This window comes from Roseateles sp. P5_D6, from assembly GCF_054049415.1.
Genome location: NZ_JBFUMK010000031.1, coordinates 1 through 54530 on the forward strand (window position 1 = coordinate 1; position 54530 = coordinate 54530).

The 54530-nt window shown below is 67.5% G+C and carries 57 protein-coding genes (1 of these 57 running past the window's edge); 15 read left to right on the plus strand and 42 right to left on the minus strand.

Annotation, left to right across the window (positions count from 1 at the left end):
• Positions 1 to 273: 273 nt before the first annotated feature.
• Together ACXJKM_RS27720 and ACXJKM_RS27725 are read right to left on the minus strand one after the other, a co-directional pair.
• Positions 274 to 786: a hypothetical protein gene (locus tag ACXJKM_RS27720; protein ID WP_457356330.1), complete on the minus strand. Its 513-nt coding sequence runs from the start codon at positions 784 to 786 to the stop codon at positions 274 to 276.
• The gene (locus ACXJKM_RS27725) at positions 773 to 2041 is read right to left on the minus strand and encodes a THUMP domain-containing class I SAM-dependent RNA methyltransferase (RefSeq protein WP_235532031.1); all 1269 of its coding nucleotides are present in this window, start codon (positions 2039 to 2041) and stop codon (positions 773 to 775) included. Before ACXJKM_RS27725 ends, ACXJKM_RS27720 begins: the two co-directional genes overlap by 14 nt.
• Before the next feature lie 62 nt (positions 2042 to 2103).
• Between ACXJKM_RS27725 and ACXJKM_RS27730 the strand changes: the two genes are divergently transcribed.
• A complete protein-coding gene (locus tag ACXJKM_RS27730; RefSeq protein WP_457356331.1) occupies positions 2104 to 2967 on the plus strand; it encodes an alpha/beta hydrolase in 864 nt (287 codons plus the stop codon).
• A gap of 33 nt (positions 2968 to 3000) precedes the next feature.
• Here ACXJKM_RS27730 and ACXJKM_RS27735 read toward each other — a convergent pair whose 3' ends face one another.
• On the minus strand, positions 3001 to 3933 hold the full coding sequence (locus ACXJKM_RS27735) for an alpha/beta fold hydrolase (RefSeq protein WP_457356332.1): 933 nt from the start codon (positions 3931 to 3933) through the stop codon (positions 3001 to 3003).
• Between the two features lie 38 nt (positions 3934 to 3971).
• Positions 3972 to 4319, minus strand: coding sequence for a hypothetical protein (locus tag ACXJKM_RS27740; protein ID WP_457356333.1), 348 nt, complete (start codon positions 4317 to 4319; stop codon positions 3972 to 3974).
• 126 nt (positions 4320 to 4445) lie between these two features.
• On the opposite strand from ACXJKM_RS27740, the gene ACXJKM_RS27745 reads away from it, so the two are divergent.
• Positions 4446 to 5282, plus strand: coding sequence for a cupin domain-containing protein (locus ACXJKM_RS27745; protein ID WP_457356334.1), 837 nt, complete (start codon positions 4446 to 4448; stop codon positions 5280 to 5282).
• Positions 5283 to 5296: 14 nt separating this feature from the next.
• Here the strand turns inward: ACXJKM_RS27745 and ACXJKM_RS27750 are convergent, their stop codons facing one another.
• The 8 genes from ACXJKM_RS27750 to ACXJKM_RS27785 form a co-directional block, all read right to left on the minus strand.
• Positions 5297 to 6802, minus strand: coding sequence for an RNA polymerase factor sigma-54 (locus ACXJKM_RS27750; RefSeq protein WP_457356335.1), 1506 nt, complete (start codon positions 6800 to 6802; stop codon positions 5297 to 5299).
• A gap of 307 nt (positions 6803 to 7109) precedes the next feature.
• Positions 7110 to 7895 (minus strand): LPS export ABC transporter ATP-binding protein, encoded by a 786-nt coding sequence (gene lptB, locus ACXJKM_RS27755; RefSeq protein ID WP_457356336.1) that lies wholly within the window; start codon positions 7893 to 7895, stop codon positions 7110 to 7112.
• Positions 7892 to 8506, minus strand: a complete 615-nt coding sequence (lptA, locus tag ACXJKM_RS27760; RefSeq protein ID WP_457356337.1) for a lipopolysaccharide transport periplasmic protein LptA — start codon at positions 8504 to 8506, stop codon at positions 7892 to 7894. The genes lptB and lptA overlap by 4 nt, the downstream gene beginning before the upstream one ends.
• A gap of 71 nt (positions 8507 to 8577) precedes the next feature.
• On the minus strand, positions 8578 to 9237 hold the full coding sequence (locus ACXJKM_RS27765) for a thiol:disulfide interchange protein DsbA/DsbL (RefSeq protein WP_457356338.1): 660 nt from the start codon (positions 9235 to 9237) through the stop codon (positions 8578 to 8580).
• A gap of 73 nt (positions 9238 to 9310) precedes the next feature.
• Complete coding sequence (locus tag ACXJKM_RS27770; RefSeq protein WP_457356339.1) at positions 9311 to 9973, minus strand: thiol:disulfide interchange protein DsbA/DsbL; 663 nt, start codon at positions 9971 to 9973, stop codon at positions 9311 to 9313.
• A 31-nt stretch (positions 9974 to 10004) separates the two neighbouring features.
• Complete coding sequence (locus ACXJKM_RS27775) at positions 10005 to 10670, minus strand: SPOR domain-containing protein (RefSeq protein ID WP_457356340.1); 666 nt, start codon at positions 10668 to 10670, stop codon at positions 10005 to 10007.
• On the minus strand, positions 10667 to 12385 hold the full coding sequence (gene argS, locus ACXJKM_RS27780) for an arginine--tRNA ligase (protein ID WP_457356341.1): 1719 nt from the start codon (positions 12383 to 12385) through the stop codon (positions 10667 to 10669). The genes ACXJKM_RS27775 and argS overlap by 4 nt, the downstream gene beginning before the upstream one ends.
• Positions 12386 to 12439: 54 nt before the next feature.
• Positions 12440 to 12838 carry a VOC family protein gene (locus ACXJKM_RS27785; RefSeq protein WP_457356342.1) on the minus strand — a complete coding sequence of 133 codons (399 nt, stop codon included), beginning with the start codon at positions 12836 to 12838 and terminating at the stop codon, positions 12440 to 12442.
• 40 nt (positions 12839 to 12878) lie between these two features.
• On the opposite strand from ACXJKM_RS27785, the gene ACXJKM_RS27790 reads away from it, so the two are divergent.
• The 3 genes from ACXJKM_RS27790 (at position 12879) to ACXJKM_RS27800 (ending at position 15017) form a co-directional block, all read left to right on the plus strand.
• Complete coding sequence (locus tag ACXJKM_RS27790) at positions 12879 to 14216, plus strand: serine/threonine-protein kinase (RefSeq protein WP_457356343.1); 1338 nt, start codon at positions 12879 to 12881, stop codon at positions 14214 to 14216.
• Between the two features lie 83 nt (positions 14217 to 14299).
• Complete coding sequence (locus ACXJKM_RS27795; protein ID WP_056200449.1) at positions 14300 to 14602, plus strand: PsiF family protein; 303 nt, start codon at positions 14300 to 14302, stop codon at positions 14600 to 14602.
• Positions 14603 to 14762: 160 nt separating this feature from the next.
• On the plus strand, positions 14763 to 15017 hold the full coding sequence (locus tag ACXJKM_RS27800) for a YMGG-like glycine zipper-containing protein (protein ID WP_056201292.1): 255 nt from the start codon (positions 14763 to 14765) through the stop codon (positions 15015 to 15017).
• A gap of 66 nt (positions 15018 to 15083) precedes the next feature.
• Here the strand turns inward: ACXJKM_RS27800 and ACXJKM_RS27805 are convergent, their stop codons facing one another.
• The 6 genes from ACXJKM_RS27805 to ACXJKM_RS27830 form a co-directional block, all read right to left on the minus strand.
• A complete protein-coding gene (locus ACXJKM_RS27805) occupies positions 15084 to 18083 on the minus strand; it encodes a TonB-dependent receptor (protein ID WP_457356344.1) in 3000 nt (999 codons plus the stop codon).
• 166 nt (positions 18084 to 18249) lie between these two features.
• The gene (locus ACXJKM_RS27810) at positions 18250 to 19209 is read right to left on the minus strand and encodes a peptide ABC transporter ATP-binding protein (RefSeq protein ID WP_457356345.1); all 960 of its coding nucleotides are present in this window, start codon (positions 19207 to 19209) and stop codon (positions 18250 to 18252) included.
• Positions 19202 to 20152 carry an ABC transporter ATP-binding protein gene (locus ACXJKM_RS27815; RefSeq protein ID WP_457356346.1) on the minus strand — a complete coding sequence of 317 codons (951 nt, stop codon included), beginning with the start codon at positions 20150 to 20152 and terminating at the stop codon, positions 19202 to 19204. Before ACXJKM_RS27815 ends, ACXJKM_RS27810 begins: the two co-directional genes overlap by 8 nt.
• Before the next feature lie 616 nt (positions 20153 to 20768).
• A complete protein-coding gene (locus ACXJKM_RS27820) occupies positions 20769 to 21665 on the minus strand; it encodes an ABC transporter permease subunit (protein WP_457356347.1) in 897 nt (298 codons plus the stop codon).
• A complete protein-coding gene (locus ACXJKM_RS27825) occupies positions 21665 to 22678 on the minus strand; it encodes an ABC transporter permease (RefSeq protein WP_457356348.1) in 1014 nt (337 codons plus the stop codon). Before ACXJKM_RS27825 ends, ACXJKM_RS27820 begins: the two co-directional genes overlap by 1 nt.
• A 115-nt stretch (positions 22679 to 22793) precedes the next feature.
• Positions 22794 to 23699 carry an N-acetylmuramoyl-L-alanine amidase gene (locus ACXJKM_RS27830; RefSeq protein ID WP_457356349.1) on the minus strand — a complete coding sequence of 302 codons (906 nt, stop codon included), beginning with the start codon at positions 23697 to 23699 and terminating at the stop codon, positions 22794 to 22796.
• Positions 23700 to 23827: 128 nt separating this feature from the next.
• Here ACXJKM_RS27830 and ACXJKM_RS27835 point away from each other — a divergent pair, with 128 nt between their 5' ends.
• From ACXJKM_RS27835 to ACXJKM_RS27860, 6 genes are all read left to right on the plus strand, one after another.
• Positions 23828 to 24238 carry a GNAT family N-acetyltransferase gene (locus tag ACXJKM_RS27835; protein ID WP_056200436.1) on the plus strand — a complete coding sequence of 137 codons (411 nt, stop codon included), beginning with the start codon at positions 23828 to 23830 and terminating at the stop codon, positions 24236 to 24238.
• Complete coding sequence (locus ACXJKM_RS27840; protein ID WP_457356350.1) at positions 24171 to 24809, plus strand: creatininase family protein; 639 nt, start codon at positions 24171 to 24173, stop codon at positions 24807 to 24809. The genes ACXJKM_RS27835 and ACXJKM_RS27840 overlap by 68 nt, the downstream gene beginning before the upstream one ends.
• A 175-nt stretch (positions 24810 to 24984) precedes the next feature.
• Positions 24985 to 25350: a hypothetical protein gene (locus ACXJKM_RS27845; RefSeq protein WP_457356351.1), complete on the plus strand. Its 366-nt coding sequence runs from the start codon at positions 24985 to 24987 to the stop codon at positions 25348 to 25350.
• 337 nt (positions 25351 to 25687) lie between these two features.
• Positions 25688 to 26488, plus strand: a complete 801-nt coding sequence (locus tag ACXJKM_RS27850; protein ID WP_457356352.1) for a DUF6348 family protein — start codon at positions 25688 to 25690, stop codon at positions 26486 to 26488.
• 252 nt (positions 26489 to 26740) lie between these two features.
• Positions 26741 to 27016 carry a hypothetical protein gene (locus tag ACXJKM_RS27855; RefSeq protein ID WP_457356353.1) on the plus strand — a complete coding sequence of 92 codons (276 nt, stop codon included), beginning with the start codon at positions 26741 to 26743 and terminating at the stop codon, positions 27014 to 27016.
• Between the two features lie 273 nt (positions 27017 to 27289).
• On the plus strand, positions 27290 to 27799 hold the full coding sequence (locus ACXJKM_RS27860; protein ID WP_457356354.1) for a DUF1993 domain-containing protein: 510 nt from the start codon (positions 27290 to 27292) through the stop codon (positions 27797 to 27799).
• A 167-nt stretch (positions 27800 to 27966) separates the two neighbouring features.
• Here ACXJKM_RS27860 and ACXJKM_RS27865 read toward each other — a convergent pair whose 3' ends face one another.
• From ACXJKM_RS27865 to ACXJKM_RS27885, 5 genes are all read right to left on the minus strand, one after another.
• Entirely contained in the window at positions 27967 to 28611 is a 645-nt protein-coding gene (locus ACXJKM_RS27865; protein ID WP_457356355.1) for a glutathione S-transferase family protein, read from the minus strand.
• 83 nt (positions 28612 to 28694) lie between these two features.
• Positions 28695 to 29207, minus strand: coding sequence for a DUF2894 domain-containing protein (locus tag ACXJKM_RS27870; protein WP_457356356.1), 513 nt, complete (start codon positions 29205 to 29207; stop codon positions 28695 to 28697).
• Positions 29207 to 29860, minus strand: coding sequence for an OmpA family protein (locus tag ACXJKM_RS27875; protein ID WP_056200408.1), 654 nt, complete (start codon positions 29858 to 29860; stop codon positions 29207 to 29209). The genes ACXJKM_RS27870 and ACXJKM_RS27875 overlap by 1 nt, the downstream gene beginning before the upstream one ends.
• Positions 29853 to 32366, minus strand: coding sequence for a DUF802 domain-containing protein (locus tag ACXJKM_RS27880; protein ID WP_457356357.1), 2514 nt, complete (start codon positions 32364 to 32366; stop codon positions 29853 to 29855). The genes ACXJKM_RS27875 and ACXJKM_RS27880 overlap by 8 nt, the downstream gene beginning before the upstream one ends.
• Positions 32366 to 33040, minus strand: a complete 675-nt coding sequence (locus tag ACXJKM_RS27885; RefSeq protein ID WP_457356358.1) for a DUF3348 family protein — start codon at positions 33038 to 33040, stop codon at positions 32366 to 32368. The genes ACXJKM_RS27880 and ACXJKM_RS27885 overlap by 1 nt, the downstream gene beginning before the upstream one ends.
• Before the next feature lie 134 nt (positions 33041 to 33174).
• Here ACXJKM_RS27885 and ACXJKM_RS27890 point away from each other — a divergent pair, with 134 nt between their 5' ends.
• Positions 33175 to 34299: a threonine aldolase family protein gene (locus ACXJKM_RS27890; protein ID WP_457356359.1), complete on the plus strand. Its 1125-nt coding sequence runs from the start codon at positions 33175 to 33177 to the stop codon at positions 34297 to 34299.
• Here ACXJKM_RS27890 and ACXJKM_RS27895 read toward each other — a convergent pair.
• From ACXJKM_RS27895 to trhA, 7 genes are all read right to left on the minus strand, one after another.
• On the minus strand, positions 34277 to 35149 hold the full coding sequence (locus ACXJKM_RS27895) for an alpha/beta hydrolase (RefSeq protein ID WP_457356360.1): 873 nt from the start codon (positions 35147 to 35149) through the stop codon (positions 34277 to 34279). The two genes, ACXJKM_RS27890 and ACXJKM_RS27895, sit on opposite strands and share 23 nt — an antisense overlap.
• A gap of 122 nt (positions 35150 to 35271) precedes the next feature.
• Entirely contained in the window at positions 35272 to 35538 is a 267-nt protein-coding gene (gene infA / locus ACXJKM_RS27900; protein WP_457356361.1) for a translation initiation factor IF-1, read from the minus strand.
• An 88-nt stretch (positions 35539 to 35626) separates the two neighbouring features.
• Positions 35627 to 35842, minus strand: a complete 216-nt coding sequence (locus ACXJKM_RS27905; RefSeq protein WP_082532821.1) for a hypothetical protein — start codon at positions 35840 to 35842, stop codon at positions 35627 to 35629.
• Positions 35843 to 35919: 77 nt separating this feature from the next.
• Positions 35920 to 36132, minus strand: a complete 213-nt coding sequence (locus ACXJKM_RS27910) for a cold-shock protein (protein WP_056200393.1) — start codon at positions 36130 to 36132, stop codon at positions 35920 to 35922.
• Positions 36133 to 36405: 273 nt separating this feature from the next.
• A complete protein-coding gene (locus ACXJKM_RS27915) occupies positions 36406 to 36726 on the minus strand; it encodes a DUF1330 domain-containing protein (protein ID WP_457356362.1) in 321 nt (106 codons plus the stop codon).
• Between the two features lie 46 nt (positions 36727 to 36772).
• On the minus strand, positions 36773 to 38365 hold the full coding sequence (locus ACXJKM_RS27920; RefSeq protein ID WP_457356363.1) for a hypothetical protein: 1593 nt from the start codon (positions 38363 to 38365) through the stop codon (positions 36773 to 36775).
• A 395-nt stretch (positions 38366 to 38760) separates the two neighbouring features.
• Positions 38761 to 39432 (minus strand): PAQR family membrane homeostasis protein TrhA, encoded by a 672-nt coding sequence (trhA, locus tag ACXJKM_RS27925; protein WP_056201287.1) that lies wholly within the window; start codon positions 39430 to 39432, stop codon positions 38761 to 38763.
• A gap of 169 nt (positions 39433 to 39601) precedes the next feature.
• Between trhA and ACXJKM_RS27930 the strand changes: the two genes are divergently transcribed.
• Positions 39602 to 39877, plus strand: coding sequence for a hypothetical protein (locus ACXJKM_RS27930; RefSeq protein ID WP_057298733.1), 276 nt, complete (start codon positions 39602 to 39604; stop codon positions 39875 to 39877).
• Between the two features lie 170 nt (positions 39878 to 40047).
• On the opposite strand, the gene ACXJKM_RS27935 is transcribed toward ACXJKM_RS27930, so the two are convergent.
• From ACXJKM_RS27935 to ACXJKM_RS27970, 8 genes are all read right to left on the minus strand, one after another.
• A complete protein-coding gene (locus ACXJKM_RS27935; protein ID WP_457356364.1) occupies positions 40048 to 40446 on the minus strand; it encodes a hypothetical protein in 399 nt (132 codons plus the stop codon).
• Between the two features lie 12 nt (positions 40447 to 40458).
• Positions 40459 to 41193, minus strand: coding sequence for a hemerythrin domain-containing protein (locus tag ACXJKM_RS27940; protein ID WP_457356365.1), 735 nt, complete (start codon positions 41191 to 41193; stop codon positions 40459 to 40461).
• 205 nt (positions 41194 to 41398) lie between these two features.
• Complete coding sequence (locus ACXJKM_RS27945) at positions 41399 to 41845, minus strand: hypothetical protein (RefSeq protein WP_056200374.1); 447 nt, start codon at positions 41843 to 41845, stop codon at positions 41399 to 41401.
• 169 nt (positions 41846 to 42014) lie between these two features.
• Positions 42015 to 42668 carry a site-2 protease family protein gene (locus ACXJKM_RS27950; RefSeq protein WP_457320968.1) on the minus strand — a complete coding sequence of 218 codons (654 nt, stop codon included), beginning with the start codon at positions 42666 to 42668 and terminating at the stop codon, positions 42015 to 42017.
• A 5-nt stretch (positions 42669 to 42673) separates the two neighbouring features.
• Positions 42674 to 43498 carry a class I SAM-dependent methyltransferase gene (locus ACXJKM_RS27955; protein ID WP_457356366.1) on the minus strand — a complete coding sequence of 275 codons (825 nt, stop codon included), beginning with the start codon at positions 43496 to 43498 and terminating at the stop codon, positions 42674 to 42676.
• A gap of 201 nt (positions 43499 to 43699) precedes the next feature.
• The gene (locus ACXJKM_RS27960) at positions 43700 to 44635 is read right to left on the minus strand and encodes a hypothetical protein (protein ID WP_457356367.1); all 936 of its coding nucleotides are present in this window, start codon (positions 44633 to 44635) and stop codon (positions 43700 to 43702) included.
• Between the two features lie 110 nt (positions 44636 to 44745).
• Positions 44746 to 46170, minus strand: a complete 1425-nt coding sequence (locus tag ACXJKM_RS27965; RefSeq protein WP_457356368.1) for a hypothetical protein — start codon at positions 46168 to 46170, stop codon at positions 44746 to 44748.
• 286 nt (positions 46171 to 46456) lie between these two features.
• Positions 46457 to 46906, minus strand: a complete 450-nt coding sequence (locus ACXJKM_RS27970) for a hypothetical protein (RefSeq protein WP_457356369.1) — start codon at positions 46904 to 46906, stop codon at positions 46457 to 46459.
• 470 nt (positions 46907 to 47376) lie between these two features.
• Here ACXJKM_RS27970 and ACXJKM_RS27975 point away from each other — a divergent pair, with 470 nt between their 5' ends.
• Complete coding sequence (locus tag ACXJKM_RS27975) at positions 47377 to 47937, plus strand: cytochrome b/b6 domain-containing protein (protein WP_457356370.1); 561 nt, start codon at positions 47377 to 47379, stop codon at positions 47935 to 47937.
• Positions 47938 to 48014: 77 nt separating this feature from the next.
• On the opposite strand, the gene ACXJKM_RS27980 is transcribed toward ACXJKM_RS27975, so the two are convergent.
• Positions 48015 to 48680, minus strand: coding sequence for a type 1 glutamine amidotransferase domain-containing protein (locus ACXJKM_RS27980; RefSeq protein WP_457356371.1), 666 nt, complete (start codon positions 48678 to 48680; stop codon positions 48015 to 48017).
• Positions 48681 to 49041: 361 nt separating this feature from the next.
• On the opposite strand from ACXJKM_RS27980, the gene ACXJKM_RS27985 reads away from it, so the two are divergent.
• Positions 49042 to 49770 (plus strand): substrate-binding periplasmic protein, encoded by a 729-nt coding sequence (locus ACXJKM_RS27985; RefSeq protein ID WP_457356372.1) that lies wholly within the window; start codon positions 49042 to 49044, stop codon positions 49768 to 49770.
• 17 nt (positions 49771 to 49787) lie between these two features.
• On the opposite strand, the gene ACXJKM_RS27990 is transcribed toward ACXJKM_RS27985, so the two are convergent.
• From ACXJKM_RS27990 to ACXJKM_RS28000, 3 genes are all read right to left on the minus strand, one after another.
• On the minus strand, positions 49788 to 51839 hold the full coding sequence (locus ACXJKM_RS27990; RefSeq protein ID WP_457356373.1) for a TonB-dependent siderophore receptor: 2052 nt from the start codon (positions 51837 to 51839) through the stop codon (positions 49788 to 49790).
• A gap of 209 nt (positions 51840 to 52048) precedes the next feature.
• Positions 52049 to 53236 carry a porin gene (locus ACXJKM_RS27995; protein ID WP_457356374.1) on the minus strand — a complete coding sequence of 396 codons (1188 nt, stop codon included), beginning with the start codon at positions 53234 to 53236 and terminating at the stop codon, positions 52049 to 52051.
• A 238-nt stretch (positions 53237 to 53474) separates the two neighbouring features.
• Positions 53475 to 54530, minus strand: the 3' portion of a protein-coding gene (locus ACXJKM_RS28000) for a TonB-dependent receptor (protein ID WP_457356375.1). Its footprint extends 1431 nt past the window's final position; 1056 of the gene's 2487 nt are visible here — the last part of the coding sequence; its start codon lies beyond the right edge, outside the window; its stop codon occupies positions 53475 to 53477.

The following is a 54530-nucleotide window of genomic DNA, read 5'->3' on the forward strand; positions in this document are numbered from 1 at the left end:
GCGATGACTGGGTATTCCGGGCCGAGCGCTGGGCCTGCCATGGCGATGACTGGGTATTCCGGGCCGAGCGCTGGGCCTGCCATGGGCCAGAGGCCCATGGCCTTCCGTAGGCACAAGCAGTCCGCAGGGACTGCTTGTGTCCGACTCCAGTTCACCGAGCCGGCCCGACTGGCGATGTGCTTGCGGCTCAATGCCGCGAGCATCGCCGTCCCCTCGGGGGACCGACCAGGTTTGCGCGCGCTCAGCGCCGCAAGACTGGGCGAGGGGGCAATGTCAACGGCGGTCGTGCTGAAGGTATTCGGCCGCCATCTGCTGGCCGACGAGATCGGGCTTGAGGCGCACCAGCGCTGCCAAGGCGAGGTCGCGCTGGGTCACGAACAGCGGCGCGCCAATGCGCAGGCCGTTGATGACGCCGCCGTCGCCCAGCGTAGGCAGCAGCGGGTAGACGCGCAAGCGCAGCACCAGCGTGTCGTTCTGATCCACAAAGAGGGCGGTTTCGATCAGCGTGTTGCAGTGAAGGTTGTCGGCCTGTTCGAGCAGCGCGACACCGGCGGCCGCGGGATCGGCCTGCACGGCGGACGCCGTCATCGGGATGACGCGCCGGCCCTCGACGTCCAGGGTATTGGTGACGGCGGCGTTGAAGCGCTGGTTCAGATCATCCCAGTCCGGCCCGTCCTTCAACGGCGGGTTGCGCCCCTGGCCGAACACCAGGGTGCAGGGCTCGGCCTGGGCGGCGGCCGCAGCCAGCCCCAGCGCCACGGCAGCGATCAGCTCACGCGGGCGCATCGCCTTCGGTGACCTTGCGCGCCGAGCCCTTGACCAGGTCGAAGCGGAACAGCCGGCATTCGATGGGCCCGTTCCACATCGGCACGCGGCGTGACTCCTTGAGCCGCATCTTGCTCGGCAGCTTCATGTCGGGGCTGAGCATCCAGGCCGTCCAGCCGGCGGGGTTCTCGGTGTACTGGCGCTTCCAGTGCGCAGCCAGGCGCGGGAAGAAATCGTCGCCGGCATCGCGCTCCTCGCTGCCGCCGGCGTCACGCGTCATCGCCGCCTTGCCGCGCACCTCGATGCGCTCGCCGTAGGGCGGGTTCATCATGATGCTGCCGGCCATGCCTTCGGGCAGCTGGGGCGCGGGCCGCTCCAGCGCGTCGCCGCCATTGAACTGGATGTACTGGGCCACGCCGGCGCGCTCGGCATTGCGGCGCGCGAAGTCGACCATGCGGAAGGCCACGTCGCTGGCGTAGATGGGCACGGCGGGGGCATGGACACGGGCACGGGCGGCCTGGGCCATCTCGCCCCAGGCGGCCTTCAGCGCGGGCGTGGAGAACGGGATCTGGCGTTCGAAAGCAAAGCGGCGCAGCAGGCCGGGGGCTGAATCACAGGCGATCAGCGCGGCCTCGATGGGGATGGTGCCGGAGCCGCAGCAGGGGTCGTGCAGGGCGCTCTCACCGCGCCAGCCGGCAGCGGCCAGCATCGCGGCGGCGAGGGTCTCCTTCAGCGGTGCATCGCCCTTGTCGACACGCCAGCCGCGCTTGAACAGCGGCTCGCCCGAGGTGTCGACATAGATCGCCGCGCGTTCGGGGCCGACGTGCAGCAGCACCGGCAGGTCGGGCGAGTGCGTGTCCACGCTGGGTCGCTCGCCGGTGTGCTCGCGCAGCTGGTCGCAGATCGCGTCCTTGATGCGCAGCGTCGTGAAATTCAGGCTCTTCAGCGGCGAGCGCTGCGCGATGGTGTCGACGCGGATCGTTTCGCGCGGCGTGATCCAGTCGCGCCAGTCGACGCGGCGCGCCAGCGCATAGAGATCTTCCTCGTGGCGGTAGGGGCCCTCGATCAGCTCGATCAGCACGCGCTGGGCGAGCCGGCTCTCCAGGTTGATGCGCATCGCGTCTTCGAGGCTGCCGACCAGGCCGCAGCCGCCGCGCAGCGGCTCCACCTTGCTGCGCACGCCGGGTGGCAGGAAGCGTTTCAGCTCTTCTTCGAGCAAGGGTTCGACGCCGCCGGCGCAGGACACGAACAGGGAAAGTTTGTTGGGCAGGCTCACGGGCTGCATTGTCGCCGCCCTCTAAACTGACAACGTTGCCATCATCCGTGTGCACCCCTGCCATGAAGCGAATCGTCCTGCGCCTCGCCTTCCTGTTCACCGCGTTTCAGGCATGCGCCCAGGCGCCTGCCTATCCGCCGCACACCGTCGGCAACACGCAACTGCGCGCCCTGCCCAAGAACGCGGATGGCCGCACCTACCAGCTGCACATCCACCTGCCTGGGTCGTTTACGAAGGACCCGAAGCGCCGTTATCCGGTGCTCTACGTGACCGACGGCTACTGGGACTTCGCCACCGTCGTCGCCTCGTACAACAACCTGAACTACGACAAGGTCGTGCCGGAGTTCATCACGGTGGGCCTGGGCTATGCCGGCGACAACCTCGACTACGGCGAGCTGCGCGGCTGGGAGCTGTCGCCCGTGCGCATGAACCCGCTGTCTTCCAGCACCGGCAATGCCGACAAGTTCATCGCGGCACTGGAAAAGGACATCTTCCCGCTGATGGAGCGCGACTACCGCGCCGACCCGGCCCAGCGCTACCTGGCGGGCAGCTCGCTCGGCGGCCTGTTCACGCTGCACGCGATGTATGCCAAGCCCGATCTCTTCAAGGGCTATATCGCCGCCAGCCCGGCCGTCGTCATGGGCAACGACTGGATCATCGGCCAGGCCAAGGCCTATGCCGCGACGGGCAAGGCCATCAAGGCGCGGCTCTACGTGACCGGTGCAGAGTACGAGTGGCCCGGCTTCCTGGCCGGCATCAAGCGCTACCAGGCGCTGCTGCCGGAGCTGAAGCACCCGGGCCTGGTGTTCCAGAACCGCACCATCGACGGCGAGCGTCATGCCGGCACCAAGGCCGAGAGCTACACGCGCGGCATGCGCTTTGTGTTCGAGCCGCTGGCGCCGGAGACCGGGCCGTCCAAAGACTAGGACGAGCCGGGCACTGCCCGGCTCCCCTGAGGCTTACTGGCGCACGAAGTCCAGCAGGTCCTGGTTGAGGCGGTCCTTGTGCGTGTCGGTGATGCCGTGCGGGCCGTCGGCGTACTCGATGAGGCGGGCGCCCTTGACCAGCTTGGCCGTGGCGCGGCCGGTGGTCTCGATGGGCACGATCTGGTCGTCGGCACCGTGGATGACAAGCGTCGGGATGTCGAACTTCTTCAGGTCGGCGCGGAAGTCGGAATGGAAGAAGGCCTCGATGCTGTCGTAGGTGGCCTTGGCTCCGGCCTGCATGCCCTGCACGTAGAAGCTGTCGACCAGGCCGGCCGAAGGCTTGGCACCGGGGCGGTTGAAGCCGAAGAAGGGGCCGCCGGCGATGTCCTTGTAGAGCTGGGCGCGGTTGTCGAGCGAGGCCTTGCGCAGGCTGTCGAACACAGCGGTGGGCACGCCTTCGGGGTGGCTGGGCGACTGGCCCATGATGGGCGTGACGGCGCTCACCAGCACGGCCTTGGCGACGCGTGCAGTGCCATGGCGGCCGATGTAGCGGGCCACTTCGCCGCCGCCGGTGGAGAAGCCCACCAGCGTGGCGCGCTTGACGTCCAGCGCGCGCAGCACGGCGTCGAGGTCGTCGGCGTACTGGTCCATGTTGTTGCCCGCCCAGGGCTGGCCCGAGCGACCGTGGCCGCGCCGGTCATGGGCGATGACGCGGTAGCCCTTCTCGGCCAGGAACTGCATCTGCGACTCCCAGCTGTCCGCGTTCAGCGGCCAGCCATGGCTGAAGACGACGACCGGGCCGGTCTTCGGGCCCCAGTCCTTGACGTAGAGGGGCGTGCCGTCGTTGGCGGCCACGTAGGGGCTGGCGATGGCCGCCTTGGTCGGGGCGGCCAGGGCCTGGGTCTGGACGGCGAATCCACCGATGGCGATGGTGGCGGCGAGAGCGAGGCGGGTGAAGGCGTTCATGGGGGGCTTTCGAAAGTGATGGGGTTGGGGCGTGGCGATCAGGCGGGGCGGTGGGCTTCGCCGCGGCGCGCGGCGTACTCGGCCACCAGGGCGGCATAGCGGTCGCTCTGGCGCAGGGCGGCGTAGCGTTGGCGTGCGGCCAGCAGGGCGGGCGTGTCCTGGCCGGTCTCAGCCGCGGCGCGCTCGGCAGCGGCGAGGCCCGACTCCTGGTAGACCTTCAGGTCGGCCAGCACCTCGGCCCGCGAGACGGTGGACGCCACGCTGACGCTGGTGCCCGACTCGGGGTCCGTCACATGGGACTGGGCGTTGGCCGAAGCGCCGACGAGGGCGACGCTGGCGAACAGCAGCTGGAAAACGGCGCGGTTGAAGCTGGGTTGGCGGGTCATGGCGGGCTCCTGGAAGTCGGTGTCTTGGGGTGGGGTTTGTTTGTCTTGCGACAGAACGAACTTTGCCGATGAAGTTCGTACTTGAAATACCATTTGGTACGTCTTAGTTTGCAATTCGTACTGACCATGGCCGATCGACTTGCCGCCCTCTTCACGCACTTCGCCGTGCGGGCCGAGACCTTCCAGACCGGCCCGCTGTGCGGCGTCAACAGCCTGGAGCCCCAGGCCGGGCGCGGCCAGCTGCACCTGATCCGCGAAGGCGGCGTGGAGGTGCACAACGACGGCACGCCCGAGCCGCTGCGTATCGGCGAGCCCAGCCTGCTGCTCTACCCGCGCCCGCTGGCGCATCGCTTCGTGACGGACCCGAGTTGCGGCGCCCAGTTCGTCTGTGCCCACATGGCCTTCGAAGGCGGCGCCAGCCACCCCATCGCCGCGGCGCTGCCGCCCTGGGTCTGCCTGCCGCTGGCGGCGGTGCCGAGCTGCGCGCCGGTGCTGGGCCAGCTGTTCGCCGAGGCCGAAGCCACTCACTGCGGCCGCCAGCTGATGCTGAACCGGCTGTTCGAGGTGCTGATGATCTGGGTGCTGCGCGAGCTGATGTCGCAGGGCCAGGTGGAGTCAGGCATGCTGGCCGGCCTGTCACACCCACGGCTGCGCGGGGCGCTGGTGGCCCTGCATGACTCACCCCAGCTTGAGTGGTCGCTGGAAGAGCTGGCCACGCGGGCCGGCATGTCGCGAACGGTATTCGCCAACACCTTCCGCGACGTCGTCGGCTGCACGCCGGGCGTCTACCTGCAGCGCTGGCGCATCGGCCTGGCGCAGAAGGGGCTGCGCGAAGGGCGGGCTCTCAAGCACATCGCGGCGGACGTGGGCTACGGCGGCGAGGCGGCGCTGTCACGCGCCTTCCGCGCGCACACGGGGCAGTCGCCGAGGGAGTGGCGAAAGGGGGCGTTGCCGCAGGGCTGAAGGCGAAGCGGCGCCTAAAGCGCCTTGCGCAAATTCGCCGGCGCGATCTTCATCGCTTCGCGGTACTTGGCCACCGTGCGCCGCGCGCACTGGATGCCCTGCTCTTCCAGCATCGCTGCCAGCGCGCTGTCGGACAGCGGCTTCTTGATGTCCTCGGCCGCGACGAACTGCTTGATCAGCGCGCGCACCGCGGTGCTGGACGCCTCGCCGCCAGCCTCGGTGCTGAGCCCTGAGCCGAAGAAATACTTCAGCTCGAAAGTGCCCCAGCTGGTGGCCATGTACTTGGCCGTCGTCACGCGCGAGATGGTGGACTCGTGCAGGCCGAGCTCGTCGGCAATCTCGCGCAGCACCAGCGGCTTCATGGCCAGCGCACCATGCGTGAAGAAGCCGCGCTGGCGCTCGACGATGGCCTGGCTGACGCGCAGGATGGTGTCGAAGCGCTGCTGGATGTTCTTGATGAACCAGCGCGCCTCCTGCAATTGGCCGCCGAGCGGCGAGTTGCTGATGCCGCCGCGCGTGGCGCGCAATGCGTTGGCATAGAGGTCGTTGATGCGCAGCTTGGGCGCGACCTCGGGGTTGAGCATGACGCGGAATTCGCGGCCGCTCTTGCGCACGATGACGTCCGGCACGATGGCCGCCGCGGCGCCCTGGGTGAAGCGACGGCCGGGCTTGGGCTCGAGCTGGGTGATCAGCCCCTGGGCTTCGCGCAGCATGGTTTCGTCGGCACCAGTCTCGGCCATCAGGCGGCGCATGTCGCGCCGGGCCAGCAATTCCAGATGACCCTTGCAGATCAGGATGGCGATGACCTGGGCAGGGCACTTCGGGCAGGCGCGCAGCTGCAGCACCAGGCATTCGGACAGGTCGCGCGCGGCAATGCCCGCGGGCTCCAGGCTCTGCAGCAGGCGCAGCGCGATGCGCAGGCGGTCCAGCAGGTCCTCGCGGGCCTCTTCGTCTTCGATGAGGGCCGCGGCGATCTCCTCGAGCGGGTCTTCGAGGTAGCCGTCCTCGTTCAGCGATTCGATCAGCACCTGCAGGGCAGCGCGGTCTTCCGGCGACAGGTGGTGGCCGGCGAGCTGCTCGGCCAGGTGCTCGGCCAGCGTCAGTTCGGCGTACTCCTGGCTCTCGCGTTCGCCGTCGTCGTCGCCGCTGCCACTGCCACTGCTGGAGGGCAGCTCGCGGATGCCGTCGAAGTCGTCCTTCTCGGTGCCGTTCTCCCAGTCCTCGCGCTCGGTGCCGCCGAAGTCCTCGCCGCTCAGCTCGGGCGCCTCGGCGGTCTCTGCTTCGGCGCCGGTGTCACTGCTGGTTTCCGCAGCCGACGTTTCGGCCGGCGCATTGCTGGCCAGCTCGGGCGTGCTGACGGTGAATTCCTCTTCGGTCTCCAGCAGCGGGTTGCTGGCCAGCATCTGCTCGACTTCCTGGTGCAGCTCCAGCGTGGACAGTTGCAGCAGCCGGATGGATTGCTGCAGCTGGGGCGTCAGCGCGAGATGCTGACTGAGCCTGACCTGGAGCGTCTGCTTCATGGCGCGACGTCTTTCGGGCCGAGCGCTGGGCTGCCATGGGCCAGAGGCCCATGGCCTGTCGTAGGCACAAGCAGTCCGCAGGGACTGCTTGTGTCCGACTCCAGTTCACCAAGCCGGCCCGCCATGGCGATGTGCTTGCGGCTCGATGCCGCAAGCATCGCCGCCCCCTCGGGGGCTGAGGCCGGACACATTGCGCCCAGTGGGCGCGATGTGCCTGCCGAAGGGATGCGGCGCAAGCCGCAGCGCGGTCTGCAAGACCGGCTAGGCTGGCCCGCGTTCAGCGCGGCAAGACTGGACGAGGGGCTCATCACATCCTGAAGTTTTCGCCGAGATAGACCTTGCGCACGTCGGCGTTGGCCACGATCTCGTCGGGCGTGCCTTCGGCGAGCACGGCGCCCTCGCTGATGATGTAGGCGCGGTCGCAGATGCCCAGCGTCTCGCGGACGTTGTGGTCCGTGATCAGCACGCCGATTCCGCGCGCCTTCAGGAAGCCGATGATGCGCTGGATCTCCAGCACCGCGATGGGGTCGACGCCGGCGAAGGGCTCGTCCAGCAGGATGAAGCGCGGCTGCGTCGCCAGCGCCCGGGCGATCTCGACGCGACGGCGCTCACCGCCCGACAGCGCCGGCGCCGGGCTGTCGCGCAGGCCTTCGATGGAGAGGTCGTGCAGCAGGCTGTTCAGCAGCTCGTCGATGCGTGCCTTGGACAGGGCCTTGCCGCGTTCGTCCTGCTGCAGCTCCAGCACCGCACGGATGTTCTGCTCGACGGTCAGCTTGCGGAAGATCGACGCTTCCTGCGGCAAGTAGCTCAGGCCCAGACGGGCGCGGGCATGGATGGGCAGGCGCTGCACCTCGGCGCCGTCGATGCGGATGACGCCGGCGTCCGAACGCACCAGCCCGACGATCATGTAGAAGCTGGTCGTCTTGCCGGCGCCATTGGGGCCGAGCAGGCCGACGACCTCGCCGCAGTCCACGCGCACATGGACATTCTTGACGACCTTGCGCACGCCATAGGTCTTGGCCAGCGCCTCGGCCTCAAGGCGGCTTCCGCATGCCGCCGCGGGGCGGCTGGTGACGGGCTCGGCCGTGGTCATGGAGATTTCGGCGGTGTGATCGTCGTGGATGGCTGCAGCGGCAGCCCTGCCGGGGGCGCCGAGGCCGGGGTGTCGGGCTGGGCGCGCGGCATCAGCACCATGCGCACGCGGCCATTCGGGTTGGGCGAGGCGCTGCCGCCTTCCAGCGCGAAGACCTCGGTGCGGCTGTCGTAGATGATGACGGCGCCCGTGACCTCCTGGGCCACCGTCGCACCGTTCATGCGGCGCACATTGGCATTGCCGATGAAGCGCACGGTCTCGGACTTGGTGTCGTATTCGAGCTGATCGGCATGGCCTTCGATGGCTTCGCCGGGCGTGTCGCGCGCCTGGCGGAAGCTGACCGGCTGGCCGGTTGCACCGTTGGCATAGGCCTGGTGGTAGCCATCCCGGGTCTCGCGCACGTCCACCTTCTCGGCGCGCAGCATCAGCGTGCCTTTGGTGATGATGACGTTGCCGAACAGCTCGGTGCGCTGGTTGACGCTGTCGATCCGGCCTTCCTTGTCGGCCGTGAAAACCATGGGCTTGAGCCGATCGGCTTTCTCCGCCTGGGCGGCGGAGAAGGCGAGCGCCAGAGTGAGCGCAGAGGCGAGCGGGATCAGTTGGCGGGGCATGGCGGCACGGAAGTTGCAGGCCATTCTAGGGGCCGGTTGCCGTCCCCAGCCTTTCCCAGGCGGCAAGTCCGTCAGGAAACCTTGCCAGCGCGTGCCATCTTGACGAGGAAGTCCGCCACGGCCAGCGCCTGTTGGCCCTGGGCCACCTCGCTCTGGCCGGGCGTACCCGCCATGCCAGGGTCGGTGCGCCAGCGTCCGCCGATGACGAGCGTCGGCGTGCTGTCGGCGCCGCTCAGTTCGGCCAGCTTCATGCCTTGCTGCACCTTGGCCTGTACGCCGAAGGAGCCGAAGGCCTGCTTGAACTTGGCCGTGTCCACGCCCAACCGGCCGACCAGGGCGACGACGGCAGCCTCGTCATTGGCTTCGACGCCGCCACGGTGGAAGGCGCTGAAGATGCCGCCGTGCACTGCCGGCGTCAGCGCGCCCATCGCCTCGAGGGCGTAGTACATGCGCTGGTGCAGCTTGAGCACGAGCTGCGCGCCCACCGGCACGCGGCGAAAGCTCACGTCGGCCGGCAGCTGGTGCACCCAGGCCTCCAGCAGCGGGTCAAAGGTATTGCAGTGCGGGCACTTGTAGAAGAAGAACTCGATGACGTCGATCTTGCCGGGCGTGCCCGGCAGGGTCTGGCCCAGGCGTGCGTAGTGCTTGCCCTCGACCGGGCCACCCTGGGCGAACACGGCTGGCGCGAAGCCGCCTGCGATCAGGATCGCGGTGGCTTCCCGGCGCTTCATGTGGACACCCTTCGGCCTGTGGCCTGTCCGCCTGAGCGGGAGCGAGCTTGCTTGGGGCGGCCCGGCGCGGCGCTCATGCCTTGTTCCTCACGCGCTGGATCAGAAATTCGGTGATCTGCAGCGCTTTCTGGCCGAGCTCCTCCTCGGGCAGGCGCTGGCCGGCGGCGGCCTGGCTGGGCGACGTCAGGAAGCGGCCACCGACACCGATGCTGGGCACGCCGTCGATGTGATAGGCCTCGGACAGCTTCTCCGCCTGGGCGCACTTGGTGACGACGCCGAAGGAGTTGTAGGCGTCCTGGTACTTGGTCGGGTCGATGCCCAGGGGGGCCAGGAACTTGGCCTGGCTCTTGGCGTCGTCCAGGGCCAGGCCCTGCTGGTGAATGGCATTGAAGATGGCCGGGCGCGCGGCGGCTTCCTTGCCCATGGACTCCAGCGCAAAGAACATGCGCTGGTGGATCTTGACGTTGGCGCGGAAGGCCACGTGCACCTTGCGGAAGGCCACGTCGGCCGGCAACTGCTTGGCCCAGGCCTCGATGGCCGGCTCGAACACTTTGCAGTGCGGGCAGCCATACCAGAAGAACTCGATCACCTCGATCTTGCCCGGCGTCGTGGGCAGTGGCGGGTTCAGCACCAGGTACTGGCGGCCTTCAATGGGGCCGCCCTGGGCGAGGGCGTTGCCGGCAGCACCAGCGAGGGGCGCGGAGGCGAGCAGGGCGGAGAAATCGCGGCGCTTCATGGCGGCAGTCATCCTTCAGGCTGTGGTTGGGTCAGCGTTGTACACGAACGAGATTGGCCTCGAAGCCAGCCCCTTCAATCTTGCGCTGCAAGTCTTCGGCGGCCTCGCGCGTGTCCGAGGGGCCTAGGCGCACGCGGAAGACGGTGCGGCCGTTCTGCTCGCGCTCCATGACCTTGGCGGTGAAGCCCTGGATGGCCAGCTTGGCCTTCTGGGACTCGGCTTCTTCGGGGCGGGTGAAAGCGCCGGCCTGCACGAAGTAGACATAGGCGTCGGCTCCGGCGGCAGCTGTCGCGGGGGGCGCGGAGGCGGGTGCTTCGGCCTTGGCGGCTGGCTTGGCAGGCGGGGGCAGGGCTGCCGTGGCGGCGGCGCTGGCCGTCGCGGCGGCCGCACTGGCGTTCGTGCTGGGCGGCGGCGGCGGCGCAGTCGCCACCGGCGCGTTGACGACACCGCTGGCGCTGCGGGCGGCCTTGCCGGCCAGCGGCGCGTTCGGATCCCAGTTGCGGTTGCGCTCGGTTTCGGCGGCGTCCTGCTCGGCCGTGCGCTGGGGCACCTTGTTCACGAAGGGGATGGGCACCTTGGTGATGTACAGGGCCACGCCCAGCGCAACGGCCAGGCCCACCAGCAGGCCGACGATCAGCCCGAGGACGAAGCCGCCTTTCTGGTTCTTTTGGCCGGCGGGTTTCGAGACAGCAGTCATTCGTTCTCCGTGAGGGATTCGGCAGATTCAGGAATATCGCGGTTCATCTGCTCGGGCGCGCTGACGCCCAGCATGCCCAGTGCATTGGCCAGCACCTGGCGCGTCGCGGCCAGCAGCGCGACGCGGGCGCGGCTCAGCTCGGGTGCCTGGTTCAGCACCCGTTCGGCGCCGTAATAGGAGTGGTACGCACCCGCCAGATCGCGGGCATAGAAGGCTACGTCATGCGGCGCGATGCCGGCGGCGGCACCCGCGAGCATGTCGGGATAGGCGGCGAGCTTGAGCATCAGCGCCTCCTCGGTCGGCGCGGTCAGCAGGCTCATGTCGGCGACGGCGATGGTGGACACGTCGCCACCCCATTTGCGGATGACAGAGCAGATGCGCGCATGCGCGTACTGCACGTAGAACACCGGGTTCTCGTCGTTGGCCTTCAGTGCCAGGTCGATGTCGAAGACGAACTCGGTGTCGGCCTTGCGGCTGATCAGGAAAAAGCGCACCGCGTCGCGGCTGGTCCAGTCGATCAGGTCGCGCAGCGTCACATAGCTGCCGGCGCGYTTGGAGATCTTGACCTCCTCGCCGCCCTTCATCACCGTRACCATCTTGTGCAGCACGTAGTCGGGGAAGCCCTGGGGGATGCCCATGTCGACCGCCTGCAGGCCGCCGCGCACGCGGGCGATGGTGCCGTGGTGGTCGGTGCCCTGGATGTTGATGCACTGCGTGTAGCCGCGCTCGAACTTGTTGATGTGGTACGCGATGTCCGGCACGAAATAGGTGAATCCACCCTCGGACTTGCGCATCACGCGGTCCTTGTCGTCACCGTAGTCGGTCGAGCGGAACCACAGCGCGCCGCCTTCTTCATACGTCTTGCCATTGGCGACGATGCGCTCGACCGTCTTCTCCAGCTGGCCGCCGGCGTAGACGCTGGTCTCCAGGAAATAGCTGTCGAACTTCAGGCCGAAAGCCTGCAGGTCCAGGTCCTGCTCGTGGCGCAGATAGGCGACGGCGAACTGGCGGATGCTGTCCAGGTCGTTCACGTCGCCCGAGGCGGTGAACTCGCGGTCGTCGGCCTTGACCGTTTCCTTGGCGAGGAAGGCGTCGGCGATGTCCTGGATGTAGTCGCCGTTGTAGGCCGCCTCGGGCCATTCGGCGTCACCGGGCTTGAAGCCCTTCAGGCGCATCTGCGTGGAGTTGGCCAGCGTGGCGATCTGCACGCCGGCGTCGTTGTAATAGAACTCGCGGGTCACGTCGTGGCCCTGGCTCTGGAACACCGAGCACAGCGAATCACCCAGCGCCGCCTGGCGGGCATGGCCCACGTGCAGCGGGCCGGTCGGGTTGGCCGACACGAACTCGATCATGACGTGCTTGCCCGTGGGCGCGCGGTGGCCGAACTTCGCTCCGGCGGCCAGCACCTCACCGACGACAGCCTGCTTGGCTTCGGGCTTGAGGCGGATGTTGATGAAGCCCGGGCCGGCAATCTCCAGCGCCTGCACCCAGGTCTGGAAGGCGGGCTTGGCTTCGAGGGCGGCGATCAGTCGGGTGGCCAGTTCGCGCGGGTTGRSCTTGAGCGGCTTGGCCAGCTGCATGGCGGCCGTGCAGGCGAAGTCGCCATGGGCSGCCWSCTTGGGGGATTCRAAGGCCACGGCGGCGTTCGATCCGGGGGCAATTTCCTGGAGGGAGTCGGCGAGTGCGGCGAGCAGCGCCTGCTTGGCTTGGATCATGGGCGGGATTCTAGGAGGCAGCCCCTGAACGCATGAGCCGCCGGCGGCGCCGACTCAGCCGGCCGTCGACTCGTGACAGGCGACGCAGAGTTTGTTGCCGTCCGGGTCGCGGAAATAGGCGCCGTAGTAGTTCGCGTGGTACTGGGGCCTCAGCCCCGGGGCGCCCTCGCAGCGGCCGCCGTGGGCCAGGGCCAGCGCATGGGCCTGGTCCACCTGCGCGCGATCGGCAGCCAGCAGCGCCACCATCTGGCCATTGCCGGGCACGTGCTCCTCGCCGTCGGAAGGTTTGCCGAGCAGAAACAATGGCCGTGGCCCGGGGCTGCTTTGCCATCCGGCCCAAGGTTTTTCGGGTTCGCAGAAGCGCTCGGCCACGCCCAGCAGTGCCATCAACGGACGGTAGAACGCCAAGGCGCGCTCGAAGTCACGAGTACCGAGAAATACGTGGGAGAACAAGGGCCGGCACCTCCAGGAGCGGCCCGTATCATGCCTCGCGATGAGCGCCTCTGCCGACGATCTGCCCGCCCATATCGGCCGCTACCAGGTGCTCAAGCGCCTGGGCGAGGGGGCGACCAGTGATGTCTTCCTGGCCCGCGATCCCTTCCAGGACAAGGAGGTGGCCATCAAGCGCATGCGCGCCTGGGCGCCGCCGCCCAATGCACCGGCCAGCGATTTCAGCAACCGCTTCTTCAGCGCCGAGGCGGCCCTGGCCGGGCGGCTTCACCACCCCAATGTCGTCGCCATCGTCGATGCCGTGTCCGAGGAGGCCGCGCCTTATCTCGTCATGGAGTACGTGCCCGGCGTCACGCTGAAGCACTTCTGCCGCAGCGACCGCCTGCTGCCGCTGGACCAGATCGTCGAGCTGGGTTTCAAGTGCGCGATGGCCCTGAGCTATGTCTACCGCCAGGGCGTCATCCACCGCGACGTGAAGCCGGCCAATCTGCTGGCCGTGCTGGACCAAGGCGGCCAGGTCGTCGACGTCAAGGTCAGCGACTTCGGCTCGGCTCTCAACCTGCTGGCCGATTCGACGCAGATCCACCGCGTCGGCTCGCTGGCCTATATGCCGCCCGAGCAGATCGAGGGCGGCGATGTCGACTGCCGTGCCGACATCTACGCCCTGGGCGCCGTGCTCTACCACCTGATCAGCGGCCGCCCGCCCTTCGATGCGCCGCACCAGATGGCGCTGATGCACCAGATCTACCACCAGCCGCCGCTGCCGCTGATGGGCCAGCGCCAGGGCGTCACCGAGGGGCTGGATGCCGTCGTGCTGCGCGCGCTGGCCAAGAACCCGCATGAGCGCTTCGCCGACTGGGAGAGCTTTGCGCAGGCCTTGTCGGCGCTGGTGGCCAGCCAGCAGGTGCCGCTGAACCGCCTCGGCGAGGTGCGTGACTCCGAACGTTTCAACCTGTTGCGCTCGCTGGAGTTCTTTGCCGACTTTGGCGACGTGCAGCTGTGGGAGGTGGTGAGGCGCGCGCGCTGGAAGCGCTACCCCGTTGGCCATGCCCTATTCAGGCGCGGCCAGGAGGGCAACAGCTTTCACATCATTGCCCAGGGCGAGGTCCAGGTCTTCCGCGACGGCCGGCTGGTGGCCTCGCTGGGCCAGGGCACCTCGGTGGGCGAGATGGCCTATCTGGCGCCCAACCCCGACCTGCGCCGGCACAGCGCCGACATCCGTGTCAGCCAGGAGTGCACGACGATCTGCTTCACGCCCGAGTCCGTCGGCCAGCTGAGCCCCGAATGCCAGCACCGCTTCGACCGCGGTTTCATCCGCGTGCTGGTGCGCCGCCTTCACGCGGCCCACGAGGCTCTGCACCATCCGCGAAGAATTCTGTGACGCCGATGAAACACGGCTTGGCAGTGTCATGGGCGCATGCTTGAATTGACTCGCCTATCCACCTCCCGAAGAAGGAGTTCCCGATGAAACGAATTGCCATCCTGCTCGCCTGTGCCGCCGTTGCCTTTGGGGCCCAGGCCACGCCGCAGCAGGACAAGATGAAGGCCTGCAATGCCGAGGCCAAGACCGGCGGCAAGAAGGGTGACGAGCGCAAGGCCTTCATGAAGGAATGCCTGTCCGGTGGCGCCGCTGCAGCATCTGCGCCCGCAGCTGCTCCTTCCAGCGCCGCCTGCGACAAGTCTGCCGCCGACAAGAAGCTGCATGGCGCCGCAGCCAAGAGCCACATCAAGAAGTGCATGGCCGACGCCGCCTCGGCGCCCAAGTGACTGGCTGACAAGCCCTGTAGGACGAGAGCCACCTTCGGGTGGCTCTTTGCTTTGTACGCTAGGACAAGTCCCACGCCTCATCGGCCCCTGGGCTGGTTCCGGCGCCGGCGGCTGGCGACGAAAGTTGACTCACCTGATCACCTCCCTCAAGGAGCAGACCATGAACAGCTTTGCAACGTTTTCCAGCCCGAATGGCGCCTATTGGCGCGTGACGGTCCTGTCCCTCGCCGCAGCCGCGACGCTGGCCCTGACGGCCTGTGCGGGCATGTCGTCCCGTGAGACCAGCACCATCGTCGGCGCCACGGCTGGCGCTGTCGTCGGCGGCGCGGTGACCGGCACAACCACCGGTGCCGCCATCGGCGCTGCGGCCGGCGGCGTCGTCGGCAATGAAGTGTCGAAGAAGAGAAACCGCTGAGGAATGAAGAAGGCCGGCGCAAGGCCGGCCTTTCCTGGATGCGCCGAGGATGCGCCAAGGCAAGTCTCAGAACTTGTAGCGCGCCTCCAGGTAGTACTGGCGGCCTGACGCGTCGACCTTCTGCTGCTCCGCCTCGCTATAGCGATAGGTGGCGCGGACCGGGTTGGTCAGGTTGGTGGCGCTGAACGAGATCTGCAATTCCGGTGTGACGTTGTAGTTGGCCGAGAAGGCCACGTTGGACACCGGTGCCGCGATCGTCGGCGCGGAAGGCATCAGCACACCACCGATGGTCGAATTGCCCTGGCTGTTGGCCGTCGGGGACGGTGCCGTGGTGCTCGACACGTACTTGCCGCGGTAGTTGTAGACCAGGCGAGCGCTGAACACGTCGTTTTCCCAGTACCCGCCCACATTGCCGGCAATCTTGGAAGCGCCGGTCATCGGGCGGCCGTCTTCGACGCGCGTCTCGGTGTAGCTGGCGTTGGACTGAAAGCCGAAGCCCCAGGCGATCGGCTGTTCCCATGACAGCTCGAGGCCGCGGATGCGGGCCTTCTGCTGCGTTGAGCTGTTGATCAGGTAGGTGCGGTACTGGTTGGTCGTGCCGTCGTACAGCTCGACGGTCTGGCCCGACGACGTGCCTCCGGTCTTGGCGTAGCCGTCGATCAGCGAACTGAAGCCGGAGAGCGCCAGCATGGCGCGCTTGTCGTAATACCAGGCCACCGAGATGTCCAGGTTGCGTGAGCTCATCGGCGTCAGGTTCGGGTTCGGGCCGGTCACCGTGCAGCCCTGCGAGTTGCAGGCTTGGGCTGAATAGGTAGCGCCGTAGAGGTTGTAGTTCTGGCGGCCGATGGTCTTGGACAGGCCCAGGCGGCCGACCAGGCCCGTGGCGAACTCATAGCGCAGGTTCAGGCTCGGCAGGATGTCGTCGAATGTGCGCCGGGTGCTCTCCTTTCGGTAGATCACGCCCGTGGCACCGTTGAAGGGCACGTTGTCGTAGTAGGGCTGGCCTTCGCTGACGTCGAGGATGGCGTCCGGGTAGGCGGCGCAGGGCACATAGGGCTTGCCCGGCTCGATGCGCAGGCAGGCGCCTGCCGGAATCGGCACGGGGGTGCGGGAGGTGACGGTCGTGCGCACCAGGCGCAGGCCGACATTGCCGGACCACTTCTCGCCTTCCAAGTTCTGCATCAGGTAGGCCGCGCTCTGCACTTCGCGCAGGTCGATGGAGCCGGAGATGCGGCGCTCCCATTGAGAGTTGGTTTGCTTGGCCAGGTCGCCGAAGAGGCTGGTCAGCGTGTCCCGCGAGAAATAGAAGCCGGAGTTGTCGAAGTTGCCGCCGAGGTACTGGCCGAAGTCGCCGGGGTAGGGCACGGCCAGGGCCGGGTCAGGCGCGTTGGCTGCCACGAAAGCGGACTTCAAGGCCACGGTCGACAGGCCGTATTGGCGGCGGTGATCGGCGTTGCGAAAGCCGAAGTTCATCGAGCTGAAGATGCCGCTGTCCTGCGTGTACTCGCCGTCGATGGCGAAGCTCTTCTCGCTGTCGATGGTGTGGTAGCGGTTCAGGCCGCTGCGGCCGGTCAGGCGGTAGCCGGGCGTGCCGGCGGCCGCGCTGCTGGCCAGGGGCGTGGTGCCGCTGCCGGCGTTGATCCAGCTGAAGTCCGGCGCCTTCTCCAGGTCGGTGATGTCGTACTTGATGCCCTGGCCGTAGCGCGAGTAGGTCAGGCCGCGGTCCATGTCGGTGTGGCCGACGCCCTTGGTTGTGCTCAGCAGGCCCTTGAGGGTCAGCTTGTCATTGACGACCCACTTGCCATCCAGGTCCAGGAAGCCGGAGCTGGCGTACGCGCCGCTGCGGTAGAAGCCTTCGGAGTCGCCGGCGTACTGGGCCGGCAGGCCGTTCGCGTAAGAGATTTCCGCGGACTTCAGCACGCGCAGCTTGTGGCCGTAGATGGTCTCCTCCTCGACGATCACCGGGTTTTTTATGGAGGCATAGACACGCTGGCCGTTGACGTTGGTGGCCGTGGTGCCGCCCAGCGGGCCGGACTGGCCGGCCAGCATCTGGTAAATGGCGCCCATGGTCGCGCGGCCGAAGTTGGCCGCGTTCATCTTGGAGTAGAAGCCGGTCAGGCCGACTTCGGTATTGCTGGTGGGCTTGAGTTGGCCGGAGAACATGCCGCCCTTGCGGTCGCGCACACCTTCCACGAATTCGGTGGACATCGAGCCGGGCAGGCGCACGCCATTCAAGTCCGCTGCCTTGTAGGGTGTGCCTGCCAGCGAGGCGTCGGTGATGCCCAGCATGGTGGCCGTGTTGATCTGGTCCCAGCCGGAGTTGGCGCCGTAGGCGAAGCGCGAGGCGGTGTCGCGGCGGATGTAGCGCTTCTCGGCGAAGACCTGGCCGATGAAGCCCAGCGTGCTGTCTTCGTTCTTCCAGTTCAGGCTGGCGTTGAGCTGCGGGCTGGTCTTGCCGGGCAGGTCGGCGTACACGGCGCCGGCGCTGACCACGCCGCTGAAGCCCTTCGGATTGTCCAGGGGTTTGCGGGTCGTCACATTGATGGTGCCGGCCAAGCCGCCGTCCAGGATATTGGCCTGCGAGGTCTTGTAGACGGTGGCCGAGTTCAGCACCGACGAGGGCATCAGCGACAGGCTGGTGGAGCGGCTGCTGGAGGCCTGGTCGGACAGGTACCAGTCACCGCCAGAGACGGTGTGGCCGTTGAACAGGATCAGCGACATGTCGGGGTTGGTGCCGCGCATGGCGACCTTCTCGGCCTCGTCGTAGTCCGTGCGCACCGCCACGCCGACGACGCGCTGCAGGGAGTCGGCCAGGTTCTTGTCGGGCATCTTGCCCACGTCCACGGCCGTGATGACGTCCACGTTGGCCGAGGCGTTGCGCTTGGCGTCCAGCGAGCTTTCCAGCGAGGCGCGGATGCCCGTGATGACGACCTTCTCCAGCGCCTGCGCGTCGGCCTTGGCCTTGGCGCTGTCCGGGGCGTTGGCCTGCTGGGCCAGGGCTGCGCCCTGCAGGCTCATCAGCAGGGCGGCGAAGCCACAGGTGATGGGAGTGGGCTGGAATCTCATGGTGTTGTCCTTGCGTTGCCGAATGCAAAGATTCTTGCGACGCAAGTCACACCCCATCAGGGGCCAAGCCCGCGAAGTCGGCACCGGAGCAACACTCCGCGCATCACGGAATGACGGCGGGGCATGTACGGCGGTTATGCCCGCCGCGCCTCACCTGCGAGTCACGTCAAACGACGTGGCAGGCGACGCGCCGCCCGTCCACCTCGCGCAGCAGCGGCACCTCTTCGGAGCAGCGCGGCACGGCCAGCGGGCAGCGCTTGTGGAAGCTGCAGCCCGTGGGCGGATTCAACGGGCTGGGCAGCTCGCCATGGATGACGATGCGCTCGCGCCGGTCGGCCTTGCGCAGCGCCGGTGTCGCGCTCATCAGCGCCCGCGTGTAGGGGTGCAGTGGCGCGGCGAACAGCCGTTTCTTCTCGCCGATCTCCACGGCCGTGCCGAGGTACATCACCATGACTTCGTCGGCCACATGCTCGACGACGCTGAGGTTGTGCGAGATGAACACATAGCCCGTGCCGAACTCGTCCTGCAGGTCCATGAAGAGGTTCAGGATCTGGGCCTGGATGGACACGTCCAGCGCGCTGACCGGCTCGTCGGCGACGACGATGCCGGGATTCAGGATCATGGCCCGGGCGATGGCGATGCGCTGGCGCTGGCCGCCCGAGAACATGTGCGGGTAGCGGCGCAGGTGCTCGGGCCGCAGGCCCACCTTGGCCGCCAGCGCCGCGACGCGTTCGCGCCGCTCCAGCGCCGTCATCGGCGTGTTGATCAGCAGCGGCTCGGCCAGCGTGGTCTCGACGGTCTTGCGCGGGTTCAGCGACGCGAACGGGTTCTGGAAGACCATCTGCACCTGGCGGCGCAACGACTTCAGCGTGGCCTTGTCGGCCGTCGCGGCATCGGTGCCGCTGATCTTCAAGGCGCCGCGCGTCGGGTGCTCGATCAACGTCAGCTGGCGCGCCAGCGTGCTCTTGCCGCAGCCCGATTCGCCGACGACGGCCAGCGTCTTCTTCGGCGCGAGGGTGAAGCTGACGCCGTTGAGCGCCTTCACCGTGGCCTTGGGGCTAAAGAGGCCGCGGCTGACGGTGTAGTGCTTGGCCAGGTCGTTGGCTTCGAGAAGGAGCTCAGACATGGGCGTGCTCCTCGACGGGGAAGAAGCAGCGCACACCGTTCTCCAGCGCCGGCCGCTCGGCCACGCAGCGCGGCTGCACGCGCGGGCAGCGCGGCGACAGCAGGCAGCCCTTGGGCCGGTCCAGCGCGCCGGGCACGATGCCGGGCAGGGCTGACAGGCGCGTGGCACCCTTGTTGTGCTCGGGAATGGCGGCGAGCAGCGCATTCGTGTACGGGTGGCGTGGCGCGTCGAAGAGCGCGGGCACGGGGCCGGTCTCGACGATCTGGCCGGCATACATGACGGCAATCCGCTGGGCCATCTCGGCCACGATGGCGAGGTCGTGCGTGATCATGATCAGGCCCATGCCCTGCTCGCGCTGCAGCTTCAACAGCAGGGCCATGATCTGGGCCTGGATGGTCACGTCCAGCGCGGTGGTCGGCTCGTCGGCGATCAGCAGCTTGGGGCCGCAGGCGATCGCCATTGCAATCATCACACGCTGGTTCATGCCGCCGGAGAGCTGGTGCGGGTAGGCGCTGGCGCGGCTGGCCGCGTCGGGGATCTCGACCAGCTCCAGCAGCTCAACGACGCGCTGCTTCGCGGCCGCGCCGCGCAGGCCCAGATGCGCCTTCAGCACCTCGGCGATCTGCGCGCCGACCGTGTAGCTCGGGTTGAGGCTGCTCAGCGCGTCCTGGAACACCATGGCCACGTCTCGGCCGATCAGCGCGCGGCGCTCCGAGGCGTTGAGCTTCAGCAGGTCGCGACCCTGGAACTCCAGCGCGTCCGCAGTGACCTTGCCGGGCACGTCGATGAGGCCCATCAGCGCCAGCATGGTGACGGACTTGCCCGAGCCGGATTCGCCGACGATGCCCAGCAGTTCGCCTTTGTCCAGCGTCAGGTCCACGCCATCGACGGCGGGGAAGTTGCCGAACTGGACGCGGAGGTTCTTGATTTGGAGGAGGCTCATCGGTGGTTTGGGTTGATGGCCAGGCCCAGCGGGGATTTCGCCCCCGCGGGCGAGTCACTTTCTTGGGCGCCCAAGAAAGTAACCAAAGAAACCGCCCCCGATCCGCCCGCCCTGCACTGCGCTTCGGGTTCCCTGCGGTACTCAGGCCTTGAGGCCCCGCGCAAAACTCCCTTCGCTACGCTACGGTCAAACAGTTGCGCGGAGTCAGTCCACGAAGTGCGCTGCGCGCACGGCCTCAAGGCCTTCCGTTCCTCGGCAGGCTCAGAGGGGGGAAGAGGAATACCTCGTTGCGAACGGCTTTGGGGCTTGGCTGTTGGCTGTCCGGCTGTTCCTGGAGCCTCCCCTTCTAAACCGCCGAGAAGCGCAGAAGCCTGGGGCGCGAGCGCAGCGAGCCTCAAGCTCTGACTTCGCGCCCCTTTGTCTGAACGGAGCGTAGCGAAGTGAGTTGGGCGCGGCCCCGGGCTTCGAGCATCGCAGGGCACCCCGACAGGGGCGGTTTTGCAGGGGAGAGCTTTTTGCCTACTTTTTGGCGGCGCAAAAAGTAGGTCGCCCGCCGGGGCGAACTCCCGGCTGGGCCTGGCCACAAACCCGCAGCAACGAGAAAGCACCCAAGCCATCAAGCCACCTTCTTCAACTTCGGGTCCAGCGCATCGCGCAGCCCGTCGCCCATCAGGTTGATGGCCAGCACCGTCACCAAGATCGTCAGCCCTGGCAGCGTCACAACCCACGGCGCCCGTGTGATGTAGTCCCGTGCCGACGACAGCATCGTGCCCCACTCCGGCGTTGGCGCCTGCACGCCCAGCCCCAAGAAGCCCAGGCCCGCTGTCTCCAGGATGGCCGAAGAGAACGACAGCGTCGCGTTGACGATCAGCGGCGCCATGCAGTTGGGCAGCACGGTGATGAACATCAGCCGCCACACATGGGCGCCGGCCACGCGGCTGGCGGTCACATAGTCACGCCCGATCTCGCCCAGGGCCGCAGCGCGCGTCAGCCGCACATAGCCCGGCAGCGCACCGATGGCGATGGCGATGACGGTGTTGACCAGGCCGGGCCCGAGGATGGTGATGACGCAGATGGCCAGCAGCAGCGCCGGCAGGGCCAGCACGATGTCCATCACGCGCATGATGGCGGGAGACAGCCAGCGCTGGAAGAAGGCCGCCAGCAACCCCAGCAGCACGCCGGGCATGAGGGACATGAGGACGGCCGCCAGGCCGATGCCCAGCGACACGCGGCCGCCATGCAGCAGCCGGCTCAGCATGTCGCGGCCCAGCTCGTCGGTGCCGAGCAGGAAGCGTGTGTTGCCGCCCACGGCCCAGATCGGCGGCGTCAGCATGAAGTCGCGGTACTGCTCGATGGGGTCGTGGGGCGCGATCAGCGGGGCGAGCAGGGAGGCAACGGCGATCAGCGCGAAGACGATCAGCGCGACCAGGGCACCGCGGTTGGCGGCAAAGCCAAGCCAGAACTCGCGTAGCGGGCCGGGCGGCTCGATGGGTTTGTCGAGGACAGCGCTCATCAGTGACCGCCTCCCCGAATCCGCGGATTCACCACCCCATACAACACATCCACGATGAGGTTCACGCCGATGAAGGTCAGCGCCGAGATCAGGATGCCGGCCTGCACGACCGGGTAGTCACGCCGCCCGATGGAGTCGATCAGCCATTTGCCGATGCCGGGCCACGAGAAGATGGTCTCGGTCAGCACGGCGCCGGCGAGCAGGCTGCCGGTCTGCAGGCCGACGACCGTCAGCACCGGGATCAGCGCATTGCGCAGCGCATGCACGACGACCACGCGCGTGGGTGACAAGCCCTTGGCGCGCGCCGTGCGCACATAGTCCTCGCGCAGCACCTCGAGCATGGACGAGCGCGTCATGCGCGCCACCACCGCCAGCGTGCTGGTGCCCAGCACCAGGGCCGGCAGGATCAGGTGCATCAGCGCCGACTTGAAGGCACCCTCTTCGCTGCTCAGCCACGAATCGATCAGCATGAAGCCGGTCACACGCTCCGGGTCGAACTCGATGCCGATGCGGCCCGACACCGGCGTCCAGCCGAGGTTGACCGAGAAGAACATGATGAGGATCAGCCCCCACCAGAACACTGGCATCGAATAGCCGATGGTGGCCGTGCCCATGACGCCCTGGTCCAGCAGCGAGCCCCGCTTGAGCCCCGCGCTGACGCCCAGCAGCAGCCCGAAGCCCACGGCAAAGATCAGCGCTGCCGTGGCCAGCTCGACGGTGGCCGGGAACAGCGCTGCGAACTCCTTGCTGACCGGCTCGCGGCTGACCAGGCTCTGGCCCAGGTCGCCTCTCATGAGCTTGCCCACGTAGTCCAGATACTGCACCGGCAGCGGCTGGTCCAGCCCCATGCGCTTGACCAGAGCTGCATGCGTCTCGGGGTCCAGGCGGCGCTCGCCCATCATGACCTCGATGGGGTCACCGGGCACGAGGCGGATCAGGCCGAAGGCGACGATCGTGATGCCGATCAGCGTCGGCACCAGCGTGGCCAGGCGTTTGAGCAGGAAGCTCAGCACGGATAGATCCTCGCGCACAAACACAGCCACAGAGGCACAGAGGCACAGAGGATTTCCAAGTGGCTGTTCTCCGTGTCTCTGTGTCTCTGTGGCTGTATTGAGTTGGTCATCGAGATCACCAACGCGACGTGTACGGCCGCGTCTCAGTGTCGGTCGCGCCGGCCACGCGCATCGCGCTGGGCGTGGACGCCACCTCGATCAGCGCGGCCGTCTCGGCGTCGGGCGTGCCGGAAATGTCGCGCTGCCGGTATTTCATCTGGAAGGTGGCGACGACCTCCTTGGTCATCGCGTCCAGCTGGCCCGAGCGCGACACGTTGTAGCCGATGCGCGCCAGCCGCTCCTGCAGCCAGGCCACGTCGCGCGGCGCAACCTCATGCTCCAGCGTCTTCACCATCACCAGCGGGCCATCGGGCCAAGGGATCAGCCCGGCGTCGGCCAGCTGCTTCCAGGGGAACTGCGGGCCGGGGTCCTGCTTGCGGCCGGGCGCGATGTCGGCATGGCCGATGATGCGCTCGGGCTTGACGTTATGGCGCTTCTGGATGTCGCGCACCAGGGCGATGACTTCGTCCACCTGGGCCTGCGGGAAGGGCGCGTAGACGCGGCCGCCGGGGCCGTCCACATAGCCGGCATTGACGATCTCGATGCCGATGGAGGCCGAGTTCAGGTTGGTGTTGCCCGCCCAGTAGCTGGCGCCCGCATGCCAGGAGCGGCGGTTCTCGTCGACCAGGGCGTAGCTGGCCACCGGGTTGTCGCGCACCAGGTAGTGGGCCGACACCTGGCCGCCGGTCGTCAGCACCTTCAGCGATTTCTCCCAGTCCAGCACGGTGTAGTGCAGCACGATGTAGAGAGCGCGGCTGTCCTGGTTCTGCGAGGTGTAGCTGCGGTCGATGTTGGGCGCGCGCACTGCGGCGGCAGGGCCTGCGGCCATGACGGGGGCGGGCGTGGGGACCGGCGAGGGCGCGCTGGCGCAGGCGCTGAGCAGCAGGGCCAGGACGGCGGCAACAAGGGAGGTGGACTTCATGCGTGAGAGGGCGTGGCCAGACCCGGATTGTTGCAGCGCACCCGACCCGGCGGCCCCGGGGCCAGCCCGCAGGGGCCATGTCGGAGGGCGCTGCAGGTATGAGTGCAGGTGATGGTTGAATGCTTGCCATGAGCTACACGACGCTGCATGCCACGCCCTCGGCCGACACCTACCGCCATCTGCGCGTCGCCTGCGGCCTCAGCCCCAAGTCGGCCGAGGCGGCCGCGCGTGGCCTGCCCGGCACCTTGTTCGGCGTGCAGATCCTGCACGATGGCGAGCCCGTCGGCATGGGCCGCGTCATTGGCGACGGCGGCACGGCCTTCCAGGTCGTCGACATCGCCGTGCTGCCCGAGCACCAGGGCAAGGGCCTGGGCAAGCTCATCATGGCCGAGATCGCCGCCTGGCTGCGCGAGCACGTGCCCGAGACCGGCTATGTCAGCCTCTTGGCCGACGTGCCGGCCGACGCCCTTTATGCCCAGTTCGGCTTTGTGCACACGGCGCCGCGCACGCTGGGCATGGCCTGGAGGCGCCCCGCATGAGGCTGTTGCTCGCGGCACTCGCACTGGTGGCCGCTTCGGCCTCTGCCAGGACCCTCACCGTCTGCACCGAAGCCAGCCCCGATGGCTTCGACTACTCACTGTTCCACGCCAACTCCACGGCCGATGCGTCGTCCATGACCTGCTCGACAGCCTGGACCACCAAGGCTTTCGCCGCATCCTCATCGTCAACGGCCATGGCGGCAACCAGCCGGTCGCGGCGGCGATGGCCGAATGGATGGCCGCCCATCCGCGCACCCGGGTGCGCTTCCACAATTGGTGGAATTCACCCAAGACGCTGGCCCATGTGAAGGCCATCGACCCGCACTCGGCCCACGCCTCGTGGATGGAGAACCTGCCCTGGACACGCCTGGCCGGCGTGACCCAGCCGGAAGGCCGCAAGCCGCCGGTGGACTATCAGCGCTATGCGGTGCTGGCGCCCGATGCGGCGCGCGAGCTGGCGGGCGACGGCAACTTCGGCGGCGCTTACGAGCGACCTGACGCCGAGGTGCTGGAGATGTGGCGCATCGCTGTCGAGGAGACGCGAGCGCTGATCAACGGCCCTTGGGCTTAGCGCACTACGGTTCAGTCAGAGCAGCTGTCGGCCAGAAGCGGCCTGTCGCAAGAGGCAGCTTTGCGAAATCGCGACAAGCCATGACACCATATTCGAAGTCGCGAAGATGCCTGTCTTTGCTGTTCGTGAGGTGGGCAGAATGCCGGGCGTCCGTCGAAACTGTCTTGAAAGTTCCATGACCGAGCCGCTGCAATCACCTAACCTCCCCTACCGGATGGGAGCGGCAGCCGTTGGCATGTTCGCGGGAGTGGCATTCGGGGCGTTGCTCGGAGTGATCACCATTCATATCGCGCCCTTCGTGTTCGGGGGCGCATTTGCCGGCATCGTCACCGGACTGGCGTTTCCCGAATTGGCCATCCGGGGCGCAGAAGCCACGTTTCATTTCTTCGCCGGGCTGCTTGGAGGTGTCCGCGGGTTAGCCCACGATGACCTGGATGAGATCTCCGCTCCGGACGAATCGTCCAGGGATCCCTGGTTGAAGGCTGCCTTCACGTTCGGTGTGGTGTTTTCGCTGGTGATCGCGTTGCTGCTACGCTTCTGACCTTCAAGCTGTACTTGCATGGTCCGTGCCGTCCAAGCCTTCAAGATAGGTGCGACATGGCCAGTGCAGTCCGCCGCGAACGGCGGTTTTCAGGCTGGGTTGCTCTAAAGGCGCTGCATCGACTACGGTATGCCGTCGACTGAAAGCAGGGATCGAGCTCGCGGCTGGACCCGGCCATTTGCTGCCGGTCGCCAGCGACGGCTTTCCGGTACACGACTGGATCAAAGGCGACGCCCTCAGCGCATAAGACGAGCCCGTCGACGGCTTACAAGGCCAGTTTCGATCGCCGGACTACCGATACCCGAATGAACTTCGGCGCCGCCATCACGACAACGACATGCGATTCATCAGGAGTCTCTTCGGCAAGCGAAGTACGCCCACGCCAAAGCCGTCTGAATTGGTACAGACTGTTGGGCCCGAGTTGACCCCCGAGACTTGGCTGACCGAGCTATTCAAGCGCCACGGGTTAGAGCAGTCGCTCCATGACGGCTGGGTACTACCCAACGCCGAACTGCCGGCCATCCGTGGCACTTGGCACCCTGGCGAGACACACGGTCGACTCGACATGCAGGTCCTGGTGCGCGACGGCGTGGTCATCGAGGAGTGCTTCGGCGGCATCGGTGCCGGTGAGGTCGGGTTGTCGGATGGCCTCCAGAGCTTCACGATCAACTCATTCCACGTACTGCTGTCCTCACTCTGGTCTTGCCATGACCCAGAGCAGGTTGAGATCGAGGAGTGGACCATCGCTGGCCAACGGTTCAGCGCGTTCATCGGCAATGTCGGCACGCGAAGCTCTACTTGCGCTCCGCCGTCAATTCCGGTTGACTTGATGCCGCTCCTCGAAACGGCGATCCGGAGCGAGCGGCTCGAGCATGACCTGCACTGGTTCCGCGTTTACGTGGGGCACGTGAATGGCGAATTCACGTTCGAGGCCCTGAAGGACAACGAGCCGTGGTTGGAGGGCGCGAGCATGTTGGCGTCATGCGGATGGGTGGCCCGCGAGGCGTTCTACAGCGCACGACTGTTCATGGTTCTGCGCGCATCTGGCGACGAGACCGTTGGCCTAGCCTGTAAAGGGCAGGCAGCAGCACTACGAGCGCCGTGCGCGTCCTGCTCCACCTCGAACAGACCCAGTTGAGGCGCATGTCGCAGTTCGGTCACAAGCCGTCTTCGGCTAAGGTGCACCTTGGAAGACTAGCCCGCGCGATCTCTGAACTGACAGCGAATGCACCACGTAAAGGTTGACAAGGAGCGACCCGACTTCAGAGTCTTCATTGACCTGCTGTTCGGCCCGGGATGGAACGTTGATACGGAAGGAAATTCGCATCCGGTCCACAGCCGCGCTTGGACTTCGCTTTACATCGCAGATCGAACGCGAGGAGAGCCTCCGGTGACGATCGAGGCGAGCGAAAGCGAGTCAGGAATCTTCCAGGTTGAGTCGGCATCGACACGACTTGAAGAACTGGCGGCGCTCTATCTCTTCTTGTGCAGCGGCTCCGCCATCGCATCATCCCAGGGTCCGCTTGGCGATGCTCAACGAGCGGAATTGCAGGCTGGTTACGGGACGGAACTTCAACGAGCGGCCAAGGCTGTGTGGCATCAGTCGTCCGATAGCAACCCCTATCCAAACTTGCCCGCTCTGCAGCGTCCGAACGGTGCGGTCTGATGTCAGCAACGGGTCGCCGGCGGGTTCACGCGAACCCAATCTCGATCCCGTAGATTTGCCGGACGAGACGGACTGCCAGAAGTCCGACGTCCGCGGTGGATCTCGGTCAGCCACCGCCTACCGCGCGTTCGCACTGACGAGCCCCTTAGCGCGTCCTTACACTGAATTGCGTCGTCCGGCCTTTGCCGTTGGCGCAGCAACTGGGCTTCCAACCCGGTGGGGCGCCCCTCGAATGCCGCCGCCGTCTAGCTTCACTTCTACCAAGGAACGACCATGACCAGTCCGATGTATACCTTCGCCGTTCCCGTCTTCAAGCAAATGCTGGTGGCGCTGAAAGCCGTACTGGCGCAGGCGAGTACGCACGCCTCGGCCCACTCGATTGAGTCCGACGCCTTGCTGCAGGCGCGCCTGTATCCGGACATGTTTGCGTTGGCCAAGCAGGTGCAGATCGCAGCCGACTTTGCGCGTGGCGTATCGGCACGCCTGGCGGGTGTCGAGGCCCCCACCCAGGAGGGACAAGAGAAGAGCTTTGCTGATCTTGACGTCCTATTAGCCCAGACGGTGAGTTTTCTGGAAGGCCTGAGCGCAGTGCAGTTCGAAGGCAGCGAAAGCAGAGAGATCATCTTGCGTCCCGGTACACCAAAGGAGAAGCGGCTGATCGGTCAAACCTATCTGGCCAACTACGGCCTGCCGCAGTTCTTCTTTCATGTCACCACTGCTTATGCCATCCTGCGCCACAACGGGATCGCCATCGGCAAGCGTGACTACATGGGCGTGTATTGACTGGCGTTCGATGCTGCGAGCGCCGAGTGAGCTCGCGGTCCTTCGACCATGCAGTTGCCGTAGCTGATTGACAAGCAGGGGCGCGAGCGACTGCTTTGGAGCGATCAATTCAGAGCTGCGAATGTCGCCTCAGGGTCGGCAACTGCCTTAGCTGAACCGCATCGAGCCTAAGCCACGGGTGGCAACTCGGGCGCGCTCAAGCCCTCAAACGGATCGGCCCAGGCCGGCAGCGCCATCAGTCTTGCATGCCAGGCCGCCACCGCCGGGTAGTCGCTCAGCGGCAGCCGAGCTACGTCGTTGTAGGGCAGGAAGACGCCCATGCGGAAGTCGGCGTAGGACAGGCCGCTGGCCAGCAGCCAGTCCTGCTTGCTCAGGTGAGCGTTGAGGATGGATGCGGTCGCGTGGAAGCGCTCAGTGCCGCGCGCCACCAGGTCTTCGTCCAGCGCGCCCAGCTTGTAGCGCTGCTTGGTGCCGCGCTCGAAGTGCACCATGTCGCAGGCATGCATGAAGTTATCGCGGCTCCAGCTGACCCAGCGGATCATGTCCGGCAGCTCCGCGCCGGTGCGCCAGAACTCCGAGCTCACCATCTGCGACAGCCGGCAGGCGATCGCATCCGCCTCGAACAGTGAGCTGCCGTCCGCCTCGGCCAGGATGGGCAGGCGCAGCGAGGGGTTGAAATGGCGGTAGTTGTCTGCCTGGCCGGGGGCCAACGGCGCGGCGAACTCGTAGGTGACCGGCGCGGCCAAATACTTCGCCGCCGCGACGGCCAGGCGTGGGTTGGGGTTGCGGGAGAAGTAGAGGATGGGCGTCATGCGGCAGGCTGGAGGGTTGGCAGCGTTGTCATCTTCGCGCCCGAGCCCTGTCAGATCCTGTCAGCAGCGAACTGCTGTGCGCGTCAACGCCGCCGAGCGGCGGGCTTGCGGGCCGGCCTGGCATCGCTTTCGGCGGCAACCTGCAGCGGCGCGAGTGCGACCAGTGCATCGATCTGGGTCAGCAGGCGCTGCAGGTAGTCGGGCGACAGGGCCTGCAACTGCTGCAGTGCACGGGAGACCAGCACCTGACTGTTCAGCGGCCCCAGGTGTTCGGGCACCGGTGCGCTGACCTCGGCCATGCGGCGCGTCAGGCGCAGCGCGCTCCAGGTGCGGCGGTGGGCCTGCACATTGCGCAGCTCGGGGCCGGCCTGCAACTGGGCGACAAGCTCGGTCAGTGGGCTTGTGGCATTCGCAGTCCGGCGCACCGGCAGCGCGACCGGCTCAGCCTCGGCGCGCTGCACCAGCCGCGCAACCAGCCGTTCGCGCAGCGCGCCTGGCGCCAGCGCAGAGGCTCGCCGCGCCAGCGCTTCCAGCACGCGCCGGCGCACGGGATCGGCTTCGGCCCGGGCTTGCACCCAGGCGACGGGGTCGTCCATCACGGGGCCGATGCCGCCGCGCGCTTGGGCCGCGGCGTGGGTGCGATCTCGACGCGGCGGTTCAGCGCGCGTCCCGACGCGTCGTCGTTGGACGCCACCGGCTGCTGCGGCCCGAAGGCGGCGGCAAACACCGCGTCCGGCGGCAGCCCCTCGGCCATCAGCGTGCGCGTCACCGTCAATGCGCGCTGGGCCGACAGCTCCCAGTTGTCACTGAACTTCGGCGCGCCCTTGCCGGTGAGCATGCCGCGGTCATCGGTGAAGCCGCTGACCATCAGGATCTCGTCGCGCTGGGCAAGATAGGTGCGCAGCGGCACGGCCAGGCTCTTGATCAGCGCGCGGCCGTCGGCGTGCAACTGGTCCGAGCCGATGGCGAACAGCACCGCGCCGCTGATGCCGATGCGGCCCTCGACCAGGGTGATGCGGCCGTCGGCCAGCGGGCCGGCCAGCGCACGCTCGAGCGCTTCGCGGCGCGCCTGCTCGGCCTGGCGCTGCTCCACCTCGGCCTTGAGCTGGTTGGCGAGATCCAACTGGCCCACCAGCGCCGCCGCCAGCACCAGCACGAAGGCACCCAGCACGCCGGCCATCAGGTCGCCGAACGCCGCCCAGGCGGGCGTGCCGACACCTTCCTGCTCGATCTCCAGCGGCTCATCCATTCGCGGCGGCTCCCTGCAGCGCGTCCAGCACCTGCTTCTGTGAGCCGAGGCAAAGGTCGATGACCTCGCGCGCCTGGGCCACGTAATAGCTCAGCTGCTCGTCGCTGCGCGTCATCGCGCCGGCCAGGCGCTCTTCCAGCGCGGCCAGGTGCTGCACCAACTGGGCATTGGCGCCCTGGAACTGCTCCACCGCCGCGCCAAAGCCTTCGCCCAGGCTGCCCATTTCGGCGGCGCTGGCGGCCAAGGTCGTCGCGGCTTCGGCCAGCTTTTCGCCGGTGGCGTCGGCCTGCGCGGTGAAGCGCTGGCCCAGGGCTTCGAGCTGGGTGGCGGAGCTGCCCACCAAGGCATCGATGGCAGCGCGCTGTTCACCAGCGGCCTGCTGCAGCGAGGCCAGCAGCGTCGAGACCGTCTGCATCAGTTCGGCGCGTTCGGCCAGGGCCGCGCGGTCCTGGGCCTGGCTCTGTGCCAATTGCTCGCGCAGCGCGGCAACCACTTCGACGGCTGCGCGTGGGGCTTCGCCGGCGGCCTGCAGCAACGCGCCGGCTTCGCTCAGCGTGGTCTTGGCCTGGGCCTCGGTCTGCGCGACCAGTTCGCGGGTGTGCCGCAGCAGGCCATCGGCGAGTTGCTGCTGCTGGGCCAACTGCGTGGCGCCGGCCGACTGCAGTTCGGTGCGCCATGCGGCCAGGCGCTCGGCATCGTGCGCGGCATGGGCCGATTGCAGCTGCGTGTGTGCCTCGGCCAGCGTGGTGACAGCGGCCTGTGTCTGCGCAGCAAAGCCGGCGGTCAGCTCGGTCAAGGCGCTCTGGGCACGTTCGCCGCTGGCGGCCAGCAGTTGCTGCGCGGCTTCGCGCTGGGCGACCAGCAGCTGTTCGTTGGCAGTGCGTTGCCGGGCCAGGGCCTCGGCGTCGGCGCGGGCCTCGGCGCGGCGTTGGCTGTCCAGTTCGGCCTGCAGCGCCGCGTGGCGGGTCTGCGTGTCGGCGATGCGGTCCAGCAGGTCCCTGGTCTGCGCGGCGAAGCCGGTGGTCAGCGCGGTCAGCGCGTTCTGGGCGCGCTCGCCGCTGTCGGCCAGCAGCTGTTGCGCGGCCTCGCGCTGGGCGGCCAGCAACTGCTCGTTGGCGGCGCGCTGCTGTGCGAGCGCCTCGGCGTCGGCCTGGGACTCGGCGCGGCGCTGCGTGTCCAGCTCGGCTTGCAGGGCCTGCTGCCGGGCTTGCGCCTCGGCCACGCGGTCCAGCAGCGTCTGTGTCTGTGCGGCAAAGCGCTCGGCGGTGTCGGCGATGGCTTGCTGGGCGGCGGCACGTTGCTCGGCCAGCGCCTCAATCTGACGGCCCAGCGCGGCGGCGCGGGCAGTGTCGGCTTGCGCCTGTGCGGCCAACAGGTCTTGCGCCTGCGCGGCCCAGCGTTCACCCAAGCGATCCACCGCCTGCTGCGTGGCGGCGCTCGTGTCGGCCAGCAGCTTCAGTGCGGCCTCGCGCTGCTGGGCCAGGCCCTCTGCCTGTGCCTGGGCCGTGGCCTCGCCCTGCTGGGCGATCTGCGCCACGCCGGCCTCAAAGCGGCTGCTCAGCGCGCCGAGCTGGCCGGCCACCTGCGTGCCCACACGCTCATGCAAAGCTGCGGCCTCGCGGGCAATGCCGGCCATCGCGGCCTCGGCGGCGGGCTGGATGGCGGCACCGGCCAGGCGCGCGCTTTCGGCCAGGCTGCTGCGCAGCGTCGTGTCCACGCTGGCGGCCAGGGCGGTGTAGGCCTTACTCGTCTCGCCATGGAAGCGGTCGTTCTGCGCGGCGAGCTGGTCGGCCATCTGCTGGGCGTACCGCTGCAACTGGGCGACGAGTTCAAGTTGACGCTGCTGCGCCGCTTCAGCCGCGGCAGCTTCGGCGGCCTGCTGCTCCAGTGCGCGGCGGTGCGCGGCGGTCAGCGGGCGCAGCTTGCCGAGCAGGGCGGTGTCGAGCTGGCCCGACACGGCCGCGCGTTCGCGCCTCCCCAGCGCGACCATCAGGCCCAGCATGGCCGAGCCCGTCACGCCGGCCACGCTGGCGCTGAAGGCCAGGCCCAGGCCTTGCACAGGCGCGCCCAAGGCCGTGCGCAGTGCGGCCAGGTCGGCCGTCTGGCCCAGGGCGCTGGCCGTGCTGCTCAATGTGATGACCAGGCCGATGAAGGTGCCCAGCATGCCCAGCAGCACCAGCAGGCCGGCCAGCGCCGGCGCGAGAGCCAGGCCGGGCAGGGCCACGCGCAAGCCTTCCAGGCGCTGCTGCACGCTGGCGCGCAGGGCGGCGGGCAATGTCGCGACCCAACCCTCTTTCGGCTCGGCGTCCAGCGCGGCATCCAGTTCGCGGCTGGCGCGGCGGAAGGCAGTCAGCTCCCAGATGCCGATGGCAAAGAAGGCCGCGATCAGCAGCGTCATTGCCAGCGCCACCGGGTGGTGGCGGGCGGCGGCCAGCGCGGCGCCGGCAATGCCCGCGAGGCCGGCGGCCAGGGCGAGGGAATAGAGGACGTTCAGGAAGCGGTTCATCAGGAATCAGCTTGATGCAGGGCTTCAATGAGCCCCTGCACCGGTTGCAATCTCAGGTCCAGCTCGGCGCGCAGCGCGCGCTGCAGGTCGGCCCAGAAGCGGGTGCGCCAGCGGCGCGGGTCGGTGGCGTGATGATCTGTCGCGCGTTTCGTCAGCAGGGCGGGCAGGCCGGCCAGCAGCGGGCGCTCCTGCGCGACGATGGCGCGTTCGAACACCGCGTCCAGCTGCGCCAGCCGGGCCAGCGCCCCCGAGGCTTCGGCCAGCCGGGGGCGCAGGCGCTCGCGCAGTGTGGCCACGCGCGCGGCCATGCTGCGCTGCTGCTGGGCGTGGTGCAGGCGGTAGGGCGCCAGCAGGTCGGCCAGCGGCACGCCTTCTGGCGCGGATTCGGCGGATTCGCGCGCCAGCAGGGCGTCGTCGAAGGCGGCGGTCAGCTCTTCCTGCAGGCGGGCCAGTGCGGCGTCGGCCCAGTCCACCGCTTCGCGGCGGGCGGCGACGTTGGCGCCGGCTGCAGGCGCCGTGGCCAGCAATTGGGACAGGCCGATGGCCTCGGCCCAACCCAGCCAGCCGCCCAGGCGCTCGGCCACGGGTGCTGCCACCACCGGCGCGACGCCCCATTGCAGCAGCAGCCGGGCCAGGGGCTCGGGTGCGAGGGGCTGCGGTGAGAGGGCTTGCATGGGGCTGGCGCGCCTGTGCGGCGCGCGCGAGGAAAAAGGGCGAGAGTTTAGTGAACCCCGATCAAAAGGGCATTCCCGCCCGGCGCGGCGTTGTCGCCAGCGTCGGCTTGGAGAGGCAGGCGACACTCCCGGCCATGCCCTCTGCCAGCTACTCCAACACCACCCTCAACGCCGACACCGAACTGCGCAAGCGCTGCACCCGCTGGCTCAATGGCCACCGCCCGCCGCTGTCCATGCGCGAGTCCCTGCTGGCGCTGGCCGAACTGCCCGAAGCCGAGTTGCCGCTGGACGTCTACGGCCAGGGTCAGGCCATCCAGGCGCTGGAGGCCGAGGTGGCCGCCCTGCTCGGCAAGCCGGCCGCGCGCTTCATGCACAAGGGCGTGGCCGCCCAGCTTGCGGCGCTGCGCGTGCACTGCGGTGAGGGCAACGGCCCGGTGGCGCTGCACCCGCAAAGCCATATCGCCATCGACGAGGCCGAGGCCTTCGAGAAGCTGCTGGGCTTGCGCGGCCTGCGCATCGGCATGACGGACGAGCCCTTCGGCACCGCGCAACTGGCTTCGCTGCCCGGCCAGCCGGCGGTCGTTGTGGTCGAACTGCCGCTGCGCCGGGCCGGCTACCGCCTGCCCGAATGGGACGAACTCATGGCCATCAGCGCCTGGTGCCGCGCGGCCGGCGTGCCGCTGCATTTCGACGGCGCGCGGCTCTGGGAGGCTTCGGCCCACTACGGCCGGCCGCTGGCCGAGATCGCCGCGCTGGCGGATTCGGTCTACGTGTCCTTCTACAAAGGCCTGGGCGGCCTGGCCGGCTGCGTGCTGGCCGGCAGTGAGGATTTCATCGCCCAGATCGCACCCTGGCAGACCCGCCTGGCGGGCAACCTGTTCACCGTTCACCCCTACGTGCTGAGCGCGCTGCAGGGCCTGCGCACGCAGCTGCCGCGCATGCCCGCCTACCGCGAGCGCGCGCAGGCGCTGGCCGCCTTGCTGGCGGCCGAACCTGGCTGGCGCGTGGCGCCCGAGAAGCCGCAGGTCAATGCCTTCCAGTTGCACCTGCCGGTGGCACCCGAAGCGTTGCGCGAAGGCCTGCTGGAGGTGGCTCGGCGCGACGGCTTCTGGCTCGGCGCGCGGGCCGTGGCCTCGCATGTGCTGGCGGGTGGCGCGATGGTGGAGGTCGTCATCGGCGATGCGGCCGACAGCTGGACCGACCATGAGGCCCTGGCCGCGCTGCGGCGGGCGGTGCTCAGCGCTCAGGCGGGCTGTTGACGAAACCTGTCACGTCTTCCAGCACGGGTGCCAGCCAGCGCAGCGGCGCACCGAAGGCGGCAATCAGCGTCGTGTGGCCGACGCGGTCGTAGAACTTCACCGTCACCGGCACGCCGAAGGTTTTCAGCCGCGTCGCCAGGCCCTGGGTGCTGCGTTGCGGGTTGACCAGTGAGTCGTCTCTTGCCGCACCCAGGAAGCTGCGCGGCGCGGCCTTGCTGGCGTGTTCCAGCGGTTGGGTGCCAGGCGGGTAGTCGGGGTGGAAGAACACCGGCTTCGCGTCGGGGTTCTCGATGGGCAGGAAGTCGTAGGGCCCGGCCAGGCCGATGAAGCCGGCCAGCTCGCGTGGCGTGTGGCCGGCCTGCTTGAGCCAGCGCGGGTCCAGCGCCAGCATGGCGGCGTTGTAGGCGCCGGCGCTGTGGCCCATGACGAAGACCCGCCGCGGGTTGCCGCCCAGGCCCGCGGCGTGGCTCAGGCTCCAGGCCAGCGCTGCGGCGCTGTCGCGCAGGAAGTCGGGGTAGCGCACCTCCGGGTAGAGGCGGTAGTCGGCCACCAGCGTCAGGATGCCGCGCGAGGCCAGCGCCTCGCCGACGAAGGCGTAGTCGCCGCGCTTGCCGCGGTTCCAGGCGCCGCCGTAGAAGAACACCACCACCGGCCAGCCCTCACGCGGCGCCGCGCGGGCCGGCTGGTACACGTCCAGCTGCTGGCGCGGCCCCGGCCCGTAGGCCAGGCCGGCCGTGCGCGTGTGCGTGTGGACGGGCGCAAGCACGTTCAGCGCCTTCACCGGCGCGTAGGCCACCAGCACCCCCGCCAACAGCAGGGCGCCGAGCAGGAAGAGGGCGGCTTTCAACATGGGAACGCAGAGCCTACGCGGTGGGCGCGAGCTTGGATGTTGCAAGCGCACCAATGGAAACGGCCGCCAGGCATGCCATGGCGGCCGATTCGGGGTTTGAGCGGGGTTTGAGCCGCGAGGGCTCAGCGGCGCTGCTGGCTGCCACCACCGGACGGCGGCGGGCCGCGACGCTCCAGGTGGCGGAAGGTGATGCGGCCCTTGCTCARGTCATAGGGCGASAKCTCCAGCGACACGTTGTCGCCGGCCAGGATGCGGATGTGATGCTTGCGCATCTTGCCGCCCGTGTAGGCGATGACCTTGTGGCCATTCGACAGCGTCACGCGAAAGCGCGAGTCGGGCAGGATTTCATCCACGACGCCTTGCATTTCGATCAGTTCTTCTTTGGCCAAGTGTGGGGCTCCGTTGCGAAAGTTAGACGGGAGGCCGAGCACGTGGCCGTGCCGGCGTCTGATGCGGCCGGTGACCGCCGCGCGCTCCTCAATGGCAGCGCGCCCAGGCAAGGCCTTCATTCCGCGCGTAGTGCAATGCTGCCTGCGGGCTGATGAACTGTGGCGTGAAACGCATGATGCGATCCACGCTGGCCATGCCGCGACCGGAGCGGATCGACACCAGGGCGTCGAAACCGCCGCCCTCGCGGGCTTGGGTCATGGGTGAAACCAAAAAGCGTCCCACCTCGATATTGTTATTGTTCATGTTGTTCTTCTTTTTGTGGGGCTCCCGCGCCGGTCTTTGCCGGCGGCGGTTGGGCGCCCAAGGCGCCCTTGCACAAATTACAGCGTGCGGATGTTCGAGGCTTGCGGGCCCTTGGCACCTTGGGTCGATTCAAACGACACCTTGGCACCTTCGGCCAGCGAGCGGAAGCCGCCAGCGTTCTTGATTTCGCTGTGGTGGGCGAAGAGGTCCTTGCCGCCGTTGTCAGGCGTGATGAAGCCGAAGCCCTTGCCGTCGTCGAACCATTTCACGGTGCCGGTTTCTGTAGTCATGGTGTTCCTTTTTGGAATGTATAGATGGAAAAAATACTCCGTCGGCGTCATGCCGTGCGGAGACAGAAACACTCAAGAACACTCACCGGGGAGTTGCTGAAGCGAGCCGCTCGCAAGAAGGGCCAGGGGGTGGCCAGCGGGGCTGCAGATAAGACCTTGAGGAAACGGTCTTGTGCGAATCTATGCGGCGAATGTACCACGCCGCCCCAAAGCCCTTGTAGGACACCGGCGCAGCAACCTGCGTGCGGCGTCGTTAGGTCACGGTTGCAGCCTTTAATCGCTCACCGGTTCACCCGGCTGCGGCCCGTCATAGCCCTCGACGATGACGATGTCTGCCTCGGCCGCGGCCTGGCGCAGCGTGATCTGGGGCGCGTACTCCGGCGAGTGATAGCAGGCCAGCGCCACCTCGTAGCTCGGGAACTCGATCACCACATTGCGACCACGGCTGCTGCCCTCAGGGTTCTCGAACTGGCCGGCGCGCACGAGAAAGCGGCCGCCGAACTTGGCGAACACCGCGTCGTTGCGCTGCACGTAGAGCTTGTATTGCTCGGGGTCGTTGACGTCGACGCGGGCGATCCAGTAAGCCTTGGGCATGGGGGGCACTCCAGCTGAAGTTCGGGTCAGGCCCCAGTGTGACGCGTCATCGCGCCGTCCGCCGGGCGGGTTGCGTCGCCGCCTGGAACGCGGGCTTGCCCCCAAGCTGCACCGCCGCCGCGGGGCCGCCGGTTACCAAGAGTTCGGCGAGGGCCACGCCCGACTGGCCCTTGCCGTCCAGCACTTCGTAGGCCACGACGACCTTGCTGTTGTTGGGCGTGCTGGCCGATGGCGTGACCTTGCAGGCACCGTTGGCGAGGAATTCGATGCTGGCGCTGGCCTGCCCATAGATCTGCTTGCATGTCCGCAGCCATTCGCCACCGTTTGTGGTGGTGCTGCCCGCGTCCTGGATCATCACGGCCTGGCCGGCCGTGGCCGTGGTGGGCGCAGTGACCCTGACCACCGGCGGCGACACTGGCGTGTAGCGGAGCCACAGCCGCAGATAGCTGCCTTGCAACTCGCCACCGCCCTCGGTGCAGCCAATGTGCAGCGTGACGGCGCCACGGTTCACCGTCGTCAGCTGGGTGGGGTCGCGGTCCATCTCGGCCACCAGGGCTTCCCATTCGGAGGAGTTGCACCCGTGGCCGGCATAGCTGGCGCTGGCTGCCGGGCGGGCCCCCGGCTCGAAGCCGGCCCGCAGGTTGCCGGCATAGCTGCCCGGCGTGAGCGCAAGTCCGGCCGTGTTCGACAGCACAAGCTCCATGCTGTCATAGGCAGCATTGCCATTGGGGTTGAACACCCAGCGAATGCGCTCCGCCGTCTGGTCGGCAAAGATGGCCTCGGTCCCGCCCTTGACCGGGACATCGAACACGCCATCCGATTCCGACATGCGCAAGTCGCTACCGCTCGAGACGTGGCCGCTGCCCCAGATGTCGGCCCGCGACTGCGTGTCCTGCCAGCTGCGCACGGTAATGGTCAGATCGGCCGTCGCCGACTTGCCGGACTCCGAGACCGCCGTCAGCCTGAACTTCGCCTGCGCGCCGCCCTTGGCCACCAGCGGCGTGTAGGTGTCGCAGATGCCCAGCCGGCAGTTGGACAGGTCGAAGCTCGGCCCCGACAGCTGGGCCCATTCGATGGAGCGCAACCTGCTGGCAGGGTTCCAGGAGAGCGAGCCGTCCAGGCGCAGGGATTCGCCCTCGTTCAGCGTGCGGTCCGCGCCGGCCACGGCGAAGCTGCGGTCCAGGGCCGCGGCCACGGCCGACCGGTAGCGGATGGCGCCGTTCACGTAGGCGGCATAGCCCAGCGAGCATCCGGCCGTGAAATCCGCGGCCAGACTGCTCAGGCTGCCATCGGCCGCATAGGCCACGTCGTGCACCACGTAGGCGCCATTGCTGGGGCGGCAGTTGGGCGAGTCCAGCGTGCCCACGGAGCTGGACGCCATCGGCCAGATGGCGTGCGGCACCAGCCCAACCTGCAGCTTCAGCGCCGGCGCAGTCGTGCCGAGGAAGAGCCCGCTCTGCGGCTGCGGGCCGATCCAGAAGATGCCGCCACCCGTGGCGAACTGGTTCATCCACGTGTACTGCGTCAGCACCGGCTCGGCCGCGTCGAACATGTTCATCGTCGTGCCGCTGGCCGACGCCAGCGGGTTGCCGCCGAAGTTGCGCTGCCAGATGTAGCTGGCCGCCGATGTCGCGGGCACGGGCTCGAAGGCCGCGGGTGCTGGAGCCGGGGCGGGTGCCGGGGCAGGCGCTGGGGCGGGCGCTGGGGCGGGCGCTGGTGCCGGTGCAGGCGTTGGAGCTGGGGCGGGCGCAGGTGCCGGTGAGGGGGCAGGTGCAGGTGCAGGTGCGGGTGCGGGTGCGGGTGCGGGTGCGGGTGCGGGTGCGGGTGCAGAACCACCGCCCCCGCCCCCGCCGCAGGCGGACAGGGCGGCCACCATGGCAGTGGCGCCCATGCCCAGGCGCCAACGGCCGGCCGAGCGCGCCAGCGGCGCCGGGCACGGGTCTGGAATCGACATGCTTGTTATCTCCCTGACTCCGCCTCCGGCGGGCACTTCAGTTTGTCGTGCCTGAACGCGCCCGATGGCTCGCGCGCAGTCTAGGTGTAGGCGTAGAACAGCGCCGCGAAGAAGTGGCAGGCGCTGCCGCCCAGCACGAACAGGTGCCAGACGAAGTGCGAGTAGCGCACCCGGTTGTCCAGCAGGAAGACAAACGCCCCCAGCGTGTAGCTCAGGCCGCCGGCGATCAGCAGCGTGAGGCCCGCGGCCGGCAGGCTGTTCACCAGCGGCCCGGCCGCGAACACCACCACCCAGCCCATGGCCAGATACAGGCCCGTGGACACGAAGCGGTGCTTGAGCCGGTTCAGCAGCTTGATCGCCACGCCGAACGCCGCCGCCGCCCAGACAGCGATCAACAGCGTCACGCCCGGCCCGGTGTGCAGCACGCCCAGCGTGAAGGGCGTGTAGCTGCCGGCAATGAAGACGTAGATGGCCGCGTGGTCCAGCCGCAGCAGCACCGCCTTGGCGCGGCCCTGCCACAGGCTGTTCGGCAGGGCGTGATACAGCGTCGAGATGCCGTACAGCAGGATCATCGTGGCCGCGAAGATCGCCGCGGCCACCACGTCGGCTGTGCCGCCATGGTTCATCGCGCGGATCACCAGGATGGGCAGCGCCGCGATGGCCAGCACCACGCCCAGGCCGTGGCTGATGGCGTTGGCGATCTCTTCACCGAGGGTCTGGTCGCGGTCGGGGGTGGGGGCGGTGTGCAACATGAGGGTCGTCTCGTACTGCTGAGCGATGAGCCAAGCATGCCAGCGTGGCATGACGGTTCCGACCCAAGGTTTGAGGGGGTTGAAAAAGCACGAGCACCGCGTTTGACCCGCATCAAACGCGGCGCAGTCGCGGCGGCGCAAGCTGGCGCCAACCCGTTGGAGTCGCCGCATGAAGCCATTCACCCCCGCCCTCGCCCTGGTGCTCGCCCTGGCGGGCTGCGCCGCTCCCGTGCCGCCGGGCCATGGCGCCCACACCGCTGCGGCCGACGGCGCACGCAAAGAAGACGGCAAGGGTGGCGGCAAGGGCGGCGGCATGATGGACGAGATGTGCAAGCGCCACGCCGCAGAACCCGGCCGCGCCGCCAGCGCGCCTGGCGGCATGATGGACAAGCACTGCCAGGCCCGGGCCGAGGTGCCCGCCGGCGCGGCTTCGCACGCGCACTGAAAGCCGCTCGGCGGCGCACTCCTGGCCACACTCAACGAGCGTTGCGACGGGGTCCTGCCCTCCAGCAGTGCGCTGGCGGTGCCCAGCCTGTGCTGGGGCACGGTGGGCCGCCGCCCTGCACAAGTGCGGGCGCGGGCGGCTGAAGCTGCAGGTCTGCGGCGAGCTGGAGCTCAGGCAGCCCTGAGCTTGGCGCCGGTGCCGCGCCAGACGTTGGCGGCAAAGGCCAGCACCGCCACGCCCACCACCACCGAGCCCAGCCCCACCAGCGGCTCGGCCGCTGTCACGCCGCGCATCAGCGCCGCCAGCGCCGACAGCATCACCGGCAGCGCCAGCTGGTGCAGCCAGAACTGCAGCGCCACCAGCCGCGGGCTCAGCGTGTCGGCCAACTGCTGCACCACCAGGCCGAAGCCCAGCATGCTCGCCCAGCCCAGCAGGTTGACGTGGGCATGCACCGAGCGCAACCCGAAGTCGTGCGTTGCGCCCATGTAATTGCCCAGTGACACGCCCACCACGAGGTAGAGCGCAGCCATGCGAAGCCACCAGGCGCCATAGCGTTTGTTGTTGTTCATCATGGGCCTCCGTCAGGCCGCCAGGCCAGGTGCAACCGGCAGGCCCAGGCCGCGCGCCAGCGCAGCCCAGTCGTCGTCGTTGAGGCGCTCGCGCGCCATGGCCAGCACCGCGCCAAACACCGGCGCCGGCGCGTTGGCACGCATGCCGGCCAACATTCCCAAGCGCTCCGCCGGCGCCAGGGCCGGCAGCATCCAGCGCAGCGAGGCCATCATCTCGGCGGGCGACAGCGCGGCCAGGATCTGGCCGTGGATGGCCATGATGCCGGCATCGTCCAGATGCGCCCACAGCACCGCGTTGTGCTCGGTCTCCTCCAGGTGCATGTGCGCCAGGTTGTCGGCCGCGAACAGGCTCACCGCGTGGTACAGCGCCCGGCAGGCGGCCGCGCGATCCTGCGCCGGCCAATCTGCCAGCGCGCGGGCATGGCCGCGCAGCGCCTCGATGTCGCGCTCATGCGCCACATGCTCGGTCGCGATGCGCTGGCTGGTGCCCGGCTGCGCGCGCTCCAGCGCGGGATGCACGAAGGCGTTCTCGTGCTTCAGGTGCGACGCGCAGAAATCCGCCGCCGCCTCGACCTTGCTGGCCAGCTGCTGCAGCGACGCCGGGTCGCCCGGGTCGACGCGACCGGCGCTGGTGACCAGGTCGGCGAGCATCAGCCGAAGGCCCTTGTGAATGCTGGCGTAGATGTCAAAGCGCGGCGCCGTGGCCGTGCCGCGAACGGCGAGGATTTCTTGCAGTGAGGTGTGCATCTCGGATTCCCTGGGTGGTGTGTCGAATGGCTCGCTGCGCCTGGCATCGAACCGTGCAGTCACTGTAGGAATCGGGGCGGCGGCGCGCCGCTAAATGCTTGCTAGCCGAACCTTAAGAGTTTGCTAAGTGCTAGTGAGCATTGGTATTTTTTCCATCCAAGCCGTGCCGGAGGGCATGCTGGCACAGCTGAATGGGCGGGCTGCCTTACTTCAGCACCAGCTCCTGCAACTCCATGCCGCCCGCCAGCTTGCGCATCACCTTGCGCTCGCCGGAGGCCGCGTCCATCTTGTGCTGGTCCATGGCCATGAAGGCCTCGTACTTCTTCTGCACTTCCAGCTGCTGCGCGGTCGTCAGGTAGTCCTTGGACTCGATGGCCAGGATCAGGTCGGGCTCGCCCTCGCGAGCGTTGTTCACCGAGAACACGTGGTACGACACGATGTAGCCCTCCTTCTTGCCGAACTCGTTGGACTTCTTCCAGGTCTTGGCCAGGAAGTCCATGTAGTTCTCGAACTGCCCGGGCTCGACCTTGATATGGGAGAAGTTCCACACCGTGCCCGGCTTGTAGCTGGAGTCCTGGGCGGATGCCGCAGTGCCAACCATCATCAAACCTGCCGCCAACAGCCCCGTCAGCATGTGCTTTGCGTAGTTCATTTTGGATGCCTCCTCACCTGTCGACGCCGGTGACTGCGTTCGCGCGGTGGTGCGCCGGCGCACTGTGCGCCTGCAGGCCCGTTTGCGGTGGGGCGGGCGGCGCCAGGGCGGCGAAGCGTCCTTCATCTTCAGGATGCTCGGGGGGGTGGAAGGGCGGCGAGCTTGATCGTCAAGCGCCGAGGATGAAGCCGCCCAGCGCAACCAGCCACAAGACAAGCACCGCCATCCACGCGAACACCGCCGCGCGCGTAGCGGCGGCCGGCCACCAGCGGGCCAAGCCCAGGCGCCGCCCCAGCACGGCCAATGCCGCGCCGCCATTCAAGTACGGCAGAGGCAGCAGGTTCAACGCTGCGACCTTGGCCGCCAATAACGCGAGGATGACCGCGAACGGCGCCGATTCAGCGAAGGCAGCGATCCGTTGCAGCAGTGCTTGCGCGTCGCCCAGCGGCGAAGTCACACCGGTAAGCCATTGGGCCGGCAAGGCCAGGAAGGCGTCGATACCCGCGCGTCCCTGAAGCGCGACGGCCAGCCCCAGCAACAGCGCGCAGCCGGACAGCACAACGAGCAATTGCGCAGGCACCGAAAGGCGGTCGAGCGCCCTGGGCCATTCCTCTTCAGACAGCCGGTCCTCGACGGAATGCAGGAAGCGCACCGAACCTCCGATGGGCAGGGCCCGAATTTCAAAGAGGCCAGTCGTGAACAGCGCCGGCCCGAAGCCGTAGGAAATCCGTAGAAGCTGCGCGCCGACGGCATGGCCCATGGCGGCCATGGTCAGGAGGTGAAGTGCCGTGACGGCGGCGATGGCCAGGAAGAGATTCAGCATCAGGTTCAGGCCTCGGCCACCAGCACGAAGGCCGGGGCCCAGAAGTAGTCGCTGATGCGCGCCAGGCGCGTGACGCGCCAGCCCAGGCTTTCGAGCTTTTCGCGCCACACCGGCATCGGGTGCTCCCAGTTCGTCGCGGCTGTCTGCGCGTCGAGCTGGCCGAGGAACATCGGGATCAGAAAGCCCTGCGCGACCAGCTCGCGCGTGGCGCCTTCGTACTCGCCCAGGGCGCGCTCGTAGCGCTGCGCGAGCGAGGCCACGTAGGCGTCCGAGCCGCGCTGCAGGTCGGGAATGTCGAACTCCACGATCACCAGCCGCTTCACATGGGCGCGCAACCGGGCGAGGCCGGCCCAGCGTTCGGGCTCGGGAATGGCTTGCAGTGCGAAGGTGGCTTGGGCGAGATCCCAGTGATCGTCGGGCTGGAGCTTGGCGGCGAAGGTGCCCAGGCCCTCGTTCAGCGCCTGTAGGGGCAGCGTGGGCTGCTGGATTTCGGCGCGCGCCACGGCGCTGACCAGCAGCGCGCTCGCGGGCTCCACCAGCGTCAGGCGCTCCAGCGCGTGCGGGTGGGTTGCGGCGGCCAGCGCCGGAAAGAGGGCATGGCCATCGCCGCAGCCGATGTCCAGCAGCGTGCGGACGTCGGGCGTGTAGTGGCTCGCCAGCTCTGTGCTGACGCGCTCATACAGCGGCACATTGCCGCCGCCGCGAATGAAGGCTTCGAAGGCGGCGGGGGAGGTGTAGACCTGGGTGTCTTGGGCGCGGATGGCGTGCTGGCGGAGGGCAGTGCTTAGCAGCGCGAGGTCGGCGGCTGCGCGATGAAGCGTGGTGCTCAAGTCAATTGCCATGCTGGACTCGAGATTTGAGACCTGACCCCGAACTGCGCTCGGCCATGCGCGCGGCACTGTGCTTGCCGGCAGCGCGTTCGCGGGGGCACCTCGTATGCCCTAAGTTGAATCTGCACGGCAGACATGGATTTTCAATCCGAACTTTTGATGTCCAGAAACATGGGCTCGCAATTCATGGAATATATGAATTTAGCGCTTTGCGCGAGCCTTGCGGAAAGCCCGTTCAAAATACGCAAACTGAAAGTCAAGATACTCCTCAAGATTCTTTAGTGCCACAACATCCACCCAGTCCTGCTGATGCCCAAACGTCCCATATTGAATCAGCCGCGCCCATTTAAGTTCTTCTGGTCCTTCAGCCTTCGCATGCCATATGCGACTTTCGATTACAACGACCGGAAGGTAGAGAACAAGACTGCAGGTCTCCCTATCTATAGCTCCCATGGCCGTCTCAAAGGGGCGTTCATGGCGTCTAGCGACTTCTAAATCTGTGCCCACGTCGAAGGCAAACCCGTCCATACGTTCCAGTTGTGTACTGCGCACTGCAGACCGCAATGCCGAAGCCGCTCTCCACAGCACGGAATTGTCCAAGTCTTTCTCCGTTTTTCCATTCGTTTCTCGGAATGCCGTGAAGCAATGGTCAATTGTCGGTGGTCTTACTCTCAACGGAGATGTTCGCATTGAGTTTCTTGGAAAGGCGATTTTTTCTACAAGATGAAGAAAATTGAATATTTCTTGCCGGCTTAGCCCAAATCGAGCGAGGCGTTCCTCTAGCTTTTGTGACGTCGCCTCGCTGTATCCAATCCAGTATTCGTTTTTGTCAAAGCTGGATGGCGTGGCGGCGGGGCCAGCAAATAGTATGTGAAAATCTGAATTCGATTTCACTTCTATAAATACGTTGACACGCACCCAAATGTCACCGCTCTTTCGCCGCTTTGTCCAATGCATGGTCGCGGCAACGTCAAGTTCCCTGGGCTTTCCCGTCTTGTCATCCAAGTAGTATGGGCTGTGTGTTGTTCGCCACCCTATTTTCTTCAGACTGGCTGCAACATGCGCTTCTGCTCTAAGTGATTTAAATGCCTCTGAACGCGCAAGAAACTCGGGCAGTGACTCGTTTTCGGTTGTCATTAGCTATGGAGATTCGTAGGTTGGCGGTCGCTGCCGCAGCCGTCGGAGAGCATGGCTAGGCTCCCCTGCATATTGACTGCAGGTTCGAGGTCAAAGGTTCGGGTCAGGTCTCAAATCTTTAGTTGCGCCGTGAGCGGCGGCGGGGTATCCAGCACGCGCAGCAACTCCACTGCCTGCGGCTCCCCGGCCTCAGCCCGGCGCTTCAGCACCGTCTTCACCCACCGCTCCACCTCCGGCGCCCGCTGCGGCAGTGCCACGACGTCGCCAAGCCGCGCCCAGACCTGGGCGTGGTGGGCGTGCTCATAGCCCTGGATCAACTCGGCCAGATCATCCGCGTTGCCCCCGCGGATGATTTGATGGGCCAGCGTGTCGGCCTGCGGCAGCGGCGATCGTGCGATGGCGTAGCGACCCATCCAAGCCCCCTCGTGCCGTGTGCTGGCTCGGCGCTGGGCCCAGGCCAGCACATCGCGGTCGCCCAGGCTGGCGAGATCGAAGGCGAACTCGTACTGCTCCTCATAAGGCGGGCGGAGGTTGCGCTTCAGCAAGGCGGTGGCGGCAGGTGTCGGATGCTGGACGAACCAAGGCGCCATCCAGCGTTGGTCCTGCGGGCGGGCTTCCCGCAGTGCGCGCAGCATCGCCGGCTGATCACCCTTGCCCGCCACGGCGATGGCGGCGCCAAGCACGCGAGAGCGCAGATAGTCGTTGTGGATGCTGGGCAGTTCGGCCAACAGCCGCGACATGAGCGCGCCGTCACGGGTCAGCGTGATGAACTCGGCCGTGGCGCTGGCGTGCTCGCGCCAGCCGCCGCTGCGCACCAGTTGTTCGAACAGGTTGCGGGCCTCGGGCTTGGGCGCGGACGCCATCGCCCACAGCGCATAGGCCTTCTGGGTGTCATCGGCACTGGGCTGGCGGTAGAGCGCCAGCAGCTCGGCATAGGTCTTGTAGGGGCTCGGCGCCTGGAAGTGCGCCGCGATGTCGTCGGCCAGGGCGGCCGGGTAGCGCTCCGGCGTGGCCTTGGCGTGCGCCTGCAGCGCCAGCAGGGCGGTGCGTTCCTTGGCGGCATCGTTGAGGGCCGCCACGCGGGCGTAGTGGCGTGCGCCGGTCAGCAGGGCGCTGGTTTCCGTGGCCGCCTCGGCCGACGCTGGGGCGTTGAACGAATAGGGCAGCGAGACCAGGCCCTCCTCGGCGGGGCTCGTCAGGAAGAACAGGTAGCTGCTGCCCCGGTGATAGCGGCCAACCATCGGGTGATCCATGGCGTCCGCATCGACGAACGTGCCAGCGGCGCGAAAGCTCGTCAGAACAAACCGGCCCCTCAGCACCTCCCGCACCTCGAAGCTCACGACGCTCTCCACCTCGTCCGAACCCGACCTCCCCGGGATTGCCGACAGCGCCTTGGCCCAGACGATCGTGGGCGCCGCCTTGACGCGCTCATAGGCCGACACCCGGTCCTCGAACTCGGGCGGGCAGGCATTGGCCAAGGGCGCGAAGGCCAGCCAGGCGAACAACAGCCAAGACCAGAGGGAGCGATGCGGCATGGGTGTGAGGCAGGTGCTGGCCGCTCCACCGAGCGGCAGCCTCACTATCCTCGAAACGAGAGACGGCTGGCGTGCGATGAAACCCGAGGACCCGGTCAGCTCGTAGTACAGGCCGTGCCGTCCTTCAGCTCCTGAAAGTCCGTTTCGGAGCCTCAACACCAAACAGGTCTTCGCGCTGATCCTCAAGCCAGCCCAAGCGTTTGAAGTAGGCCTTACGCTGGCCCCCGAGTCCAACCCCCGAACTTGCGTGGATCGTCAGTGAGTTCGCGCGGTTGGGCAGCGGGCCTCAGGCCGAAGCCTGCTCCGCGGGTACCTCCTCGTCGGCGTCCCGGTACCTCGAGTGCCAGGCGTAGGTGGCTCTCATGGCCGTTAGGTAGAAGAGGAAGAAGACGATGGTCAGCGGCACGCCGGACGCCTTGCCCATCTCGTACCACATCGTCAGCTTGCTGATGACGAAGTAGATGAACAGCAGCGTTGAGGCCACCCGGCTCTTGCGAAACACGAAGATCGCAAGCACGACGAGCAGCACGGCATCCACGAGCATGACTGGATCCAGCAAATAGGCCAGGTCCTTGTTTTCCGAGGTGGTCAAGAAACCCGCGATACCAAATGCCAAGGTGAGGCCCGCGGAGATCAGGGCGGCGATGCCCCCGGTCTTGATGGCTTTCGCGCAGGACTCCCTGTCGTGAAAACTGAAGCTGTCCAGGAACGACTTCTTCTCGCCGTATGTGGCCATTGGAGACTCCCTTTTCGAAATGGATGGTGAGTTGCCCAGCGTGAGCCGCTCGATCGGCGGCTTGTGTTGCTGGCCGGGCCGATTTATGTTGCCACGCAGGGCTTGGTGGCCGAACTCTGGCAAACCCAGATGCCTGGGCGCCAGGTGCTATTGCAACGCCACCCCGTTCATCCGCGCCGAGTCCCCCACTACCGGCTTCGACGTCGTCCGGCTCACCCCCCACCAGCGGCACGCTCTTGGTCAGCCCGTAGTACAGGCCGGCCGTCACATTGGTGTTGCTGTGCAGATCAGTAGCCACGCCATCCTTCTGGCCGTGGCCCTCCAGGTGGCTTGGAGCGGCACATGGGTCTGCTTGCGGTTGCCGTTGCGGCCTTCCGGCCGGACTGCGGCTCCGGACCTTGTCGCCCGTCAACTTTCCATTGATTCGGCCCCGCCACAATCCCGGCAACCTGGCTCGCATCCCCGCCTTCATGCCCACCCCCCGCTACGACCCCCTTAGCCGCGTCCTGCACTGGCTGACGGCCATCGCCGTGACCGTGGCCTTCATCCTGGGTCCGGGCGGCTTCGGCCGAATGATGCGCAAGGGCATCGACCCGGCCACGCGGCTGGACATCGTCTGGCATGAGTCCCTGGGCCTGCTGGTGCTGGCGCTGACGCTGCTGCGCCTGCTCTGGGTGGCGCTGCGGCCGGGCAAGCCGCGCTTCGAGATGGCGGCGTGGATGCATGGGCTCTCAAAGCTGGTGCACGGCGTGCTGTGGGCCTTGATGCTGGCCTTGCCGGCCACGGCCTTGCTGGCCCTGGGCAGCGAGCACCATCCGCTGACGCTGCTGGGCGGCGTGCGGGTGGACGAGTTCCCCTGGATCGCCGGCTCGCGCCTGGGCGAGGCGGCGGACTGGGGCGACGTGCACGGCCTGCTCGGCGACGTGCTGATGTGGCTGGCCGGCCTGCACGCGCTGGCCGCGCTGTATCACCACTTCCTGCGCCGCGACGGCGTGCTGGCAGCGATGCTGCCCTGGCAGAGCAAGCGCTGAGCCGCTGGCTCGGCCGCAAGCGGCGTTGCCGGGTCATGGAGGCGGCAACGCCGCCGTTCAAGGCGTCGATGCAAAGGTCAGCGGCCCGAGAGCGCAGCGACCAAGGCCTTCGCCACGGCTTCGCTCGAATTCGGGTTCTGGCCGGTGATCAGATTGCCGTCCTGCTCCACGTGGCTCAGCAGGGGCAGCAGCGCGGAACGGAAATCAGCACCGCTGGCCTTCATCTCGTCTTCCAGCAGGAAGGGGACGACGGCCTTCAACCGCGCGAGGAATTCTTCGGCATTGGTGAAGCCGGTGACGCGGCGGCCCTGGAAGAAAGGCTGGCCGTCGGCGCGCCTTGCGTGCACCAGCGCGGCCGGGCCGTGGCAGACGGCCGCAATCACCTTGCCGGCCGCGTCGTGCCGCGCTACCAGCGTGTGCAAGGTGGCGTCCTTGGCCAGGTCCATCATCGGGCCGTGGCCCCCGGGGATGAACACGGCGTCGAAGGTCTCGCCCTGCACGGACGCCAGCGTCACGCTGTGCCCCAGCGCTTCCAGCGGCATGGCCCATTCCTTGCGCTGCTTGTCGCTCGGTTCCGTCTTGGGGTCCAGCGGCACGGGGCCGCCCCGGGGCGATGCGACCGTGACGGCGATGCCGGCCTCGATGGCAGCCAGGTAGGGCACGGCGAACTCCTCCAGCCACAGGCCGGTCTGATGCTCTGGCGAGAGTTGTGTGGCACTGGTGGTGACGAAAAGGGCGCGCATGGATGGTCTTCAAAGTGGCTACGCGCCAATCTAGGTTGCTGTCAGCTCGGGCCTTGTAGGCGGCAATGCCGCTCGCAACCGCGCGCACGCCTGAAAGCGCTCGCTTCTTCCACCAGCTCGCGACGCGGGCCGTCAGAGCTGGGTGTGCAGCACCATCTGCGGCCCGAGCAGCGCGTTCAGCCGCGGGCTCGCTGGAACTGGCGCTTTCGGGTGATCATGCAAGCCTTGCAACAGTCCCTGCCCACACTGCCTCATTGATCGCCAAGTGTTGCAGTTGGGACTTGAGCCGCCAACCGTCAAGGAATACAAGGGCTCGAATATGGCTGTGAACTGTGCTTCGAACGCCGGAAAGGCTGGGTGCATGATCGCGTTCGCCGTTTCCTGCGCTCTGGCCGGTTCTTGCTGGGCGGCGGATCGGAGGCTGAGCATCGTCACGGAGGAGTGGGCCCCATATAACTACAGTGAAGATGGCGCACTGACAGGGTTTTCGGTAGAAGTCGTCCGGGCGATTGCCCAGGCGCTCAACGCAGATATCGATATTCAGCTGATGCCCAGCATGCGCGCCAAAGCATCGCTGGAAGGCAATCAAAGAACGATGCTGATCACGATGTTGCGAACCCCGGAACGCGAGACCAAATACAAATGGATTGGCCCGCTGGGCGACAGTTCCATTTATTTCTACAAGCGCAAAGGCAATCCTCTTGAAGTCTCGACACTCGAGGACACCAAGAAGGTTCGCTCGATTTGCTCCCGGCGCGGTGGCCTGACGACTTCCAGGATGCAGGCAGCAGGCTTCACCAACCTTGAGGCAGGCGCATCCGACGGCAAAGCCATTTACAGGATGTTGATATTCGGCAGATGCGATTTGGCCGTCAGCGATTCACCGTTGGGCGTCATCCATCTGTTGAAGCAAATGAACTATTCGTTGGATGCGGTCGTTCAAACGCCCGTCAAACTGATCACCTCTCCCATCTACATTGCCTGCAGCAAGGACATTTCCGACGCGGAAATCGCTCGCTGGCAGGCGGCGCTCGATAAGCTGAAGGCTTCAGGCGCCTTTCAAGCCATACTCAAAAAATATAGTGAGTAACCGGCTTTGTTGAGTGTTCAGAATTTATATCTCGCCGAGAGCATGTAACTGCGCCCCGCGCCGGGCAGAACCCAGGCCTGCATATAGGAACTGCTGTAGTACAGCCGGTCGAGCAGGTTGTCGATATCGAGGGACGCGCGCCACTGCTTGCCCAGTTGCAGCGAGCCGATCAGCTTGAGCGTGGTGTAGCCCGGCAGCTTGAAGTTGTCGGCTGCGACCAGCGGTGCCACGGCCCCCTCGCGTTCGCCCACATGGTTGATGCCCGCGCCCAACGTCGCGCTATTGGCTCCCAGCAGGAAGGCCTGCACCAGCATCAGATTGGCGCTCTGGCGCGGTACGTTGGCCAGGCGCCGGCCGACCAGGAAGGCATTGCTGTCGCGGGTCACCTGGGCATCGGTCCAGGCGTAGGCAGCCGTCAGACGCAGCCCGGGCAGGACTTCGCCCGAGATGTCGAACTCCAGGCCCCGGCTGCGCACCTCGCCGGCAGCCACCGAGAAGTTGTTCGGGTCCAGCGGGTCGGGGGTCAGCACGTTGTTCTTCGTGATCCTGTAGATCGCCAGCGTGCTGCTGGTCTTGCCGTCCGCGGTGTCGAACTTGACCCCCAGCTCGCCGGCCCTGCCCGCTTCAGCGGGGAAGGACTGGAACGCCCGGCTGACGCCGCTGTTGGGGCGAAAGCTCCTCGACGCCGAGGCGTACAGCGACAGCGTCTTGCTCGGCTGGTAGACCAGGCCGACGCGCGGCGTGGTGGCGCTGAGGGACTGGGCGGTCGTGATGCCGTTGCGGCGGTTCAGGAGCGATTGGTCGTAACTGTCATGGCGCACGCCCAGCAGCATCTTCCACTGCGGTGACAGGTCGATCTGATCCTGGCCGTAGACCGACCTTGAGCGCTGCGCCTCTCGGGTCCAGGTGGTCAGGGGCATGGGCGGGGCCACCTGGCCATAGACCGGCTCGTAGATGTCGATCACGGAGGCTTCGGCGACGCGGTACTGCTTGCGTTGATCGATAAACCTGTAGGCATCTGCGCCAACCAGCAACTGGTGCACCAGGCCGCCGACACGCAGCTTGCCCAGCAGCTCGAAGCGGCCCGACATGTCCAGCGCCGAGTTGTCGCGGCTGCGGCGCTGGCGCACCAGGCTGCGGTCGTCGGCCAGCAGGAAGCGGCCCTCGGTCGAGATCCCGTTGATCGAGCTGTCGCGGTGACTGAAGCCGGCCTGGATCGCCCAGTCGTCGTTGAAGTCGTGCTGGATGAAGATCTGGTGGCCGGTCGTCTCGGTGGCGTGCGGGCCGTCGCCGGGCTCGCCCAGGAAGCGCGAGCGGGGCAGGCGGCCCAGTTCACCGTGGATCGCGACGATGCCGCGGTCGAAGTTGGCGCGCTGCCTGGCGTGCTCCAGCTCGTAGGAGACGGTGGTGGCATCGCCGGCCCGCCACAGCAGGGACGCCGCCACCATATGGCGCTCGGAGCGCACATGGTCGCGGTAGCTGTCGCCCTTCTCGCTGGCGGCGTTGAGCCGGTAGGCCAGGCGCTCGCTGAACGGGCCGGTCAGGTCAGCCGTGCTGCGCAGGCGGCCAAAGCTGCCGCCCGAGACCTCCAGCGCATGGCCGGGCTGGAACAGCGGCTTCTTGGTCACGATGTTGACCGTGCCGCCCGGCTCGCCGCGCCCGTAGAGCGCCGAGGCCGGCCCCTTCAGCAGCTCGATCATGGCGGTGTTGGCGGTATCGCGCAGCCCGTTGTAGCCGCGGCTGTGGTTGAAGCCATTGACCATGTAGTCGGAACCGAAATTCGGGTCGCCCGTGAAGCCGCGCATCGCGTAGCTGTCCCACAGCCCGCCGAAATTGCTCTGCCTGGCGATGCCACTGCCGAGCTCCAGCGCGTCGGCCAACTGGGTCACACCCGCGTCCGCCAGCATGTCGGCTGACAGCACGCGCACGCTCTGCGCCAGGTCGCGGATCGGCGTGTCGGTCTTCATCGCACCGGTGACGAAGAGGCTGCGATAGGGCTGCCTTGCCGCTTCAACTCTCACGGCCTCCAGCTTGTTGCCTTCGGTGCCGGCCGCAGTGACCGGTGGCATGGCTACGGGCTGCGACCAGGCGCCGGCACAGCAAGCCGCCTGGATGAGTGCCGCCATCGCGGCATGAAAAGAGCGGCGCCTGGATTGCAAGTCAGCTCCGGGTCAATCGGGCCTCAGTTTGCCTCGGCGCTGGCAGGCCTGCCAGGAGTCTGCGCCGCGCGACCCGCACGGCGGCGGCGCGGACTGCTTTCGCAGCCGCGCAACGCGAATCAGATATTTGCCAGGATTAACGCCCTCGCCGCGTCGCCGCGAGGGCCGTGCGATAGGTCAGAAGAACACGATCCCCCCAGTGCTACGCCGCTCATCTTGGCGCCGCTGCCGGTCACCGGCTTCGACGTCGTCCGGCTCACCTCCCCCACCAGCGTCACGCTCTTGGTCAGCCCGTAGTACAGGCCGGCCGTCACATTGGTGTTGCTGCGCAGGTCGCTCGCCACGCCATCCTTCAGCTTGCTCTCGCCCCAGTTCAGGCCGAACTTGGTCTTGGCCGTGGCCTGCCAGGTGGCTTGCAGCAGCACGTTGGTCTGCTTGCGGTTGCCGCTGTCGCCGTCGGACAGCACGCCCAGGCCCTTGCCCGATTGCAGATTGGCCGCGAAGCCCAGCGCGCCGAGGCTGACGCTGGCGCCGACCTCGGCGCCGTTCATCGTGAAGCTGGCAGCGCCGCCGGTGCCTTCGAACTTCTGGTGCTTGACGCCCACCCAGGCCTTGCCGCCATTGAACTTGGCGGTGGCCAGGGCTTGCAGCTGCGGCTCGTTGCGGCCGATGGCGGCGCCGGCGTCGACGGGGCTCATCAGCGCCACCGTGGCCGAGAAGCCGCCGCTGGCGGGCAGGCTGTAGGCGATCTGGCCATACGTGCCGAGGTAGGTGTAGCCGGAGCCGATGTGGCCCAGCGTGACGCGGTTGCGCTGGGTGGCGCTGACGGGGGCGCCGGCGCCGAGCAGGGTCATGTCGCCGAGGATGGCGGACTGGCCGAACAGGCCGTAGTCGCGGCCGAGCTTGACGCTGCCCATGTCGGCATTGCCGAAGGTGACGAAGCCCTGGCGCACGTCGACGTTGCTGTTGTTGGGGATGGCGTCGCCCGAGGCGACGGCCGCGCCGATCATCAGCGTGGCTTGGATGTCATAGCCGTCCTGGCGCGTCTTGGCCGTGGTGGTGAGGGCATTGGGCAGCAGGCCGTTGCCGATGACGGTGCGGCCATCGGTGCCGCCGCAGCCCAGGCCCTTGGTCGCCAGCGCCACGCCGCCGACGGCCTGCGAGCCGGAACAGCTGGTGTGGGTGTAGTAGGCGTTGATGATGCCGCCCAGGCTCAGGTCCCATTCGCCGGCCTTGAAGTCGGCGGCGTGGGCTGTGCCCGCGGCGGTGAGCGCGGCGGCGATGAAGGTGCGGGTGTTGATGTTCATGTTGTCTCCGGTTGTGGTTTTGGGCAGGGTGCTTTGCGCAAGCGCTGTGCCAGTACCGGGCTGGAGCGAAGTGCCCACGCGGGCGTTGCCGCGCGGCGCAGTGGGAGCCATGACGCGTGCCGCGCTGGCACGCTGCTGCGGGTGTGCCCCGACGCGGGCTGTTGCGTGGCGCGGGCGCGCGCTGTGCCGCCGTGCAGCGTGGGTGTGGAGGCGCGCAGCAGTGCCCGAGGGCTTCTCGCTAGAAGTTGAACTTCACGCCCACCGCCACGCTGCGCGGTGCAGCGGGTGCGTAGAACGTCGCGTGGCGCAACGGGCGGTCGCCGTTCGCGTTGGCGGCGAAGGGCCGGCTCTGAAAATTGCCCGCGCTGTCGAAGCCCGTGGGGCCGAGCTGCGCGGCCGTGGCGTAGTCGCGGTCGAACAGGTTGTTGACCTGGGCGAAGAGCTTGAGCCCCTTCATCGGCTTCCAGGCCGCGTTGACGTTGACCACCGCGTAGCCGGCGCTGCGGCCCGCGCCGAGGTAGTACGTGTCATCGGGCCGGTGCAGGCCGTTCTCGTTGCCGCGCGCTGCTGCGCCGCTCATCGCGATGGCGTCGGCGCCGAGCGACCACGCATCGCCGAGGTCGAGATCGGCATAGAGCTTGAGCATGCGGCGCGGCACCAGCGGCATGTGGTCGCCGGGGCGGATGGCGATATTGCCGTTCACGCCGGGCAAGCCCGCCTGCGCCGCATCGTTGCTGCTGTTGGACGCGCCGTTGACGCGCTCGGCCGTGCGGTAGGTGGCGTCCAGCAGCGTGAGGTTGATGCCCGCCGTCAGGCCCTTGGCGGGCTGCCCGCTCAGGCCCAGTTCCACGCCCTGGCGGCGGGTCTTGCCAAAGTTCTTGAAGTAGCCAAAGCCAGCCGCGTCATCGGCGACGAAGAGCAGGTCGTCGCGGTTGTCGGAGCGGAACACGCCGACGCTCCAGGCCAGTGGCCCGCCAGACGCACCGCGGATGCCCGCCTCGATGGTCGTCGTGACGACCTGCCTGAGCGGCGGGTCGCCGGCCATGGCGTTGGGCAGCTTGCAGGGGTTGGCCGGGTCGGCACAGCCCAGCTCGATGGAGGACGGGTCGCGGCTGCCCTGGCTCACGCCGGCCCAGGCGTTGACGCCGGCCACCGGCGTGAAGGTCAGGCCCAGCGCGGGGTTGAGGCGGCTGAAAGCGTGGTCGCCGTCCAGTGAGCCCGGGCCGGCGCCTGGCGTGATGGCATCGCGGTTGCGCGCCGTGCTGTGGTTGTAGCGGGCGGACGCGGTCAGGTG

Bases quoted from the DNA above. Each gene is read 5' to 3' on its own strand.
- ACXJKM_RS27805 (WP_457356344.1), bottom strand. From the start codon at position 18,083: ATGAGATTCCAGCCCACTCCCATCACCTGTGGCTTCGCCGCCCTGCTG.
- ACXJKM_RS27945 (WP_056200374.1), bottom strand. From the start codon at position 41,845: ATGAACTACGCAAAGCACATGCTGACGGGGCTGTTGGCGGCAGGTTTG.
- ACXJKM_RS27745 (WP_457356334.1), top strand. From the start codon at position 4,446: ATGGCCGATCGACTTGCCGCCCTCTTCACGCACTTCGCCGTGCGGGCC.
- ACXJKM_RS27820 (WP_457356347.1), bottom strand. From the start codon at position 21,665: ATGAGCGCTGTCCTCGACAAACCCATCGAGCCGCCCGGCCCGCTACGC.
- ACXJKM_RS27910 (WP_056200393.1), bottom strand. From the start codon at position 36,132: ATGACTACAGAAACCGGCACCGTGAAATGGTTCGACGACGGCAAGGGC.
- ACXJKM_RS27790 (WP_457356343.1), top strand. From the start codon at position 12,879: ATGAGCGCCTCTGCCGACGATCTGCCCGCCCATATCGGCCGCTACCAG.
- ACXJKM_RS27960 (WP_457356367.1), bottom strand. From the start codon at position 44,635: ATGACAACCGAAAACGAGTCACTGCCCGAGTTTCTTGCGCGTTCAGAG.
- ACXJKM_RS27835 (WP_056200436.1), top strand. From the start codon at position 23,828: ATGAGCTACACGACGCTGCATGCCACGCCCTCGGCCGACACCTACCGC.
- ACXJKM_RS27875 (WP_056200408.1), bottom strand. From the start codon at position 29,860: ATGGATGAGCCGCTGGAGATCGAGCAGGAAGGTGTCGGCACGCCCGCC.
- lptB (WP_457356336.1), bottom strand. From the start codon at position 7,895: ATGACCACGGCCGAGCCCGTCACCAGCCGCCCCGCGGCGGCATGCGGA.
- ACXJKM_RS27915 (WP_457356362.1), bottom strand. From the start codon at position 36,726: ATGCCCAAGGCTTACTGGATCGCCCGCGTCGACGTCAACGACCCCGAG.
- ACXJKM_RS27750 (WP_457356335.1), bottom strand. From the start codon at position 6,802: ATGAAGCAGACGCTCCAGGTCAGGCTCAGTCAGCATCTCGCGCTGACG.
- ACXJKM_RS27735 (WP_457356332.1), bottom strand. From the start codon at position 3,933: ATGAACGCCTTCACCCGCCTCGCTCTCGCCGCCACCATCGCCATCGGT.
- ACXJKM_RS27765 (WP_457356338.1), bottom strand. From the start codon at position 9,237: ATGAAGCGCCGGGAAGCCACCGCGATCCTGATCGCAGGCGGCTTCGCG.
- ACXJKM_RS27770 (WP_457356339.1), bottom strand. From the start codon at position 9,973: ATGAAGCGCCGCGATTTCTCCGCCCTGCTCGCCTCCGCGCCCCTCGCT.
- ACXJKM_RS27795 (WP_056200449.1), top strand. From the start codon at position 14,300: ATGAAACGAATTGCCATCCTGCTCGCCTGTGCCGCCGTTGCCTTTGGG.
- ACXJKM_RS27965 (WP_457356368.1), bottom strand. From the start codon at position 46,170: ATGCCGCATCGCTCCCTCTGGTCTTGGCTGTTGTTCGCCTGGCTGGCC.
- ACXJKM_RS27990 (WP_457356373.1), bottom strand. From the start codon at position 51,839: ATGCCACCGGTCACTGCGGCCGGCACCGAAGGCAACAAGCTGGAGGCC.
- ACXJKM_RS27815 (WP_457356346.1), bottom strand. From the start codon at position 20,152: ATGAGCCTCCTCCAAATCAAGAACCTCCGCGTCCAGTTCGGCAACTTC.
- ACXJKM_RS27970 (WP_457356369.1), bottom strand. From the start codon at position 46,906: ATGGCCACATACGGCGAGAAGAAGTCGTTCCTGGACAGCTTCAGTTTT.
- ACXJKM_RS27905 (WP_082532821.1), bottom strand. From the start codon at position 35,842: ATGAACAATAACAATATCGAGGTGGGACGCTTTTTGGTTTCACCCATG.
- ACXJKM_RS27775 (WP_457356340.1), bottom strand. From the start codon at position 10,670: ATGACTGCTGTCTCGAAACCCGCCGGCCAAAAGAACCAGAAAGGCGGC.
- ACXJKM_RS27870 (WP_457356356.1), bottom strand. From the start codon at position 29,207: ATGGACGACCCCGTCGCCTGGGTGCAAGCCCGGGCCGAAGCCGATCCC.
- ACXJKM_RS27950 (WP_457320968.1), bottom strand. From the start codon at position 42,668: ATGCTGAATCTCTTCCTGGCCATCGCCGCCGTCACGGCACTTCACCTC.
- ACXJKM_RS27930 (WP_057298733.1), top strand. From the start codon at position 39,602: ATGAAGCCATTCACCCCCGCCCTCGCCCTGGTGCTCGCCCTGGCGGGC.
- ACXJKM_RS27845 (WP_457356351.1), top strand. From the start codon at position 24,985: ATGACCGAGCCGCTGCAATCACCTAACCTCCCCTACCGGATGGGAGCG.
- ACXJKM_RS27830 (WP_457356349.1), bottom strand. From the start codon at position 23,699: ATGAAGTCCACCTCCCTTGTTGCCGCCGTCCTGGCCCTGCTGCTCAGC.
- lptA (WP_457356337.1), bottom strand. From the start codon at position 8,506: ATGCCCCGCCAACTGATCCCGCTCGCCTCTGCGCTCACTCTGGCGCTC.
- ACXJKM_RS27730 (WP_457356331.1), top strand. From the start codon at position 2,104: ATGAAGCGAATCGTCCTGCGCCTCGCCTTCCTGTTCACCGCGTTTCAG.
- ACXJKM_RS27895 (WP_457356360.1), bottom strand. From the start codon at position 35,149: ATGTTGAAAGCCGCCCTCTTCCTGCTCGGCGCCCTGCTGTTGGCGGGG.
- ACXJKM_RS27840 (WP_457356350.1), top strand. From the start codon at position 24,171: ATGCCCAGTTCGGCTTTGTGCACACGGCGCCGCGCACGCTGGGCATGG.
- ACXJKM_RS27940 (WP_457356365.1), bottom strand. From the start codon at position 41,193: ATGCACACCTCACTGCAAGAAATCCTCGCCGTTCGCGGCACGGCCACG.
- ACXJKM_RS27880 (WP_457356357.1), bottom strand. From the start codon at position 32,366: ATGAACCGCTTCCTGAACGTCCTCTATTCCCTCGCCCTGGCCGCCGGC.
- ACXJKM_RS27865 (WP_457356355.1), bottom strand. From the start codon at position 28,611: ATGACGCCCATCCTCTACTTCTCCCGCAACCCCAACCCACGCCTGGCC.
- ACXJKM_RS27740 (WP_457356333.1), bottom strand. From the start codon at position 4,319: ATGACCCGCCAACCCAGCTTCAACCGCGCCGTTTTCCAGCTGCTGTTC.
- trhA (WP_056201287.1), bottom strand. From the start codon at position 39,432: ATGTTGCACACCGCCCCCACCCCCGACCGCGACCAGACCCTCGGTGAA.
- ACXJKM_RS27800 (WP_056201292.1), top strand. From the start codon at position 14,763: ATGAACAGCTTTGCAACGTTTTCCAGCCCGAATGGCGCCTATTGGCGC.
- ACXJKM_RS27860 (WP_457356354.1), top strand. From the start codon at position 27,290: ATGACCAGTCCGATGTATACCTTCGCCGTTCCCGTCTTCAAGCAAATG.
- ACXJKM_RS27975 (WP_457356370.1), top strand. From the start codon at position 47,377: ATGCCCACCCCCCGCTACGACCCCCTTAGCCGCGTCCTGCACTGGCTG.
- ACXJKM_RS27885 (WP_457356358.1), bottom strand. From the start codon at position 33,040: ATGCAAGCCCTCTCACCGCAGCCCCTCGCACCCGAGCCCCTGGCCCGG.
- ACXJKM_RS27810 (WP_457356345.1), bottom strand. From the start codon at position 19,209: ATGTCTGAGCTCCTTCTCGAAGCCAACGACCTGGCCAAGCACTACACC.
- ACXJKM_RS27980 (WP_457356371.1), bottom strand. From the start codon at position 48,680: ATGCGCGCCCTTTTCGTCACCACCAGTGCCACACAACTCTCGCCAGAG.
- ACXJKM_RS27985 (WP_457356372.1), top strand. From the start codon at position 49,042: ATGATCGCGTTCGCCGTTTCCTGCGCTCTGGCCGGTTCTTGCTGGGCG.
- ACXJKM_RS27890 (WP_457356359.1), top strand. From the start codon at position 33,175: ATGCCCTCTGCCAGCTACTCCAACACCACCCTCAACGCCGACACCGAA.
- ACXJKM_RS27995 (WP_457356374.1), bottom strand. From the start codon at position 53,236: ATGAACATCAACACCCGCACCTTCATCGCCGCCGCGCTCACCGCCGCG.
- ACXJKM_RS27935 (WP_457356364.1), bottom strand. From the start codon at position 40,446: ATGAACAACAACAAACGCTATGGCGCCTGGTGGCTTCGCATGGCTGCG.
- ACXJKM_RS27850 (WP_457356352.1), top strand. From the start codon at position 25,688: ATGCGATTCATCAGGAGTCTCTTCGGCAAGCGAAGTACGCCCACGCCA.
- ACXJKM_RS27720 (WP_457356330.1), bottom strand. From the start codon at position 786: ATGCGCCCGCGTGAGCTGATCGCTGCCGTGGCGCTGGGGCTGGCTGCG.